The sequence below is a fragment of the Streptomyces atratus genome (assembly GCF_014648655.1).
Taxonomy (GTDB): domain Bacteria; phylum Actinomycetota; class Actinomycetes; order Streptomycetales; family Streptomycetaceae; genus Streptomyces; species Streptomyces atratus.
In genome coordinates, this window is record NZ_BMRN01000036.1 from 1 (window position 1) to 57,671 (window position 57,671).

Below are 57,671 nucleotides of genomic sequence, written 5' to 3' on the forward strand. Positions count from 1 at the left end.
AACGCCCTCAACACCCACCCCCACATCCACACCACCACCATCACCCTCCGCGAAGACACCCCCGGCGACAAACGACTCACCGCCTACATCACCACCACCCCCGGGGCCACCACCCCCACCACACACGAACTACGCACCCACCTCCAACACCAGCTCCCCGACTACATGATCCCCGCCACCTACGTGACGCTGGACCAGCTACCCCTCACCCCCAACGGCAAAGTCGACACCAAAGCCCTCCCCACCCCCGGAACCCACCGCCCCGACCTCGCCACCACCTACACCACCCCCCGCACCAACACCGAACGCACCCTCGCTTCGGTGTGGGGCGACATCCTCGGTATCGAGACCATCGGCATCCACGACAACTTCTTCGAGCTCGGCGGGCAGTCCATCAGCGCGGTGCGCGTGGCCTCCCGGGTCCGGGAGGCGGGTCTGCCGATCGCCCTTCAGCAGATCATGCGGCATCCCACGGTGGCCGAACTGGCCGCCGTGCTGGACGCCCCGGAGACCGGGGCCGCCGGCGGACTGGTCGTACTCCTCTCGTCCGAAGCCGACCCCACTCTGCCCCGACTGTTCTGCGTACACCCGGGCGGCGGGAGCACGCATCCGTACAAGGCGCTCGCCCAGCGCCTGGCCGGGGCGTTCACCGTGTACGGCATTCAGGCGCCGGGGCTGGACGCGAGCGAGTCGCCGCTCCTCGGCTTCGAGGCCATCGCGGACCGCTACTGGCGGGAGATCCGCCGGGTGCAGCCGGAGGGCCCGTGCACGATCCTCGGGTGGTCGACCGGTGCCGTGATCGCGCACGCGATGGGGGTGCGGGCCCCGCAGGCGGTGGCCGCGCTTCTCCTGCTGGAGCCGGCGGTGACCGGCGACGACCAGCAGGACCGGTTCCAGCGGCACGCAGAGGTGTACCGCCGGGTGAACGCCTTGTGGCAGCGGGGTCAGGACGAGTCCGGTGTCCAGCGCGCGTGTACCGAAGGGGAGATGAAGCGCCTGGCCCCGGAAATGAATATCGAGGAAGACGCGATCACGCTGGACGAGTGGTTGCCCTACTCGGTGCTGGAGACCGAGGTGCGCTCGCTCGCCGCCTACCGGCCCGTGGGGTCGGCGGCCCCGGCAACGCTGTTTGTCAGCGACACTGTGCGCGAAGGCAGCGGCGACGAGGTGCCGCAGGCGCGGTACATCACGCACTGGCGCGAGCTCTACCCGATGGGTCTGGACATCCGTCCGATGCCGGGTCGCCACATGGAGATGGTCAAGGGTGAGGAGCAACTGTCCGTGCTGGTCGCCGTGGTGCGAGAGGCCGTGACGGACGGCTTCGGCCGGGAGGCGGGGCTACTGCTGCCGGTCTGACGGGTATCACGCCGCCCGAAGCCGCCCTCCGCTCGTGCGGGGGGCGGCTGCCGGTTGTCAGGGGCGGCGCCGACGGTTTCCGGTGAGGGGCCTGCCGAACGCGGCAGGCCCCTCACCATTGCAGGCCTCCTCATCGGGTGCGGGCCCGTGTTCGTGTGCAGGCCCCTCACCCGATGCCGTCCGCGCCGCCGGCGGCGCGGCCCATACCGAACGCCCCGGCCCCGGGCTCCCTCCGCCTACTGCGGGAGGAGCCCGGGGCCGGGGCGAAACGTCGACTGCGACAGTCTGGTCAGCTCACCACCGTGTCAGCTCCGGGAAGAAGCCGGGAACTTCGGTGGCACGGCCGCTTTCCAGGGCTGTCCGGTAGATGTGGCAGCCGACCGCCAGGTCCAGGACGCCGAGGCCGAACGGGGAGAAGACGATGGGGCGGTCCCGGTCGAGGATGACCTTGCCGCACAGGACGTCGGCGAGGGTGCCGTCGATGAAGTCGCGGGTGCCGTACTCCGTCTCGGTGAGGTGGGGTGAGGTCTGAGCGGTGAGGCAGTGGTCGATGTCGTCGAGGACGTTGTGGCACTTGATCATGACTGTGGGGTGGATGTCGCGCAGGGACAGGTTCAGGATGAGCTGGTCCGGAAGCAGGGGCTGGCCGTCCGCCAGCCACGGCGCCGGCGCGGTGGTCGCGAGGACCACCAGGTCGGCGGTGGCCAGGGCCGCGTCGATCTCGGAGACCGCTCTGGCCTGCCACCCGTGGGCTTCGGCCGCGTAGGTGGCGAACTTCTCGGCGTACGAGTCCACATGGTCGTGGACGAGACACTCGCCGACGTTGAGTCCACGGGCCGCGAGGAAGTCGGAGACCGTACGGCCGATGACGCCGGCGCCGACGAAGAGCACCGTGCGGGGCGCGTCGTCGGGGGCCAGGGTCTCCACGGCGAGTGCGGCGGAGGCCGCCGTACGGGCGGCGCTGATGCGGGACGCCTCCAGGCAGGCGAACGGGTATCCGGTCTCGGCGTCGTTGAGGAGCAGGACCGCGGAGGCGCGGGGCAGGTTCTGCCGTACGTTCTCCGGGTAGCTGGCGATCCACTTCAGGCCGGAGACCGGTGCCTCGCCGCCCAGGTGGGCGGGGAGGGCGATGATGCGGGCGCCGGGGTTCTCGGGGAAGCGCAGGAAGTAGCTGTCGGGGTTCACGGTGTCGCCGCGGCTGTGCTGGAGGTAGGTGTCCCGCACGATCTCCAGGATCTCGGACGGTGCGGAGGTGATGACGTCTCGGGCGACGGCGCCATCTATCACATGAAAAGCAGACATCGGCATTCCCTTTCGCGGGCGGGGCGCGGGGCGGTGGTGGTCACGCGAGGACACCGAGGTGTTCTTCCACCCAGGCGTCGTTGTAGACCGTGCCGAGGTAGCGCTCGCCCAGGTCGGGTGAGATCGCGGCGATACGGGAGCCGGCGGGGAACGCGTCGGCGTACTGGCGGATCGCGGCCAGGACGGATCCGGTGGAGCCTCCGACCAGGAGGCCGTGAGTGCGGGCGAGCAGTCGGCACTCGTGGACCGCGTTCTCCTCGGCGACGAGCACGACGTCGTCGGCAAGGCCGGGTTCGAAGAGCTCGGGGACGCGGCTGGCGCCGATTCCGGGGATGAGGCGGGGTTCGGGCGGTGCCCCGAAGATGACAGAGCCGACGGCGTCCACGGCGACGATCCGGGTGTCCGGGGAGAACTCGCGCAGGTACCGCGAGCAGCCGACGAACGTGCCGGTGGAGCCCGCGCCGACGAACAGGTAGTCGATCTGCTGGAGCTCCTTGAGCAGGGCGCGCGCGGTCTGCTCGTAGTGGGCGCGGGGGTTGGCCGGGTTGGCGTACTGGTTGAGCCACACCATGGCGGGGTCGGCCTCGACGCGGCGCCGGATGTGGGCGATGCGGGACTGGAGGAAGCCGCCGTTGGCGTCGACGGTGTCCACGACGACGACCTCGGCGCCGAGGGCGCGCATGTGGTCGATGCTGGTTGCGTTGGTGTTGGGGTCGACCACGCAGGTGAAGGCGTATCCCTTGGTGGCGCAGATGGAGCTGAGGGCGATGCCGAGGTTCCCGGAGGATGATTCGATGACGCGGGCTCCGGGGGTGAGTACGCCACGGTGCTCGGCGGTCTCGACCAGGCTCAGTGCCGTCTTGAGCTTGACGGAGCCGGCCGGGTTGAGCCCCTCGATCTTGAGGAAGACCTCGGCGCCCGGTGCCATCCGCGGCAGGCGGACGAAGAGGTCGTCGGTGACTATCTCGTACGTGTGCTCGTAGATCACGACTCGGGCCTCCACAGGTCCTCGGGGCCGGTCTCGTCCGCCGCGTACCTGCCGAGGGAGCTGACGGCCATGCGCATCTCCAGGGCCATGGCGTCCAGGAGGCGTTCGAGTCCGTGTACGGGGTCCTCGTCGGCGGCTACCAGCGCGGCGCGGCCGAGGCCGACGGCGCGGGCGCCGAGGGCGAGCAGTTTCACGGCGCGGATACCGTCCCAGACGCGTCCGCTGGCGAGCAGGGTGCGGCCGGCGGGTTCGACGCGGCGCAGGCACTCGGCCAGCGGCAGCCCGACATGGCCCAGGAAGCCGGTGGGGGCCCACCCGGTGCCGCCCTCGGCTCCGTCGACGGTGACGGCGTGGGCACCCGAATCCCAGGCGATGTCTGCGGCGTGGCCGACGTCCCTGCCGGGGAAGAGCTTCACCCAGCAGCGGGCGCGCGGGTAGTTGTTGCGCATGAGCTGGATCTGCCGGCGGAAGATCTCGTCGGTGAAGGTACCGGGGCTGGAGCAGCGCAGGACCGCTCCGCCGTCTGTGAGGCGTTCGACGGCGTACTGTCCTTCGAGGTCGGCGGCGACCGCCTCGCTGATCATGGTGAGGCCGCCGAGTCCTGGCTTGGCGCCCTGACCGACCTTCATCTCGAAGCCGAGGCGGCCCGAGGCGAGGAGTCCGGAAACGGCGGAGTCGCTGTAGACGTGGTTCCAGACCTCGGAGTCGGCGTCCTCGGTGCTCTGCTGGACGCAGAGGCCGCCGACGCCGTCGGGCAGTTCCTCGCAGTAGGCGAGGATGCGTTCCAGCAGTCCCTTGCGGTGGTCGTCGCCGCTACTGCGGAAGCCGTTCATCGGGGCGACGTTCTCCCCGATGACCATGGGGATGCCGAGGCGCCCGGCCTGGCGGCTGAGGGCGAGGCTGGTACCGGCGACGCGGGTGGAGCCAAGGGCCGACACGTACACCGGCAGCGGGGCGTCGAAGCCGCCGAGGCCGGTGGTGAGGCGGACGTCGGAGTAGAGGGGCTCGCGCCCGAGTTCGATGAGCTGGGCGAGGCGGCCGGGCATGAAGACAGGCGGCGCCAGGCGCAGGGCGTCGATCTCGTCGCCCGGCTCGCGCGTCCCGCCGAAGACGGCGGTGCCGTAGCTGTCGAGGGGCGGGAAGACGGCGGCGGATCCGTCGCGGGCACGGGCGCGGATGGCGTCCTCGGGCAGGCCGGGTGCGGTCAGGTACGTCACGGGGACACGACCCCCGCGAGCTTCGGGAAGGCGGTGGCCTGCCATACGGAGTCGAGGCCGGCGACCCAGCGGGTGAGGCGTTCCAGGCCGATGCCGAAGCCCCCGCTCCGGGGAATGCCGTGCCGGGCGACATCGAGGTACCAGGCGTACTTGGCGGGGTTCTCGCCGGTCTCCCGCATCCGGGTGACCAGGGCGGCGTATTCACTCTCGCGCTCGCTGCCGCTGCACAGTTCACCGCAGGACTCGGGTGCGATCAGGTCGAAGTTGAGCAGGGTGCCGGGCTCGGCCGGGCTCTCCTTGTCGTAGAAGCCGCGAGAGCCCTTGGGGTAGCCGACGACGAAGAACGGGGCTTCGGCCTGGCGGGAGACGCGCTCCTCGGCCTCCCACTCGATCTCCGTGCCTTCGGCCTGCGGGTAGCCGTCGCGGCGCAGCCGCTCGACGACCTCGCCGTGCGGCACACGGGCGAACGGCCGGGCGACGAACCGGCGCAGGGTGTCGGGATCGCGGCCCAGTACGGCGAGTTCGGCGCCGCACTCGTCGGCGACGGTGGTGACCGCATGGCGGACGAGACCCTCGGCGATGTCCATGGCGTCGTCGCGGGTGGCGCCCGCGTACTCGACGTCGATCTGCCGGAACTCGGCGAGGTGACGGTTGGTCGTGCTGGTCTCCACCGGTTCCAGGCGGACGTTGGGCGCGATGAGGAAGATGCGGTCGTACGCCAGCAGGGACGCCTGCTTGTAGAGGATGGCGCTGGTCATCAGCTTGTAGCGGTGGCCGTAGAAGTCGACGTCGACCTGCTTGGCGCCGCGCGAGCCGGGGTCGGTGACGGGACCGATGATCGGGTGGGCCATTTCCACCGCGTCATCGGCACGCAGGTAGGCGCGGGCACCCGCGACCAGGGCCTGCTGGACGCGTAGGGCCGCCCTGGTGCGCGGGTCACGCAGGTGTTCCAGCGGCGAGGGCAGGGCGGGAGCGGCGGCGAACGCCAGGGAATGATCGATCTGGAGTGTCATGTCGGTCCTTGTCCGGTCGACGTACGGTTCACTGGCCCGAGAAGGGCTTCGGAGGGGGGTGACGAGCGGTCAGCTCGCTCGGGCGAGCGAGACGGCGGGCGCGTCGTAGCGGGTCTTGACGTGCTGGAGCGCGTACATCAGTCCCGACGAGGTCAGACGGCGGGAGCTGTGCACGGCGGCGGTGGGGCCGAGCGGCAAGGAGCCGGTACGGGACCACTCCAGCCGGCCCTGCTCGGAGATGACGCTGCGGGTGCGGCCCGCGTTGTCGGGGTGCAGGCAGAAGGGGACGTCGAGGTAGCCACGGGCGAAGGCCCGGATCAGGGCCTGCCCGAGGTCGTCGTGCAGGCCGAGGACGGCCTCCACGAGAGCGCGGGCCTCCTCCTCGACGCCGGTGGACGGCGGTGGTGCGGTGCGCCGCACGGACCGCGCGGCGTTCGTCGCCGTCTCCAGCGCCGTGACGTTCTCGGCGACCGACGGAATACGGGCGGCCTCGGCGGCCGTCTTGACGATGAGGCGCGCGGCTCCGGTCCGTACCGCGAGCCGGGCGGCGTCCGCGACGAGGGCCAGCGCGCCGGTCCTGGTCTCCGGATAGACGCCCATGTAGGCGTAGACGACCACGTGCCAGGAGGTGTCCGGGAGATGGTCGGCGGCCAGGGCGCGCAGCGCGTGAACGGCTTCCTCGTCCTGCTCCGCGCTGGTCTGCTGGGCGTAGCTCAGGGAGACGCTGCGCAGGCCGTGCTGCCGGAAGAACATCCCTTCCAGTACGGAGAGGGCGATGAGCAGCGAGGGCGGGCAGAGCTGGCCCAGCATGCAGCCGCCGAAGCTCTCCAGGTGCGGTTCGACGCCGGACACCCGGAGCGCGGCGAGCGTGCGGCACGCCTCGCGCCATGCCCGTACGGACGTTGCCAGCGAGGTACGCCCGTAGGGCAGGCAGTAGGAGACGGGGCCGCCCTCGGTGGCGTCGAGCCCGGCGCCGATCAGTGCCTCGACGATGCGGCCGGGCCGCGCGGAGCCGTGCCGCACCTGGACGGGGAAGTCCTCGCCATGGACGCCGTCGAGCAGCCCGGTGGTAGTGGCGACGGGCATGCTCACGAGCGGGTATCCGTTGAGCGGGTGCCCCTGGGCAGCGGCGCGGGCGGCGGCGGCGTAGTCGCCGACACGGGTGAAGCTGTCGAGGGTGAGGGTGCCGACGGTGGTGGCGGCGGCGCCACGGGTGGCGAGCAGTCCCGCGCGCATCCTGGCGGGGTCGGCGAACCCCATACGGGGCTGGACGACGAGCGTGCCGGAGCGTGCGGCGTCGGCCATGAAGCGGTGGAAGGCCCCACCGTGGGCGGGGCCGGGGCGCGGCGTCGCGCTGCCGCGGGCGGGATCAGCGGACGGCATCGGCGTAGGCCCTTCCGTGCCCGCGCTGCGAAAGGGAGTCGAGCAGGGCAAGCAGGCGCGGCACGGCGTTCGGCCCGATCAGGACGGCATCGAAGCCGGCCTCGGTGAGCGCGGGATGGGCGTCAGGGTCGACGGACCCCTCGGTGTCGAGCTTGCCGCCGATGACGAGCGGCACCCGGACCAGGGCGGGCACGGCACGCACCGCGCGGGCCAGGGCCGGGGCCTCCTCGGCGCCGTGGCCGTTGACGGTGCTCACGACGATGAGGTCGGGGGGCCGTGCGGCGGACTCGGTGACCAGGGTGTCGACCGGGACGCAGGCACCGAGGTTGGTGACCTCCCATCCCTGTTCCTCCAGCAAGAGGTGGAGGAACAGCAGGTTCCAGGTGTGCGCGTCCGAGGGGATGGTGCTCAGGACCACGCGGGGCGGGCTCTCCGGGGGCTGGTGACGCTGGTACACGAACGGCTTTCCTCTCGACACCGTAGGGGCCGCGATCACTGCGATCGGGCCGGTCATCCGGGTCATGCCCTGCCCTGATCGATTCTCCGAAGTCCCTTCCGTCTTGCGGACGTTCGGCGGCACTTCGGGGAGTCGGCTCCGGACGTCCGGGCTGTCGGCGGGTGACGTCGTCCATCGTGGCCAGCGGTGTTCCCCCGCGGCACTGGGCACTTGTGGCCAGCCGCCGGGGCGTCACTTGTGCCCACTGGGGGCGCCCGTGCCCGCGTCCTAACGTGCTCACCGCGGACGTCCTTCCGGCGCCGAACCGCTTGTACCGCTTGTACCGCTGACAACGTGCTGACGATGGGGAGTGAACGGTGGCTGATCACCAGGTGGAGGAGTGGCGGCACGCGCTGGCGGGCCTGGAGCGGCTGGAACTGCCGGCGGACCGGCGCCCGTCGGACGACGGGCCGGGTCCCTCGGACCGGGTCGTCTTCGACGTACCCGCCATGACGGCAAAGGCGCTGTCCGCGACGGCGCACGAGCGGGGGACGGATCTGCCGACGGTCCTGCTGACGGTGTTCCAGGCACTGGTCGCACGGCACTCGGGCCGGGGCGATGTCCCGGTGGTCGTGTGGGGCGACGACGGACTGGTACGGGCCGTACGGGGCCCGGACGGCGACCCGTTGTTCGAGGACGCGCTGACACACGTCGCGACGGCCCTGCGTGCGCGGCGCGGCCTGCCCTACGCGCGGCTCACGGAGGCGGCCGGCGGTGCGCTGGACGATGCCCCGTGCTTCGCGTGGCACGCGGCAGGCGAGGCTCCGGCCATGCTCGCGCCCACGGCGCAGGTCACCCTGGAACTCGCCGCCGACGGCGACGCGCTGCGTGGTGTCCTGGGCTACCGCACGGACCTGTTCGACCGGGCCACGGCGGAGCGCCTGGCGGACCACTTCGGCGTCCTCGCCCGGTCCGCCGCCGAGGCACCGGGGACGCGGCAGGCCGCGCTGGAGATGCTGACGGCGACTGAGCGGGCGCGGATCCTCACCGAGTGGAACGGCGCCCGCTCCGCGTTCCCGGACACGTCGACCGTCCACCGGCTGGTCGAGGAGCGGGCCACCCGGCAGCCGAACGCGGTCGCCCTGGAGCATGGCGGGCAGCTGCTGACCTACCGTGCGCTGGACGAGCGGGCGAACCGGCTCGCGCGCCGCCTCGGCGAGCGGGGCGTCGGACCCGGCGCGCTGGTCGCGGTGTGCCTGGACCACGGCGCCGATCTGGTGTGCGCCCTGCTCGGGGTACTCAAGTCCGGTGCCGCGTATGTGCCGTTGGACCCGTCCTATCCGGCCGAGCGGCTGCGCTACATGGTCGGTGACAGTGCGGCGCCCGTGGTGGTCACGCAGTCCGCACACGCCTCCCTGTTCGCGCCGGGACCCGAACTGCTGCTCACCGACAGTGGCTGGCCGGACGGCGACAGCTCGGCCCCGGTGGTCGAAGCAAGCGCCGACGACCTGGCCTACGTCATCTACACCTCTGGCTCGACGGGCCGTCCCAAGGGCGTCCGTGTGGCGCACCGGGGTGTCGTCAACTACCTGCACTGGTGCGACCGCAACTATCCGGCCGCGCCCGGTGCCGAAATCGGCTCGTTGCTGTGCTCGTCGGCGGCCTTCGACCTGACGGTCACCGCGCTATTCCTCCCGCTGGTGCAGGGGCTGCGCCTGACGATACCGATCCCAGGTCCTGGGCAGACGGTGTTCGACGCGGCCTTGGATCTCGTGGCGTGCGGCGCGCGGATCAGCTTCCTCAAGGCGACGCCCTCCCATCTGGAGCTGTTGGCCGCCCGGCTGGAGCGGGGCGGGTTGCGGCACGGCATCGCGACGGTGGTGGCGGGCGGCGAGAACCTGACACCGGCGCTGACCCACCGGGTGCTGGTGAGCGGCGCGGACGACACGGCCGTCGTCAACGAGTACGGGCCGACCGAGGCGACCGTGGGCAACGTGGTCAGCCGGACGGTGTCGGTGGACCCCGCGGCGGAGCACGTGCCGATGGGCCGCGCGATCGACAACACCGAAGTCTTCGTGGTCGACGCGCACGGCGAGGTCCAGCCGGCGGGCGTGCCGGGCGAGTTGCTGATCGGCGGGGTGAACGTGGCCCTCGGCTATCTGGGGCGGCCCGATCTGACGGCGGAGCGGTTCGTGCCCCACCCGTTCTCGGCGGATCCGGACGCCCGGGTGTACCGCACCGGGGACCTGGTGAAGTGGCTGCCGGACGGGCAACTGGTCTACCTCGGCCGGATCGACGACCAGGTCAAGCTGCGCGGCCACCGGGTGGAACTGGGCGAGATCGAGAACGCCCTGCTCGCCCGGCCGGGCGTGGCGGCGGCGACCGTCGTGGTCCGCGAGGACGTCCCGGGCGACAAGCGCCTGGTGGCGTATCTGGTGGCGGCGGGCGATGCCGGTCCGGCGGCGTCCGGTCTGCGCCGGGCCCTGGCGCGGGTTCTGCCGGAGCACATGGTGCCCGCCCGGTACGTGACGCTGGAGCGGCTTCCTCTGACGCCGAACGGCAAGGTGGACCGTAAGGCGCTGCCTGCGCCGCAGGGCCACCGCCCGGAGCTGCCCGTGGCGTACACGGCGCCCAGCACAGCGACGCAGGTGGCGGTCGTCGGTATCTGGGCCGAGTTGCTGGGCGTAGACCCGGTGGGCATCGACGACGACTTCTTCGAGCTGGGCGGGCACTCTCTGCTGGCCGCCCGGGTCGCTTTCCGGCTGCGTCGGGACCTGGGCGTGGACGTGTCCCACCGCACCCTGTTCGAGGCGTCGACCCCCGCGCTGCTGGCGACCGCCCTCGACGCGCTCGCCCCGGGCACGGTGACGACGATGCCGCGCGCGGACCGGTCGGCGGGGCCGCTGCCACTGTCGTTCGCCCAGCAACGGCTCTGGTTCCTGGACCAGTTGGAGCCGGGACGAGCGGAGTACGTCGTCCCTGCCGGGCTGCGGGTCACGGGCCGCTTCGCACCGGACGTGTTCGGAGCCGCGCTGACGGCGCTGGTGGCCCGGCACGAGATCCTGCGGACCCGGTTCGTGGCGGACGGCACAGGCCGTCCGGTCCAGATCGTCGAGGCGCCGCGAGAAGTGGCCGTCGAGGTGCGCGACGCACGGGGCCTCGGTGGCGACGCGGCGCTCGGCATCCTGCGCGGGGCGGCGGGAATGCCGTTCGACCTGGCGGCGGGGCCGCTGCTGCGAGCGGTGGCGGTGCGTGTCGCCGAGGAGGAGTGGCTGCTGCTGATCGCGCTGCACCACATCGTCTCCGACGGCTGGTCGGAGGGTGTCCTGGCACGGGAGCTGCGGGAACTGTACGGGGCGGCGGTCGCGGGCCGTGAAGCCGGTCTCGTACCGCTGGAGCTCCAGTACGCGGACTTCGCGGCCTGGCAGCGGGAGGCCCTGGACGGGCCGGCGTTGGACGGGCAGGCAGCGTACTGGCGCGACCGGCTCGCCGGCCTCCAGCCGCTGGAGCTGCCGACCGACCACCGCCGTCCGGCCGAGCGGTCGGGCCGCGGTGACGCGGTCGCCTTCACCGTGCCCGCCGACGTGGTCGAAGTGGCCCGGCGGACGGCGGCGGGGCACGGCGCCAGCCTGTTCATGTCCCTGCTGGCGGTGTTCCAGCTGCTCATGGCAAAGTACAGCGGGCAGGAGGACATCGCGGTCGGCAGCCCGGTCGCCGGTCGCAGCCGGGCCGAGACCGAGGAGCTGATCGGCTTCTTCGTCAACACCCTCGTGATGCGCACCGACCTGTCCGGCGATCCGACCTTCGGTGATCTGCTCGACCGGGTCAGGGACACCGCACTCGGTGCGTACGACCACCAGGAGCTGCCGTTCGAGCGGCTGGTGGAGGAACTGGCGCCGGAGCGGGATCTGTCGCGCACCCCACTGTTCCAGACCATGTTCGTGCTCCAGAACACACCGGACGGGAACGCGTGGGAGCTACCGGGTCTTGAGGTGGAGCCGTTCGCGGTGCGGACGGAGGAGGCCAAGTTCGACCTGACGCTGTTCCTGACCGAACGGCCCGACGGTTCGCTCGACGGAAATCTCGTGTTCGCCGTGGACCTGTTCGAACGCGCGACGGCGAGACAACTGGCCGGTCACTTCACCACGCTGCTCGAAGCGGCGGTCTCGGGCCGGAGGCAGCGGCTGTCGGAGCTGGAGGTGCTGGTCGGCGCCGAGCGCCGGCGCGTGCTGACCGAGTGGTCCGGGACGTCGTCCCTCTCCCCGGACACCGCCACGACGGCGCACCGGCTCGTCGAGGAGCGCGCCGCGCAACTGCCCGGTACGGCAGCGGTACGGTCGGAGACCGGGGAGCTGACGTACCGGGAGCTGAACGAGCGTGCCAATCGGCTCGCCCGGCACCTGCGGTCGCTCGGTGCCGGGCCCGGCCGGGTGGTTGCCGTCTGCCTGGAGCGCGGGCCCGACCAGATCACCGCGCTGCTCGCGGCGCTGAAGTCGGGGGCCGCGTACGTGCCCCTTGACCCGGAGCTGCCGGCGGACCGGCTCGCGTTCATGATCGAGGACTCCGGAGCTGCGCACGTGGTGACCGACGCCGCGCACACGGCCCGGCTGCCCCGCACACCCCATCGCTTCCTCACCGACCGGGACTGGCCGCGCATCCAGGATCTGGCGCCGCACGACCCGGAACCCGCCGCCGCCCCGCACGACCTGGCCTATCTGATCTACACCAGCGGCTCCACCGGCCGCCCCAAGGGGGTACAGATCGAGCACCGAAGCCTGGTCAACCTGATCCACTGGACGGTGGAGAGCTTCGGCGCGGCGCCGGGCCGCCGGGTCGCGCATCTCGCGGGAATCGGCTTCGACGCGGCGGCGTGGGAGCTGTGGCCCGCGCTGGCGGCCGGTGCCACCGTGTGCGTCCCCGACGACACGGTGCGGCGCACGCCTGAGCTGCTCCAGCGCTGGCTGGCCGGGCGGCGGGTGCACGGCACATTTCTCTCCACACCCATGCTGGAGGCGCTGGCCGCGCTGGACTGGCCGGAGACGACCTCACTGGCGTACGTCCTCACCGGCGGTGATGCGCTGCGTCTGCCGACCGGGCTGCGGCTGCCGTTCCGCGTCGTCAACAATTACGGGCCGACCGAGTCGACGGTGGTCACGACATCCGCCGAGGTGGTGCCGGGGGTACCGGTGCCGCCGATCGGCCGGCCGGTACGCAACACCGTCGTCCATGTCGTCGACCGGCACGACCGGCCGGTGCCGATCGGAGTCCCGGGTGAACTCCTGGTCGGTGGTGCCGGGTTGGCACGCGGCTACCAGGGGTTGCCACAGCAGACGGCGGAGCGGTTCATCACCGTGGACATCGACGGCACACCCCGGCGGGTCTACCGCACCGGGGACCGGGTGCGGTGGCTGCCCGACGGGCAGCTGGAGTTCCTGGGACGGCTCGACGACCAGGTGAAGCTGCGCGGTCACCGCATCGAACCGGGCGAGATCGAATCGGTGCTGCTGGCCGGTCCCGACGTCACGGGCGCGACCGTCGTCCTGCGTGAGGACATCCCGGGAGACAAGCGCCTGGTGGCGTACGTCATCCCGGACGGGCCGGCACCGACCACCGAGGGACTGCGCGCCCGGTTGCGCCGCGATCTGCCCGACTACATGGTGCCGTCCGCCTTCGTGGTGCTGGACCGGCTGCCGCTCACCGCGAACGGCAAGGTGGACCGGCGTGCGCTGCCCGCGCCCGGGCCCCGCTCGCCCGGGGAGAACGTCGCGCCGCGCACACCGGCCGAGCGCGCGGTGGCGGCGGCCTGGTCACAGGTTCTGGACACGGACGTCACCAGTGTCGACGACAACTTCTTCGAGCTGGGAGGCCATTCGCTGCTGGCCACGCAGGTCACCTCGCGGCTGCGGACCGCACTCGGCGTGGAGGTGCCGGTACGGGCCGTGTTCGCGGCGCCGACGGTCGCCGCGCTGGCGGCCGTCGTGGCGGAGCTCGACACGGACGATGCGGATCGCATCACGCCCGCTTCCCGGACCGGCGGTCCGCTGCCACTGAGCTCCGCCCAGCAGCGGCTGTGGTTCCTGGACCAGCTGGAGCCGGGACGCGCCGAGTACGTCGTACCGTTCGCGCTGCACGTCCGTGGCGTACTGGATGTGGCGGCGCTGGACGCGGCGCTCACCGGAATGGTGGCACGGCACGAGATCCTGCGGACCCGGTTCGTCCCCCAGGACGGTGAGCCGGGGCAGGTCATCGACCCCCCGATGCCGGTGGAAGCAACCGTCCACGACCTGCGCCACGTCGTCGATACGGAGGAAAGGAGCTCGGCGGCACGGCGGTTCGCGGAGACCGAGGCGGGTCAGCCGTTCGATCTGGCAACGGGTCCGCTACTGCGCGCCCGTCTGGTGCGGCTCGCCGACAACGAGGCGTACCTCCTGCTGACGGTGCACCACATCGCCGCCGATGGATGGTCGGAGGGAGTCATGGCGCGGGAGCTGCGCGAGAGGTACCAGGCGGCGGTATCGGGGGTGGCGCCAACCGGTCTGCCCGAACTGCCGTTTCAGTACGCGGACTTCTCCGTGTGGCAACGAGAGCGACTGGCCGGTGGCGTGCTGGAGGAGCAACTGGCGTACTGGCGGGACCGGCTCACCGGGCTGGAGCCGCTGGAGCTGCCGAGCGACCACCGCCGTCCGGCGGGGCCGCCCGAAGGCGGCTCCACCGTGGCGTTCGAGGTCCCGGCGGGGGTCGCCACGCGACTGCGGGCGGCGGCGACGGCGAACGACGCGAGCCTGTACATGGTGCTCCTGGCGGCGTTCCAGGTGCTTCTGGCCAAGTACAGCATGCAGGACGACATCGCGGTCGGCAGCCCGATCGCCGGCCGCAACCGGGCCGAGACCGAGGAGCTGATCGGCTTCTTCGTCAACACCCTGGTGATGCGCACCGATCTGTCCGGCGACCCCGCCTTCACCAAGCTCATCGACCGGGTCAAGGACACCGCGCTCGGCGCGTACGATCACCAGGATCTCCCCTTCGAACGCCTGGTGGAGGAGCTGGCGCCCGACCGCGACCCGTCGCGAAACCCACTGTTCCAGATCTTGTTCGCTCTGCAGAACACGCCGGACGGCCACACGTGGAGCCTGCCGGGGCTGGAGGTGGAGCCGTTCGCGGTGACACTGCCGGACGCCAAGTTCGACCTGAGTCTGATGATGTCCGAGGGCCCGGCCGGCAGCCTGCGCGGGACCCTGGAGTACCGCACCGACCTCTTCGAACGGGACACCGTCGACCGGCTGGCCGGCCACTTGGGCACGCTGCTGGAGGCGGTCGCCGACGCCCCCGGGGCCCGGCTGTCGCAGCTGTGCATGCTCACCCCTGCCGAGCGGCGGAAATCACTCATCGAGTGGAACGACACCGCCGCCGCCTGTCCGGACACGGCCACCCTGCACGGCCTCTTCGAGGAGCGGGCGGCCCAGCAGCCGGACACCGTGGCCGTCGAGTGGCCGCAGGCCACATTGACTTACGGCGAGCTGAACGCGCGCGCCAACCGGATCGCCCACCACCTGCGGACCCGGTACGGGGCGCGGCCGGACATGCCGGTGGCGGTGTGTCTGGGCCGCGGGGCCGATCTGGTGACGGCGGAGCTGGCGGTGCTGAAGGCCGGGGCGGCGTACGTGCCGCTGGACCCGGAGTACCCCGTCGAGCGGCTGGCGTACATGGTGCGGGACACGCAGACCCCGGTCGTCCTCACCCACGCCGCGTACGCGGACCGGATCCCGTCCGGCGTCCCCCTGCTGCTGCTCGACGAGTGCGACGCCGAAGGGGGCCCGCTGGACGGCGATCCGGTCACCGACCCGGAGCCGGCCGCCGCCTCTCACAACCTGGCCTATCTCATCTACACCAGCGGCTCCACCGGCCGGCCCAAGGGTGTCCAGGTCGAGCACCGCAGCCTGATCAATCTGGTCCACTGGACGGCGGGCGAGTACGGCCTTGAGCCGGGGCAGCGGATCGCACTGCTCGCGGGGATCGCATTCGACGCGGCGGCGTGGGAGCTGTGGCTCGGCCTCACCAGGGGTGCGACCTGCTGCGTCGCCGCCGAGAAGGTCCGGCTCGCCCCGCAGCTGCTGCGGGACTGGCTGGGCGAGCAGGGCGTCCACGCCACGTTCCTGTCCACGCCGATGCTGGAGTCGTTGTCGGCGCTCCACTGGGGCCCGGACAGCACCCTCGACTACGTACTGACCGGCGGCGACCGGCTGCGCATGCCACCGCGCGCCCGGCTGCCGTTCCGCGTGGTCAACAACTACGGCCCCACGGAGACCACGGTCGTCGCCACCTCCACCGTATGCGTCCCCGGGGACGCCGTTCCGCCGATCGGCAGGCCGGTCGCCAACACCCGGTGCTTCGTGGTGAACCAGCACGGCACTCCGCAGCCGGTCGGCGTTCCCGGTGAACTCCTCGTCGGTGGCCTGCAGGTGGCGCGCGGATACCTGGGGCGCCGCGATCTGACGCGGGAGCGGTTCGTCCCGTTCGAGGCCGAGGAGGTGGGCGGGCGAGTGTACCGCACCGGCGACCTGGTCCGGTGGCGGCCGGACGGGCAGCTGGAGTTCCTGCGCAGGATCGACCACCAGGTCAAGATCCGCGGCAACCGCATCGAACTGGGCGAGATCGAGGCCAACTTGCTCACCCATCCCGGTGTCGGCGAGGTCGCCGTGATCGTCCGCGAGGACACGACCGGCGACAAGCGGCTGGTGGCCTACCTGGTGGCCGCGGGAGCGGACGCTCCGAGCATCGCGGAACTGCACGCGCACCTCGGGTGCCATCTGCCCGACTACATGGTCCCGGCGGCGTTCATGGTGCTGGAGCGGCTGCCGCTGACCGCGAACGGCAAGGTGGACCGGGCGGCGCTGCCGGTCCCGGACGGCAGGCGGCCGGACCTCGGAACGTCCTACACGGCGCCTCGCAACACCGTCGAGCGGCACATCACGGCCGTCTGGACGGAGCTCCTGGGCATCGAACGCATCGGCGTCCACGACAACTTCTTCCAGCTGGGCGGGCATTCGCTGCTCGCCACTCAGGTCGCGTCAAGGCTGCGGAAAGCATTGCGGGTCGACGTACCGGTACGGGCGGTGTTCGACCACCCGACCCCCGCCAAACTGGCGCAGAACATCGCGGACCTGATGATGGCGGCGATCAACGCACAGTTCGCGCCGGCCGGATGACGGCGTACGCCCCCACCGCGACGGTGGGGGCGTACGGTCACGCACAGGACGCGTCAGACCATGTCCTCGACCTGGATACCACCCTGGGCGATGGCCAGTGCGCCGAGCTGGAAGCGACTCTGCGCACCGAAGCGATCGGTCAGCTTCTCGGAGAGCCGGCGGACCGTGCGCAGCGAGACGTCCATCCTGCGGGCGGCGGCGGCGTCGGTGAGGCCCTGTGCCCAGAGTCGCAGCACGTGCTGCTCCTGGAGGGAGAGACCGCCTCGGGTACGCGGGCGCGCCTCGGCCAGCGGCAGCGCCTCCTGCCAGAGGCGGGTGAACAGGGCGGCGAACGCCTCGGTGACCGACTCGACGCCGCACACCATGGCGCCGACGACGGACCGGGCGCTGACGACCGGAACCACGGCGTGGGTGCGGTCGCAGAGGATCACCCACGCGGGCAGCGACGGCAGCGTACGGATCGAACCGATGCTGTCGTCCTTCCCCCGCACGCGGCCCATCGCCTCGGGATCGTTGCGGACGCTCTCCAGGACGATGGTACGGGCCGCCGTGCCGCGCCATCGCAGTATCTCGTCGATGCGCCGGGCGGACTCGGCGACGGGCACGGCGAGCCGCTCGGTGGGGCCGACGGTCAGCCACTCCTGCTCGCACCCTTCGGCGAGTTCCGCGACGCGCCGCCACACGGCGTCCGCACCGGCCAGCCACTCGACACCCCGCATGCTGTCCCGGCTGCCGCGGGCGTGCTCGGACAGCAACCGGGTCACTTCCAGCCGGCTGTCCTCCACCTGGAGCTGATGGCGGGCGAGTTCGTCCTGCTGCCGGGCGAGCATCGCTGCCAGGCCCACCCCCGGGTCGACCGGCCGCAAACCGGTGGCGGTGTCGCCGGGGACCACGAGCAGGAGGGCGGACAACCGCTCCAGCCGCTCTCTGACCGTGTCCTCGGCCTCCTTCAGCTGCTCCGCCAGCTCGGTGACTCCGGCGCCGGGCAGGTCGACCATGGCGAGATAGACGCTCCGTGCGAGGGAGTCGATACCCAGAGAGGTCCGCATGTCCTTCACTCCTGTTGTCTCGGCCGTACGGCACCTGTTGGTCACGAATCGAATCGGACGACGCTCCACGGTCCGGGACGGAACGGTCCCATGCCGCTGCGGGAGTCCGTCGGCCAGGCATCAGTAGACGGGAGGCCGGGCGGCGGCGGATGCGGGCGGACCACCCACGTTGTGGCGGATGCTCCCCACAACGTGCGGCCGGTAAGGGCGGGGCGCCGGGCAAGGGCAGGCGGCCCGCCCGTCCGTGGCGTGCGGTCCCCGGTACCTTGCGGCGGTCACCCGTTCGCGGCAGGGGCTACGATCGCGCGCATGCCTGCCTCGCAGCCGACCGTCCTGGCCACCTCCGGAGGGCATCGCGCCGGTCCCCGTGCGCGGGTGCTGTTCGACTCCCTGGTCCACCACGCGGTCGACCTGTCAGGGGTGGACGGCCGCCGACCGCGCATCCTGTACCTGGGCACGGCGGTGGGGGACGCGGAGCACGTCACCGCGCGCATGCACGAGGCGGCCAGGGTGGCGGGTTTCGACCTGACGCCGCTGCACCTGTTCCCCATGCCGAACGTGGACGACGTGGAAGGCACGCTCCTCGACCACGACGTCGTGTGGGTCATGGGCGGGTCGGTGGCGAATCTCCTGGCGGTGTGGCGAGTGCACGGCCTGGACCGGGCGCTGCGGCGCGCCTGGCAGGCGGGGGTCGTGCTGAGCGGGGTGAGCGCCGGGTCGATCTGCTGGTTCGAGGGCGGCGCGACCGACTCGTACGGACCGGATCTGCGGCCGGTGGTGGACGCGCTCGGCTTCCTGCCGTACGGCAACGGTGTCCATTACGACTCCGACCCGGGCCGCCGTCCGCTGATCCACCGGATGGTCGCGGACGGCACCCTGCCGACGGCGCACTGCACCGACGACGGAGTGGGACTCATCTATCACGGCACCCGGCTCGTCGAGGCGGTCACGGAATCGGCGGGCAAAGGGGCATACGTGGTGACGTGCGAGGGTGACGGGGTGCGGGAGGAGCGTCTGGAGCCGCGCCTGCTGCCGCCGACCCGGTACTGACTCCTTCCGCGCGGGCGGCCCCGCAGCGATGGGGCCCTACCGCCGGGACGGGCGTTCCGGCGGGCCGTACGAAGCACAGTCACCGGGGTACGGGCCGTGACCTGCGGGTTCGGCCTCCGGCACCGGGAACACAGGCCACATGCCCGCAGGTTCGCCGGCTCGGCCCCCACCCACCGGCGGGGGGCCATCGGAGAACATGGGGGACACACCCCCATGCGGAGGCCGCGCGGTATCTGCGACGTTCTTCCTGTGACCGAATCAGCCGCACCCACGATGCCCCGAAGCGCGCACCTGCCGCTCGCCTGGTGGGCCCCAGCGCTCTCCCTCGCCGAGCGCGTCGGCGCCCCCGGCCGTCCCGCGGCGTCACCCATGACCGCCACGTCCGGCCGCGCCCCGTGGGCCGCCGGGGACACGGTGGGCTTCGCGGCGCGGCTGGCCCACCTGGGTCTCGACGAACCTGCCGTGTGGGCCCTCGTCGGCGAGGCGCCGGAACATCTGGCGGACCGCGCCGGCACTCCACGCTGGGCCGGTTACGTCGAAGAGGCCCTGGATCGTGCCGAGGCCCTGGATCGCGCTCACGACGCCGACCGGCCGGTGCCGGGTTGCGACGCCACCGGGCCGGAGGTGTTCGCACAGGTCGTGGCACCTCTGGTGGTGCCGGCCTCGGACGCCCTCGACCAGCAGCTGGCGCTGCTTCCTTCAGCAGAACGGAAGATTCTGCGCGCCTCGTTCGAGCAATGGCTGCTGAACCGGATGTCCCGGCAAGCGGCCCGCACACTCGTCCGCGAGCTGGACGGCGCCCGGCGCGCCGGACGGCTTCCCGGGGCCACGCCTCGTGATCGCTTCGCCTCCTTCCTCGCCGCCAGCAGCAGCGCGGACGGCCTGCGGGCGCTGTTCACCGCCTATCCGGTGCTGGCCCGGATGCTGGGCCGGACGGCACTGGACGCGGCCGACGCGGTCGCCGAACTGGGCCTGCGGCTGCACACGGACCGCGAAGAACTGGTGAGCGTCCTTCTCGACGGACGCGATCCCGGCCCGCTCACCCGCATCGAACTGGGCCGTGGCGACGCCCACCGCGGGGGGCGCTCGGTAGCGGTGCTGGAGTTCACGGACGGATCACGGGTGGTGTACAAGCCGCGTCCGTTGGGGCACCACGCCCTGCTGGACGACCTGACCCACTGGCTCGCCGGCCGGGTCGACGGCCTTGAGCTGTGCACCCCGCGCACTGTTCGGCGGCAGGAGCACGGCTGGCTGGAGTTCATCGAGCACCGCTTGTGCGCCTCGGTGACCGAGGCGGACGCCTTCTACCGGCGCCAAGGCGCACTGCTGGCTCTGCTGTACGCGGTGGACGGCGCGGACGTGCACTACGAAAACCTCATCGCCGCCGGTGGCCAGCCGGTTCTGGTGGACGCCGAAACCCTGCTGCACACCGGGCTGCCGCAGGCCACCACGGCCGAGGCCGACCCGGCCGCCGACGCCCTCCAGGCTTCCGTGTACCGGACGTGCCTGCTGCCCTATCTGCTGATCGGTGAGCACGGCGCGCTGGACATCTCCGCGCTGGGACGAGCCGGGGAAGGCACGTACCCGAGCGAGGGCCTGCGCTGGGAGGACAGCGGACTGGACACCATGCGAGTCGTACGAGGTCCAGTGGTCAGTCCGGCCGCACAGAACCAGCCGCTGCCCGACGGGCACCGCCTCCAGGGCGCCGATCACCGCGCCGCGCTGCTGGACGGATTTCGCACCACGTACACCGCGATCCGTGCGCACGGCGGGGAACTCACCGAGCCGGGCGCCCTGTTGGCCCGGCACGCGGACAGCCCCGCACGGCTGATCGTCCGCTCCACCCGGCTGTACTCGACCCTGCTGGAGGAATCCACCCACCCGGCGCTGCTCGGCGACGCGCTCGCCCGGGACGCCGCGTTCGCGGTGCTGTGGACCGAGTCGGCGCACGACCCAGCACGCGGCCGGCTGGTGGAGCACGAGACCGAGGACCTGTGGCGCGGGGACATCCCCCTCTTCGTCCACCTGCCGTCCGGCTCGGGGGTGCGGACGGCGGGAGGGACCTGGGTGGCGGACCTGCTGCCGGTGGCGAGCCTGACCGCGGTCCGCGCCAAGATCGCCCGGATGGACGAGGTCGACTGCCGGGACCAGGAATGGATCGTCTCGGCCGCGCTGGCCGCACGCGCGGCCGGCTCCCCGTTGGTCCGGCCGCGCTCCGAGCTGGTGCCGGCTCCCATGCCGGCGGTGGTGCCGGAGCCGTCACGGCTGCTCGCCGCGGCCTGCGGGATCGCCGACGAGATCGCCGCCCGCGCCGTGCGGTCCGGCGGCCGGACCAACTGGATCGGCCTGGAACGCCTGCCGGGCGGGCACTGGTCGGTCCTCCCGATGGGCGCCGGACTCGCCCAGGGATACACCGGAGTCGCGCTCTTCCTGGCCCAGGCCGGACTGCTCGCGGGCGCCGACCGCTACACGGCGCTCGCCCACGAGGCGGTACGGCCGCTGCCGGCCCTGCTGAAGATGCTGGCCACCGACCCCGAACTGTGCGCCGCGGTCGGACCGGGAGCGTACAACGGGCTCGGCGGCATCCTGTACGGCCTGGTACGGCTGTCGACCCTCCTCGACACCGACCTGGCGGACTCGCTGCCCGACGCGCTCACCGCGCTCGAACACGCCGTGGCGGGCTGCGTGGACCCCGGGTTCGCGGACGGTGCGGCCGGCGCCCTGGCGGCGGCGGTCGCCGCCCACGACGCGACGGGCTCCCGCCGGACCCTGGAACTGGCCGACGCGGTGGCGGACGCCCTGGCCCCCGCGGCCGCGCAGGGCGGTGGCACCGCAGAGTTCGCCGATGGCGCCGCGGGCATCGGCTGGGCGCTGTGGCACCACGCGGACCACCGGGCGGACGGAAAGGGACACCCGGAGGTGGCGGCCGGGCTGCTGCGCTCGGCCAACGCCGCGCCTGACGCCGCCGCGCACGGCCCGTCGTGGACCACCGGCCTGCCCGGGATCGCCGCCGCCACGGCGCATCTGCCGGAGCGCGGCGACCTCGCCGCCCGGCTGGCCGCCCTCGGCGACGGCCCCGACCTCAGCGCGGGCCACGGCGCCTTCGGCGCCCTGGAGGCCCTGTCGGTCCTGGCCGACCGGGGCGACGCCACGGCGTCCGACGCTCTGACCCGTACCGCCGGCCGGGTGCTCGCGACCGTCGAGGCGCAGCAGCACCGCTGCGCCACCCCCGATCAGGTGTCCTCTCCCGGAATGCTGACGGGCCTCGCCGGCATCGGCTACGGGCTGCTCCGTCTCTGCTCCCCCGCCCGTGTCCCGTCCGTGCTCCTGCTGGAGCACTCCTGCCCGAGCCCCCCGCCCGTCTGTTGAGTGCGAGCGCCCCCGGTCAGCCGGACCCGGCTCTCTTTCCGCTCCTCTCCGCCCTCTCGTCGTCTCCCCTTCCTCTCATCCACGCACTTCCACACGAAGGAGCTCTCCCCATGAACCAGCACTTCAGCCGCGCCGCGTCCGTATCCGCCGCCCACGTGGCCGACGCCGCCGACACCGATGCCCTCACGTCTGCCGCCGAGGAGCAGGACGTGGCCGGCGGCATCACCCTCTCGGGCCGCAACCGCGCTTGCGCGCGCGCCCGTATTCTGGCCGGAATGGTTCTCACCAGCGGCATCGTCATCACGCTGAGCTCGATCGACACCTCGGTGTCCGCGCCCCAGTAGCCGCCCCCGGACCGGCCCCCGGACCGGCCCCCAGCCGGCTCGGCGGGCCGGGGGAATCGAAATCCGAACGGCACGCTACAATTCCAGAATTTCTGATTTATGCTTCGAGATCATGCGCTCCCAAGCACCTTCCCTCATCGGCCGAGATGCCCAACTGGGGCTGCTCGGGCACGCGTTGTCCGCCGCCCAGCAAGGGCGCGGTGGAGTGGTCTTCCTGGTGGGTGAAGCCGGAGCCGGCAAGTCCCGGCTGGCGGCCGAGGCCGTGGGCAGCGCGCTCGGGGTCGGAATGGGCGTCCTGCGGGGACGCAGCAGCACCACCGGCCCAGTGGTGCCCTTCCGGCCACTGACCGAGGCGCTGATGTCGCTGTTCCGCACCGGTGAACCGCTGGACGAACTGCCCCTGGGGCCGTACAGACCGGTGCTGGGACGGCTGATCCCCGACTGGAACACCGGCGCAGGCGACAGCAGTTCGATGGTGATCCTGGGCGAGGCCGTGCTGCGCCTGCTCATGGCCACCGACAACGGCCGGGGCCGGCTCCTGGTGCTGGAGGATCTGCACGACGCCGACCCCGAGACACTGGGTGTCCTGGAATATCTCGTGGACAATCTGGAGTACAGCCCGGTCCTGCTGCTCGCCACCGTCCGCACGGACTTCAGCGACGCCCTGGATCTCGCACAGTCGGCCCGCCGACGCGGCGCGGCCTCGGTCGTGGAACTGCCGCCACTGACCCGCCCCCAGGTACGCGAACTGGTGGCGGGTCAGTTGGGCACCTCCCCGGAGGAGGTGCCCACACCCGTGCTGGAGCGGTTGTGGGAGGGCAGCGCAGGCAGCCCCTACCTGGTCGAGGAGCTGCTCCAGTCGATGATCAGCGCGGGCACCCTGGTGCAGGGACCGGACGGCTGGCGAACGGTCGGTGACCCGCGTGGCGATGTCTCCTCCGCTCTGGCCCGGGGAATCCTGCGCCGCATCGACCGGCTGGGTGCGGAGGGCCTGACGCTGCTGTCGGCGGCGGCCGTACTGGGCAGACGGTTCCCGCTGACCGTGCTCCAACGGATGACGGGAGTCGACGACCGGGCACTCCTCAGCCATCTGCACGCCGGAGTCGCCGCTCGCCTGGTGGTCCCGGACGAGCCCGCTCCCGACTGGTACTCCTTTCGCCATTCACCCACCGTGGAGGCGCTGTTCACCCAGCTGACGCCCAGCCAGCGTGCGGAACTGGCGCGTCAGGGCGCGGAAGCGGTGGAGAAGCTGCACCCTCAGTTACCCGGCGAGTGGTGCGCGCTCGCGGCGGGGCTGCGGTCCGAGGCGGGCGAGGACGCGGCGGCCGGCAAGCTGTTCACGGAGGCGGGGCGGCGGGCCCTGACTGCGGGAGCGCTCGGTTCGGCGGTGACCTTGCTCAGCCAGGCCGAAACCCTGCTGGCGCGGGCCGGCGACCCGCAGGAGCGGGCGGGTGCGCTGGAGCACCTGCTGCCCGCGCTGGCCGAGTCCGGCGACTTCGACCGGGCCTTGGGCCTGGTCGAGCATCTGCACGCCCTGGACAGCGCAGGGCTGGGTGCGTCACGTCTGGCAGTCCTGCACACCCGGTTGGCCAAGGTGGCGCACACGGCGGGGCGCTGGAGCGACGGGAACCGGCAGATCGACCGGGCCCGCGAGGTGCTGGGGGCGAACCCGGACGGTGCGGCGACGGCGGCCGTCGACGTCACCGCCGCCTATCTCGCGCTGGACACCCCGGGCACCGACCGCGTCCAGCACGCGGAGAAGCTCGCCCGCTCGGCGGCCGACGCCGCCGAGCGCTACGCGCTGCCCTCGGTCGCCTGCCAGGCGTGGGAGCTGCTGGCGACCGTGGCCCGCGAGCGGGACCCGTCCGAGTCCCGGGCCATGCTCGAAAAGGCCCTGTCGACGGCGGAACGGCACCAGCTCCCACTGCGGCGGATGTACGCGGCGACCCGTATCGGCGGCAGCGACTGGCTGGCGGAAGGTGACACCGCCGGGCTGCTGTCCGCCCGGGAGGAGGCTCTGCGGCTGGGCTCGATCAACATCGTGCACACCGTGGACGGCATCCTCGTCCTGGACGGGGTGATGCGGGGCGCGCGCGAGGCGACGCGGCAAACCGCCACCGAGGGTCTGACGATCGTGCGCAGGCTCGGGCTCGCCCCGGCCGTCCGGTACCTCCTGATGTCACTGGCCTCGCTGGAGGCGCACCAGGGCGACCGGCAGGCGATGGAGGCCGCTCTCGACTCGTTCGCTGAATGGGAGGGGGCGGGCTCGCAGGAGGAGCCGCTCACGCTGGGCATGGCCCGTGCCTTTTGCGCCCTGATGGAGGAGGACCGGGACCTGGCACGCGCGGAGCTTGGGGCTGTGTCGGCGCTGGAGCGGCACAACCCCACCACTTACCACCTGAGCGGCACGCACGGGGTGGGGCTGCTGCTGGACGTGCTGGCCGGTGACGCGGACCGCGCCCGGCAAGAGAGGGTAGCCGCCACGGCGGTCGGACGGATGCGGTGGAACCGCCAGTTCGTCACGCTCGCGGATGCCGTCCTGCTCGGCCGGCAGGGGCAGGGCGAACGGGCGGCCGAGCGCATCGGTGCAGCGCTGCGCGATGCCGCCGCGTACCCGGCCGCCCTGCACCTGGGCCTGCGGCTGGTCGCGGACGCGGCGCACGAGGACGGCTGGGGTGAGCCGGTCGCCTGGCTCAGGCGGGCCGAACACCACTTCCACGAGCAGGGGGTGCCCGCCGTCACGAATGCCTGCCGGGCCGCCCTGCGACGGCTGGGTGCCCCCGTGCACCAGCACCGCAGCGGCACAGACGGCATCCCCGAACAACTGCGGGCCCTCGGCGTCACCGTGCGGGAGTACGAAGCGTTCCGGCTCCTCGCCGACCGGCTGAGCAACAAGGACATCGCCGACCGGCTGTTCATCTCCCCTCGCACGGTCGAGAAGCACATCGCCAGTCTGATGAACAAGACGGGCGCGGCCGACCGCGCGGACCTGTGTGCGCGGTCGACCCGACTGACGAAGTCGTGATGCAAGTCTTGGCCTGCTTCGCTCGGGGTGCGGCTGAGATTCGGGTAGAAACGCAAAGATGCCTTCCCGCGCCGGGACGAGGGACCTTTCCAGGGGTTCCGTCGTCGCCGGAGGAAGGCACTTTCTGCATGAAGGATGAGGTCTAACGACCTTGGGGAAAATTGAGGTCGGGTCGTGTTGGTCTGGCGGTTCGGCTGGTGGGTGATTCAGCAGGCCGTCGCGCGAACGGGCACGAGTTCGGTGCTCGTGAGGCGACGGGTCGTGCGTCGGGCCGCGCGGTCGGAGACGAGGCCGGCGATGGCGAGGTGGGTCTGCTCGTAGTCCTCGCGGCGTCCGGTGTAGCGCTGAAGCAGATGCCACTGCTTGTACTCGACGTTGGTGTGTTCGACCACGATGCGGGCCGATGACTGCCGCCTGCGCGCCTCGCGCCAGGCACGCTTGTCGCCGCCGGGAGCGTCCTGGGCCGGCTTCTTCGGCGGGGCGCTGACCTGGGACGGGAACTCCTTGGCCAGACCCTGGTAGCCGGAGTCGACCTCGGCGTGCACATCGGGGTGGAGGCGGAACTGTTCGGCGATTCCCTCGGTACGCACAGCGGTCTGGTCGTGCATGCGGCCCGGGCGGACGACGCCGGAGAACAGGGTGCGGCCCTGGTGGTCGCTGAATGTGGTGGTCTTGATCGTGTTCTGCTTCTTCTTGCCCGAGACGAAGGTTGCGTCCGGGGCGGCCCGCGCGCGGGCGTCGGGCCTGGACTTCCGTGCCGTCGAGCCGGATGTCGACGCCTTCGGCATCTGCGTAGGCGAAGCAGGTCGTCCGGGGTGCGGATGCGCAGACCAGGGCGGCCGGGGATGGCAAAGCCCCGCGCGGCGAGCAAGGGTCTGACCTCGCGGATCGCGGCGGAGACGGTGGAGCGGTCCACCCCGTACAACTCGGCCAGGGCGGCATGTGGCAGCCCGAGCCGCAGGTGGACCAGGGTGGCCGCGAGCCGGTCGGTGAACACCAGGCGCGGCTTGCGTCCGGCACCCTCGGCCCGCTTGCGGGGCCCGCCCCTCATCACGTGCAGGGCCGACGCACGGGCCGCCGCCCAGGGCGGGGCAAGTTCTTCGAGCAACTCCCCGAAATGTGCGCGGGAGACCCCGGACAGGGCAGGATGGGTACAGGCCGTACGGGCCCAGGTCAGCTTCACAACTCGCCCAACCCGTAAAGCCCTTCCCGTGTCACGGCCGACTCACTCCCGTCCTTCCCCCAAGGTCGTTAGGGTCGGGCCCATGGCTTCCATAGATGTCTCCCTGCGTCCCGTACACCCCAGCGATCTTCCTGTGTTCTTCCGGCACATGAGCGACCCCGAGTCGAATCGGATGGCCGCCTTCACCGCCGAGGACCCGACGGACCGGGCCCACTTCGACGCGCATTGGAAGCGCATCCTCGCCTCGCCGGACGTCGTCACCCGCACCGTGCTCGCGGACGGCGATGTGGTCGGGCACGTGGCCGTGTACGGCGAGCCGGGCGAGCGGGAGGTCACGTATTTCATCGATCGCTACTACTGGGGGCGGGGCATCGCGACCGCGGCGCTGTGGGGGCTGCTCGCCGAGGTCCCCGAACGCCCGCTGCTCGCCCGGGCGGCGGCGGACAACACCGGATCGGTGCGGGTCCTGGAGAAGTGCGGCTTCAAGGTCGTCGGCGAGGACCGGGGCTTCGCGAACGCGCGGGGAGCGGAGATCGACGAGCTGGTGTTGCGGTTGGACGGATAATTTTCCCCACCCCGTAACCCGTACGGCCCTTCCCCGTCACGGCCTGATCTGACCCGCTCGCATTCGCCCGCGACGCTCGCGCGGATTCATCAACAGTGCGCGGGCGGTGCGGTAGAGCAGGGACACGATCATCAGGGCAGCATTACAAGTCCCCACCGACGACCCTGGAGGCGGGTTCTGACCAGCAGCGATGATTTTACGAGCCCCACAGGGGCGGAGTATGTGGGAGACCGAGGAGTTCGGCAGCGAGCACGAGGGCCGGCCCGGCGTCCTGCTGGCCGACAACACCGAGCCGGGCCCGGTGTACTTCGATGCCGGGAGCGGGCCGACGGTCCACCAGAGCAGTGAGTGGTGGGTCTATGACGGCACGCTCGGCGCCCCGATCGCCACCGAACTGCGCGGTGCGTGCTCATGTGGCTGGCGCGGCAGCACCCGCTACCCGCTCAACTGGGAAGCAGTCGACCCCCGGCGCCCGTACCTGGCCGACACCAGCGGACCGGAAGACAACTGGGACACCCACATCACCGAAGTACAGGCCCGCACCGTCCCCGTGCCCGCCGACCTCACCGCCCTCCTCGGCCAGGCCGAGGAACGCCTCACCGCTATGGTCGACGACGAACCGATGGCCGCACTCCGTGCCGTCGCCGCCCTGCAGCGCCTCACCGACCGTGTGGCAGCTGACGCTGCGTTCAGTGTCGATACCGCGGACGGGCCGCGGTGAGACACCGTTGCCCAGGCGCTCGGGATCAGCGAACAGGCCGCGTGCTCCCGCCTGACTCACTACGCCCTGCGCCGCTGACCCTGGAGGTCGGGCCGTCCCGATCTCCAGCACGCGGCCGCTGATTCATGCGGAGGTGGCGGGGCTGCGGCGTCGGATGTCCGCTTATACGCGGGCCTTCACGCCCGGCATTCCGGGTTCGCGTTGTACGGGCATGATGCCGGAGGTGTCCCACCACTGCTCCAGCTCGGCCATTACGGCGTGGGCAGTTGTCTCGTCGGCGGCGGTGATGTCGAGGAGCAGCGTTTCTACAGCAGTCGTGAACAACTGCTGTCGTGAGTCGTCGATAAAGCTACGGAAGGCCACCCCGATGCCGTACCGGCGGTGCTCCACGCCCTGGGGGTGCGTGGCCCACTCCTTGATGTACTGGAGGATGTCGACGAGGAGGCGGACGTCTGGCCCTTCAGTCTCGGCGCTCCGCAGGCCCCAGGATGCTCATGCCTCTGGGAACAGTCGGAGCAGGAGCGCGGGTCAGCGGTGCTGGAGCAGTTCGACGGCCTCGGCCACGTGCTCCGCGCCGTAGCGGAAGTGACGGCACAGCACCAAGTGGCGCGCGTACCCTTCCTCGGTGAGGGGGGCGGCCCGTACGGCGAGCAGGCGCAGGAGCAACCGGTAGCCGAGGTCGGGGTCCACCCGGGTGACGACGTCCTCCACCGCCGCCGTCGGTGCCTCACCGAGCACGGCGGCCGACTCCCGTACCTCTCGCAACACCGTGTCCTGGTGGGCCGGGTCGACCGGTGGCGTGGTGTGCCGATGGCCGGGAGCGACCTCGGCAAGGCGTGCGCGGCACGCTTCGGCGACCGTCCTGAGCCAGTCCCGGGGGCTGAGGCCGAGGCGTCCGGGATCATGGGCCCCGCCGGTGGCCTCGTGCCACAGCGTGGCGATGGTGTCGTCGGGCAGCGGCGACTGCAGGAGGCGGAGGGAGTCCACGAGCAGGAGCGCCGCTGCGGACCCGGGGGCTTGGGCCGCGTCGTCGGCCGCGACTGCTGCACGCAGCCGGTCGCGAGCGGTGGGCTCCGTCCACTCCCAGGAGAACCACGCGGTGAGCGCGGACAGGCCGAAGTCGCCCTCCCCGTCCCGCCGGGCCGGGTCGATGGGTGGCCACGCCACGCTCAGGCCGTCGTGGACGAGGGGCCCGGGGTATCCGAGTTGTCTGCCGAGGGCCGTCAGGCGGTCGTACCGCTCTTTCGTCACGAGGACGTGACGGGTCTTGAGAGCGCGCAGCAGAAGACGCAGGCCGAGCCCCTCGTCGGTGTGGTTGACGATCGTGGTCAGGGCCGCCGGCAGGGCGGCGCCGGGTTCGTCGGTGTCGCTCGCCGGCTCCGCCGCCGCGTGCCCCAGGTCTACCGCCGATGCCCTCACCTCCGCGACTACGTCGGCCCGTGACTTCGTCTCCCGTTCGGGTCCCGGGGCTCCGGTCCCAGGCGGTATGGGGTAGCGCGCGGCGAGCCGGCTCAGCTGATCGCGGGTGTCCGCCCTGGTGGCGGTCGAGCGGCGGTCGTCGCCGGTTACAGCTGTCCAGACCGTGTCCAGGATCTCGTCGGACAGACCGGTTTCCAGCAGATGGTTGAGGTCCAGGCCGAGTTCCACCGCGCCCTCGCCGTCGCCATCGGCCGCCACCTCCGCTGCCAGCCGGAGCACACCGTCCTGGTCGAGTGGTTCGGGGGAGGCCGCGATCCCGCCCGCGAGCGCGCTCAGGCCGAAGTCGCCCTCGAACAGCTCGCCGTACTCCTCGCGCTGCCGTGCCATGGTCGGTGTCGGCTCCTTGATCTACCGGGTGAGGTCACAGAGGTGGGCCCGTCCGTCGTGAGGACGGACGGGCCCACCACGGGTATGACAGGGGGTACCCCTTCACGGATATGCCGTCAGAAGGACAGCGGGGCCACTACTTGGGCATGGGGTACGCAGTATGGATAATGTACCCCTCGTGCCCCTTCTTGCCGGGCAGCCTCTTCAAAATCACGCGGACCCCGTTGCCCGCTGCCTCCGAGCCCCCGGACGCCTTGTACACCGTTCCGAGAGAACCGTACAGATCCCAGGAACCGGTGATCGGGAACTCCGTCTTGTTGCGCCACTGTCCCCGCTTGTTGAGGAAGTTGTCCAACGCGTCGAAGCTGGCGGTCCGCTTCTTGCCGCGGGGGAAGAAGTAGTCCGCGAGTACTCGTTCGACGGCCTGCTGCGCGATGTCCTGGCTGGTCCACACCGTGCTGATCGGGGCTAGTACTGCAACGACACTCCGTGATGTCCTCGGCGTCTGTAGTGACTGATACGGGCTTGGGCCTGGCTTTCTCTTCGCCATAGAGACCAGGCGATTACGTGTTGGATGCTGTGAAGGACAGGAGAGGAGATGCGGTTAAATAACCGTCTGGCCTCGTTCATGGTTACAGGTATGAGGGATCGATTGCCATCGGTTTCAGGATCCCCTTTTTTGCCTCCACTCGCAGGATGGCGAGGAAGGCGAGCGCGGCCATCGAGAGAGTTATGTGCCGGTACCAGGCTGTATAGCCGCGAACTCGATAGTGATCAAGTCCGGTCTCGTTCTTCGAGGTCTGGAAACACTCCTCAACCATCCACCGGGATCCCGCAACCTGCACGAGTTCCTCCAGCGAAGTTCCGGTCGGGCAGAAGCAGATGTAGTAGGCAATGTCCGCGGGGTCGGTGACGCTGCGCCGTGCCATCAGCCAGTGGTCCCAGCCCTCGCGTCGCCAGGGCCGGATCGCTGCTGCTGCCCAGTCGTATTCGCGTGGACCGTGAGCGCCGTTGCCGCAGCTCACACGTGTCCACGCATCGTCGGGGAGCTCGCCGATCAGCTTATGTGCGCGGGCCTGGCCAAAAAAACTCCATGGTCATGACCATCTGCGATTTCGGCACCGCAAGCACATGAGGGATGTCATGTTCTTCCAGCCAGACACGAATCCGACTTGTCTGCCCATTAGACTTCATCGGCGGTGACCCACCCGAACGGGATGCCGGACTCCACGGCACGCTTCAGCATGCGCAAGCCCAGGTCGGGTTTCGTGGTGAAATCGACATCATCACTGATGCCGGCCGCCCGGCAGCGCTCCCGGTTTGATGTCCATTCCTTCGGGAGATACAGCTCGCGGTCGATCAGCGCCCGGCCCTTCCCTGATCCATACGCCAGGAAGACACCCACCTGGGAATTCTCGATCTGCCCGGCCGTTCCTGAATACTGCCGGGCCACGCCCGCCGATCGGACACCCTTTTTGAGGAATCCCGTCTCATCGAGAATAAGGATTCCCCGCTCGGGGTCCCCGAGATGCTCTACCACTGCGTCGCGGACGTCATCACGCATGGCGTCCGCGTCCCACAGGTAGTGGTTCAACAGCCGCTGCATGCCCTGCGGCCCGTCGTCCCCGGCTGCCTCCGCCAGAGTCCAGCCGTTCTTCCGCTCTGTCTCACTGAGCAGTCCCCGCAGGTAGGACACCATCCGTCGCCGTGGCTCCACCCGGCCGAACCGGCCCCCGAACCTCGCTACGAAGTCGCCAAACATATCTGACCAGCCGTCAGTTATCTCTTCTCCCACACAGCAATCAACGACGCCGCACCCACAACGTCACGGAGTGTCGTTGCAGTACTAGCACGGCCCGGAACGTCTGGGGCTGGGTGGTCGGTGTGGCGGGCCCGGCCCTGTTGGTCGCGCCGCTCACCAACATCGATGCAGATCTCGGCCTCGCCAACGACATGCTGCTGTTCCTGTCGCTGACGGTGGCCGCCGCACTGGTGGGCGGGCTGCTTCCGGCGCTGGCTTCCGCCGCACTCGGATCGCTTCTGCTGAACTACTACTTCACACCACCGTTGCACCGGCTGACCATCGCCGATCCGAAGAACATCCTCGCCATCGCGATCTTTGTGAGTGTGGCGGTCTCGGTGGCTTCTGTGGTGGATCTGGCGGCCCGCCGCACGCACCAAGCGGCGCGGCTGCGCGCCGAGTCGGAGATCTTGTCCTTCCTCGCGGGCAGTGTGCTGCGCGGCGAGACCACCCTGGACGCTCTGCTGGAGCGCGTACGGGAGACCTTCGCTATGGAGTCCGTCGCGTTGCTGGAGCGGCAGAGCGAGGTCGAGCCATGGACCTGCGCGGGAAGCGTCGGGCCGACGCCCGTCGCTCGTCCCGAGGACGCGGATGTGGACATGCCGGTCGGCGGCCACATGGCGCTGGCCCTCTCGGGGCGTGTGCTGCCGGCCGAGGACCGTCGGGTGCTCGGCGCATTCGCCGCCCAGGCCGCCGTCGTACTCGACCGTCAGCGACTGCGTGTCGAGGCCGAGCAGGCTCGTGAGCACGCGGAGGGCGACAGGATCCGCACGGCGCTGTTGGCCGCCGTCAGCCACGATCTGCGAACTCCCCTGGCCACTATCAAGGTGTCCGTCACGTCCTTGCGCTCCGCCGACGTAGAGCGGTCCGAGGAGGACCGGGCCGAGCTTCTGGCCGGAATCGAGGAAGGCGCCGACCGTCTCGACCATCTGATCGGGAACCTTCTGGACATGTCCCGGCTGGAGACCGGAACGGTTCAGCCGCTGATCCGCGCGACGGACCTCGACGAGGTGGTTCCCATGGCGCTCGGCGGAGTTCCGGACGGGAGCGTCCGGCTGGACATCCCGGAGGATCTGCCGCTGGTGGCCGTCGACCCGGGGCTGCTGGAGCGCGCCGTCGCCAATGTCGTCGAGAACGCGGTGAAATACAGCCCGTCCGGCGAACCCGTGCGGGTGTCGGTCAGTGCTATGGCCGACCGCGTCGAAGTCCGTGTGATCAACCGCGGGCCAGGCGTGCCGGACGAGGCCAAGGAACGGATCTTCGCGCCCTTCCAACGCTATGGCGACACCCCGCGCGGCGCCGGTGTCGGCCTGGGCCTCGCAGTGGCACGTGGCTTCGTGGAGGCGATGGGGGGAATGCTCGCCGCGGAGGACACCCCGGGAGGGGGCTTCACCATGGTGCTCACCCTGTGCGCCGCGAGCGGCCGTCCCCCGGTCCGTCCCGACCTTCCGGCCACGGTGACATCATGATGCCTTCCCCCTGCCGGGCATCGGGGGCACAGGGTGGGTCAACTCCCGGACGTCCAACGGCAGCCGCCAGGCAATCCTGCGTCGCACGGTGCCGAGTTCCTTCTCCAAGGGCGAAGGCGGAACGGCCAGCACTGGGCAGGACGCGTGTGCGAGACAGTAGCGTGCCACGGACGGGCACAGCGCGCGGTGCGGCCATCGACGCGATCCTGTGCCGACAGCCAGGAGGTCGTCGGCCCGGCCGGCGGTCTCCACCAGCGCCTGTCCCGGTGAACCACGCACGACCAGGGATTGCAACGGGACATCAGGACCGGCGCTGCCGAATGCGGCGTCGAGCGCGATGAGCAGCTGTTCTCCCGCCGATCTGCGGCAATCGGCCAGCTGCGGGGGGCAGGGCAAGCTGCGGTGACCGAGTTCGCCGCCGGGCGGCTCCCAGGCGAGCACGGCCCACAGCTCGGCTTCGATACGCCGGGCTTCGGCCGCGGCCCGGTGCAGCGGGGCCAGGCTCCCTTGCGGGCCGCTCACACCGACCACGACGCGTCGGCAGACGGTTTCGTCCATGGGTCACCACTTCTGTTTCGCGTTCCTGTCTCCCCTCATCCAAGCGCCAACAGGAGCAGCATTCAGTGGCTGTTGGCGTTTCTCTGACGGAGGCGCAGGAGGCCATGACGGCCCCCTGACGGATGTGGGCCGCCGAGCGTTCACGGCCTGCTGCCCCAGCGCGTCGCGGACCGGCTTCGGTTGGCCGACGCGAGCGGCTTCCTGACCCTCCCCGGCTCTCCCGCCTCGCTCCCCCGGGCCCGGGAGGCCAGTTCGGCCTCCGGCTGTCCTGGCAGGCCGCCGCGATCGGGGGGCGTGCTGATTCCCTGAGCGTTCACCGAAGTCGTAAACGGTCCTCCACCACTGGTCGTCAGGCTCTCGCTCAAACACGAGACCTCCCGCGCATGTGTCATGTGCGAGGACGGCGGTTGGGCGGGGTCGGGGGAGAGACTGCCCCCTCTCGCTGACGGTCGGGAGCCACTCGCCCAACTTGTTCTGCGACGAATCCGGCCGCCCCCGAGCCCATGGGTGCTGATCAGATGCCGTCCTCGGCGTGCAGCGAGACTCTGGGCCTGGGGAGGCGCAACGCGGTGGGCCGCCCGGTCGCGTAGCGGACGTACTCGCGTTGCAGCCGGAATCCGGCAGTCCAGGCCAGGAGGCGGCTGGCACGGTCGTCGCGGGAGCAGGACAGAATCGCGGTGCGGCCGCGGGCGGCGATGTCCGCGCACAGACCGGTGACGCAGGCGTGGGCGAGGTGCTCACGTCGGCGGTCGGGAACTGTGGCGCATGCGATGTCCTCGTACACGCTGCCGCGGAAGTACGTGCAGGCCACGGTGAGAATCCGGCCCTTGTGGAAGGCAGCCCAGCCACATCCGGAAGCAGCGAGCCCCGCCGGGCCTTCCCAACTCGCGTGGATCCAGGCCTCTGTCGGCCCCAGCGCGGCTAGTGCCCGCGCGTCCTCGCGTACGAGCGGGCGTACCGTCACCCCATGCGGTGACCGCGGCGCCGGTGAGAATGCGGGCGCACGGCGGATGTACACCATCCGCTCTGCCGGCACGATCCTGTCGAAGGAGGCGCCCAGGACCGGCAGGAAGCGAGACGGCGCCTCCACGTAACTGTCGGCGAACGGGGCCAAGGAGCCCAGGGCGAGCGCGTGCGGATCGCCGCGCAGGAGTACATGGTTCGCACAGCTCACGGCAACGACCTGTGGCTGGAGAGCGCTGTCCGCCCACCAACGGCCGGTTCCGGTGCCGAGGACGTGTTCGACCAGGGTGGCGGATACCGCCGGTCCGGCGGGGAACCACCGGGTGAGCGCGGAGAGGCCGTTCGGCCGGAGCTGGATCACGAGAGACACCACCTGATTCGAGTGCGGAGCGGCCCTGATAGGCCGCCCCGCGGCGGGTTCGGCGTCGGGCGGCCATACGCAGGTCCTCTCGGCGCATCCCGTACGCCGGTCCGACTCGCATGCCGGGTGCCGACTGCCCTTCCGCCCCTTGTTCTGTCGGTGAAGTGGCGACAGGGCGATGCGGGCCGTCGGACGGCCCCGCCGGCCGACCGATGCGAGAATTCGTCGTCAGAATCGATCCGGGAACTTGATGGCCAGCACCAGGTACCCCAGGAGGCTCACAGCGACGATCAGACCGATGATGTTCTCAGTGGTCACAGCTGCTCCCGAGGGACGGACGGCTGGTGCAGGACATATCGGCTCCTTCACGGTCGGCGGTCGTCGGGAGCGTTACGGGCATGTGTGCGTGGTTCAGAGACCGACGTCGCGGCTGTTGATGTCGGCGAGGGATTCACGGCGGACCAGTAGCCGCGCGCGGCCGTCGTGGACGGCGACCACCGGTGGGCGGCCGACCGCGTTGTAACTGGACGCCATGGAGAGGTGGTAGGCGCCCGCGACCGGGATGGCGACCAGGTCGCCCGGGCGGATGTCACCCGGCATGGCCACATCGGCGGCAAGCACATCGCCCGCCTCGCAATGCCGGCCGACGACGGTCGCCGTGCAGGGCTCGGCCGTAGAGCGACGGCCGATGAGCCGGGGTGCGTAGCGAACGCCGTACAGCGCAGGCCGCGGGTTGTCGCTCATCCCGCCGTCCACGGCGACGAAGGTCCGGTCTCCGGTCCTCTTGACGGCCAGCACCCGGTAGAGCGCCACGCCTGCGGGCCCGACCAGCGCACGGCCGGGTTCGACGGTGAGCCGGGGCACGGGGATGCCGGCCGCGGCGCAGCTCGTAGCCAGTTCGCGTCGGATGCGGGCGCCGAGGGACGGTATGTCGAGCGCGGTCTCCCCCGGCCGGTGGGCGACCGCGTGCCCACCGCCCAGGTCCAGCTCCGGCAGGACGATTCCGTGCTGGAGGCGGATTTGGGCAAGCAGCCCGACCACCCGTCGAAGCGCAGTCAGGTAGGGCTTGACCGTGGTGATCTGCGAGCCGATGTGGCAGTGCAGTCCGACCAGTTCCAGTCGCGGCTGGTCGAGTATCCGGGCGATGGCGTGCTGAGCGCTCCCGTCGGTGATCGACAGCCCGAACTTCTGGTCGTCCGTGCCTGTGCGGATCGCGGCGTGGCTGCCCGCGCTCACGCCCGGAACCACGCGCACCAGCACCTTCTGGCGGCCGTCGGCTGGGATGAGCGCGGACAGCCGGGCGATCTCCCAGGCGCTGTCGATGACGATCCGTCCGACGCCCAGGCGCAGTGCGGCGCTCAGGTCGTCCGGGCTCTTGGCGTTGCCGTGCAGCACGATGCGTTCGGGCGGGAAGCCGGTGGTGACGGCGAGTTCCAGCTCGCCCGCGGAGCAGACGTCCAGGCCGAGGCCCTCCTCCTGCACCCAGTGCAGGAGGGCACGGCACAGGAATGCCTTCGCCGCGTAGACGACATCGGTGTCCGGGAAGGCTCGCAGGTAGGTGCGGCAGCGTTCGCGTACCTCGCCCTCGTCAAGGAGATAGACCGGGGTACCGAACCGCTCGGCCACCTCTGCGAGGGAAACGCCTCCCACCGCGACGTCGCCGCGGGAGGCGAGCCGCGCCGAAGCGGGCCAGACGGACAGACTTGCGGCGTTGCCCGGCGGCACGGGGGCCACGTGCGGCATGGCCGGTACCGGCGCCGGCAGTCCTGGCAGTGTCGTGGTCATGGTGTTCCCTCAGCCGATCAAGAGGTTGATGCAGGAGACGACGGCTGTGTGCCGGTCGCGCGGACAACATCGACCGCTCGCAGTTCCCACGCTGGCCGGTGCGCGCGATGCGGCGCAGGGGCCGTACGGTGGGTGACCTTCACCGCGGGTGAGGCACTGGGCCCGGGGGCGGCGAGTAGCGGGTCGACGACGAGGCCGACAACCCCCAAGGGCGCGACGAGGGCACGTACCGCCGGCTCGGAGAGCCGGATCCAGGTCTGCCGCTGTCCCAGGGTGAGGGTCAATCGTCGCTCGCTGGTGAAGGCGACTGCGGTGCGGACGCCAAGGGACGTACGGAAAAGACGGGCGCCGCAGCCCACGGACCCCGGCCGGACCGGAACGAACAACGCTCCGGTCCGGTTCGATTGAAGGGGGTCGGGGTCCTCGGCACACTGGTTGTCGTTCATGGCACTCCTCATGGAGACGGGTACATCACCCCGGACCACTGGCGAGCCGGGGCGTACCAGTGACGCTATGCCCGCTCCTACCGGGCCGGACGTCTCCGTTAGCGGGCCCTTGATCCCGCACACCCGACCCTTGACGCGCGATTGACGGCGGACACTCCTACGGCCCCGTTCGGCGCGTGCCGGACCTCGCGGGCGACCCGGCAGCGATGTCCGGGCGTGTTCGACACGCTGTGCCGGCCATCGCTACGAGCAGTAGCGGACGGGGGCCGGTCCAGCTGATCGGTGCGCCCATCGACGCCCACATCATCAAGGAGTCATCAAGGCAGGACGGAAATGAACACGGAAGCGTCGGCCCCCGCTACACCTGGGGTGGAGGTGTGCCTCATGCTTCTGTACCTCACCCGGGGCCAGGTGGCGGTCGGGGCCGCCCTCGCGCTGCCACCGGTCGTGTGCGCGGTGCTGGTGCCCGTCCGGACCGACATGTCCAACACCAATGCGGCCCTTGTACTCGTCGTCACCGTGGTGGCCGTGGCCGCCCTGGGCCATCGCCTGGCCGGTACGCTCACGGCCCTGTCCGCAGCGATGTGGTTCGACTTCCTCCTCACCCGCCCATACGGACAGTTGGCCATCACCAAGGCCGCCGACATCACCACCGCTGTGCTGCTCCTTGTCGTCGGCATCGCCGTCTCCCAGCTCGCGGCCCGGGCCCGGGAACTCAAGGTGATAGCCCTCACCGACGATGACTACCTGGCACAGATCCACCACACCGCCCGGCTGGCCGAGACCTCCACCAGCCCGCACACCGTGATCGACCATGTGTGTCGGCAGCTCGTGGGACTCCTCGGCCTGAGCGGCTGCCGCTTCGAATACGGCGCCCTCATCGGACACCCGCCCTGTCTGAAGGAGGACGGCACCATTGCCTGGGACCACCGCCGCTGGGACGCCGACCGCGACGGCCTGCCCGGCGAGGAGCTGGAACTGCGGGTCTTCCACAACGGACGCTTCCACGGTCGGTTCATGCTCCAGCCCTCGCCCGGAGCGGCGCCCCCGCTCGCCGCGCGTCTGGTCGTGGTGACCCTGGCCAACCAGGTCGGGGCGGAACTCGACACGGCCGGCCGCGCCCACGCCGGCGGTGTCACAGGCTCCACTGGCGCAGTTCGTCGGCGATGGCCCGGACGTCCGCCTTGCCCTCCTTCACCAGTCGAGCCAGGTCGCGCACCTGTCGGGGGTTGACTCCGCAGCCGGTGTCGTGTCTGGCGAGGTAGAGGCTGCAGGCGCAGCCCCCTGATGGCAACGGAGCGGGAGAACCCCGCCCACGTGGGCGTCCCAATGGCCGTTGACATCGGCGGCACGCTGCTGTCGGCCTGCCCACGTTCAGCACGGGTCGTTCGTCCTCCTCGGCCGGTCTTGCCTCTGTACCCGGATGCTGTTCATATTCGAGTCGGTCGGCTGGGGTTGACCCTCGACTTGGTGGAGGGCTCAGGGTTCTGGGTGTGGAGAGCGAGATGCGCAGTATTGGTGAGATGGCCCGGGACAGTGGGCTGAGCGTGAGCGCCCTGCGGTTCTACGACGGTGCCGGCGTGCTGGTCCCGACTTGGGTGGATCCTGTGAGCGGCTACCGCTGGTACGGCCCCGAGCAGCTTGAAGAGGCCCGGTTGCTGGCCCGGCTGCGCCGGGCCGGTATGCCGTTGGCGGACATTCGGCTGGTGCTGGCCGGCTGGTCCAGTGAGGACACCGACCTGGTGCGGCAGCTGCTTCAGGCGCATCTGCGTCGTCTTGAACTGGGGCTGTTCGATGCCCGCATTGAGTTCTCCGCAGTCCGAGCGCTACTCGAATGCAGGGAGAATCCCATGACTTTGCTCCGCTCCGCCAGCGCCGTCCGGCTGGCTGTCTCCGCGCCTGAGCTGGCCGCGGCGTTGGACGCGGTCCGCTTCGCCGCCAGTACCGACCCGGAGCTGCCGATGCTCGGCGGTGTCCTGTTCGACATCGAGGGTGAGACGCTCCATGTCGTGGCCACCGACCGGTACCGGATGGCAGTCGCACAAGCCGGTACCACCGGGCATGGCGGGCCCCGTATGCAGGTCATCGTGCCGTCCCCGCTTGCCGACGCGATGCGAGCGTTGCTGAGTGACGACGCATCCGCCCAGCTCACTGTGGACGGTGACCGCGTGGTCTTGGAGGCAGGGGACCGTCAGGCGGCCGGCCAGTGTCTCGATCACGACTTCCCTGATTACCGTCGCCTCATCCGCCTGCCGGCAGGGCACCGTGCCCTCGTCGATGTCCCGGCTTTCCGGGTGGCGGTGGAAACCGGCCCGGTCCGTGTCAGCGAAGTGCGCGAGCAGGACGGTGTGTCCTGTGACCTCAGCGTGCTCAAGGCGGCGGGCGACGGCACGGTGCGCGTCTGCGAAGACGGTGACGACGGCCAGGGCAACATCGCCGTCAATCGCGAGTTCTTGCTGCATGCCCTCGCCGCTGGGGCCCGGGACCAACTGATTCTGGAGGTCGGCGCCCCTACGGCGCCCCTGGCGATCCGCCGGACCGACGCCGAGGACACGTTTTCGATACTGATGCCTGTCCGCCTGGAAAACTGACTGGTCGGCTTTGGAAGTCCTTAGGGGGCGGCTCCGGAGCCGGTGCCGTGTGGCGTTGGTCAGATGTCCGGGGTGGCGAGGTAGAGGCCGCAGGCGCAGTCCCGAGCCTCCTCGGGGGTGCCGACGAAGCTGCCGGTTGGCAGGATGGTGCCCTCGTACTTGTCGGTCCTGGCGAGGCAGAGGGCGAAACCCCAAGTGCCGCCGGGTCCGCCGTAGCGCAGACGCATGAGCTTGATGCTGTCGCCGTCGGCCAGTTCGCCGTCCACGTAGGCGAACTGGCCGCGGTGGCGGATGTACACAGCGGCCAGCTGGGGCCAGGCCGTGCGGGCTCGAGCGGTGAGCTTCTGGGCGTGGGAGGACTTGATCGACTCCGGCACGATGGGCATGGGGGTCATCCTGCCTGGTCGCGGTCTCGGGTACTGCGGCCGGATCCGACCGGTAAGATCCACTTCTGCTGATCGGCCTGCCGGCCTTGCCCGTTGCCGCCGCCTGCCCGATATCGCTGACCGCTTCGCAGAGGCACCGGCTGAAGACGATGGCCCACGGCCACAAGACCGAGCACCGGATGCGCCTGCGTGCACAGGTCGTGCTGCACGCGGCGCGGGGCCGGTCCAACGCGCGCATCGCCCAGGAGACGGGCCTGCACCTGGATACCGTGCGCACCTGGCGGGGCCGGTTCGCCGCACAAGGCCTGGACGGGCTGGCCGACCGCGAGCGCACCGGCCGCCCCCGGTGTTCACCGCGTTGCAGGCCGTCCAGGTCAAGGCACTGGCCTGCCGGCTGCCCGCCGAGACCGGCACCCCGCTGTCGTACTGGTCCTGCCCGGAGCTGGCCCGCGAGGCCGTCGAGCAGGGCATCGCCGAGACGGTGTCCGCGTCCACCGTGCGCCGCTGGCTCGCCCAGTACGCGCTCAAGCCCTGGCAGCACCGCTCCTGGATCTTCATCACCGACCCGGACTTCCGCGCCAGGGCCGCCCGCGTGCTCAACCTGTACGCCCGCACCTGGAACGGCGAGTCGCTCGGCGAGGATGAGTGCGTCATCAGCGCCGATGAGAAGACCTCCATCCAGGCCCGCTGCCACCCTGGCCCCCGGCCAGGCCCGCGCGGTGCGCGTCAACCACACCTACGGCCGCGGGGGCGCCCTGGCCTACCTGGCTGCCTACGACGTCCCCCGAGCGAGGTTGTTCGGCCGCACCGGGCCGCGCACCGGCATCGACCCGTTCATGAACCTGGTCGCCCAGGTCATGAGCCGCGAGCCGTACGCCTCCGCCAAGCGGGTCTTCTGAATCGTGGACAATGCGTCCTCCCACCGGGGGCAGAAGGCCACCGACCGGCTGACCGCCGCGTTCCCGAACGCGGTCATGGTGCACACCCCCGTCCACGCCTCCTGGCTGAACCAGGTGGAGATCTACTTCTCCGTGGTCCAGCGCCCAACGCAAGCCCGGGACCAGGGGCTTCACCCCCATCCCGAAGCAGTGGGCCGTCGAGCGAACCTACGGATGGCTGATGTTTCACCGCCGCCTGGTCCGCGACTACGAAGCCCTGCCCACCCGCTCCGAAGCCATGAGCCACCTCGCCATGACCGACCTCATGGCCCGCCGCCTCACCGGGGAAACCACCGTGTCCTGGCGCGACCCGGCATCCCAGGACGAAACGCAATCCACGGGATGAAACACCGGGAGAAAACGACCTCTTAACGAGCCCCCTCGCACCTCGACATGCCACGGTTCACGACGAATTCATCCGAAGTAACACCGGGGGCCTTGCCGTACCTGCGCGCTCTTTCTATCTTCATGATCGTTCCGGGAACTGGACTCCACAAGGGCAGCCCGGAATACCAAGTACGCACGAAAAGGAAGTGCTTCATCATGCAAAAGTTCCGGAGAACACGGGACCGTCGTCCGGCCACCGCCGTCGGCGTCGCCGTGATCTCGGCAGGGCTGCTCCTCCCGCTCCTGGGAAGTCCCGCAGCAATCGCCGACTCCACCGCGGCGGCCCCGGTTCCTCACCCCGTTCAGTACGTGGACCCGCTCATCGGCACCAGCAACGGCGGCAACACCTACCCTGGCGCCAATGTGCCTTTCGGGATGATCGCCTGGTCGCCCACCAGCACCGCGGGCGACCAAACCAACACCGCCGCCGCCAACGGATACTCCTACAACACCACCCGCCTGCGGGGCTTCTCCCTCACTCACATCAACGGCGCGGGGTGTCACCCCGGAGCAGCCGGTGACGTGCCCATCATGCCGTTCGCCGGCACTGTCGACTCCTCACCCACCGCCGACACCAAGGACGCGAAGTACGCGGCGAACTTCTCGCACACCAACGAGACGGCCGATCCGGGCCGTTACCGGGTGGGCCTCGACTCGGGTGTCACCACCGACCTGGCGGTCAGCGAGCGAGCCGGCGTGGCCGACTTCACCTTCCCCAAGGACAAGCCCGCCAACCTGCTGTTCCGGGTCTCCAACTCCCTGAACGGCAGCGAGGACGCCCACGTCGACATCGACACCGCGCACAACAAGGTCACCGGCTGGGTGGAGACCGGCGCGTTCTGCGGTCGGCGCGCCAACGGCGGCACCCCCAACAACAACCGCAAGAGCTACTACCGCCTGTACTTCACCGCCGCCTTCGACCGCGGCTTCTCCGGCGTGGGAACCTGGCACGACGACCAGCTCTCCCCCGGGTCCACCAGCGCCGACGGCGGCGAGGGCTACCTGACCGGCGCGGCCCGGGCAGGCCGGGGCTCCGGCGGTTACGTCTCCTTCGACACGGCGAATGACAACGATGTCCGCATGCGCATCGGGATCTCGTACGTCTCCCTGGCCGGTGCGGAGGCGAACCTGCGCGGTGAGATCGCCCCGACCGCGGGCGTCGAGGACGTGGCGAAGGCCGGGAAGGGTGCCTGGGACCGTGCGCTGAAGTCCGTGAAGATCAGCGGGGGCGACGAGGACCGCCGTACCGCTTTCTACACCGCCCTCTATCACGCTCTGCAGCAGCCCAACCTGATCAGCGACCGCGACGGCACCTATGTGGGCATGGACCGCAAGGTCCACACGCTCGCACGCGGCCAGAAGGGGCAGTACAGCAACTTCTCCGGCTGGGACCAGTACCGGGCCCAGGTGCAGCTCCTCGCCCTGCTCGAACCGCGCATCGCGGGCGACTTCGCCCAGTCGCTGTACAACTTCGCGCAGCAGAACGGCGGGGTCTGGGACCGCTGGGTGCACATCAGCGGCGCCACCCACGTGATGACCGGCGATCCCTCGGCGGCCACCCTGGCGACGTTCTACGCCATGGGCGTGCGCAACTTCGACGTCCAGGGTGCTTTCGACTCCCTCTACCGCCAGGCCACCGTGCCGCACTCCTCCGGGCTGTCGGACGCCGGCTGCCCGGGCCAGTGCGAGGGTAATCGTCCCAACCTCGCCCAGTACATGAAGTCCGGCTACGCCGCCCAGGATCAGTGCCACTGCTGGGGCGGCGCCGCCGAGACACTCGAGGACTCCGTCGCCGACGCGGCTCTCGCGCAGTGGGCCCAGCTGTTGGGCCGTGACGAGGAGTACAAGACGCTGAGCGAGCGCGGCGGTTACTGGCGGAACGTTTTCAACCCCGCCGCCACCCCCACCGCCGGCTACATCCAGGCCCGCAACGCCGACGGTTCCTGGGTGACCCCGTTCAACCCCGCCTCCCAACTCGGCTTCGCCCAGGGCAGCGCCACCACCTATCTGTGGATGGTGCCGCAGGACGTCCAGGGGCTCGCCACCGCCATGGGCGGACGCGACAAGGCGGCGGCCCGCCTGGATGACTTCTTCCACAAGCCCGACGGCTCCTGGTCCGTCCGCGGCGGCGACGCGCTGCGCTACGACCCCACCAATGAGCCGGGCATCCACGCTCCGTGGCTGTACAACGCGCTCGGCAAGCCGTGGAAGACCCAGGAGACCGTCCGTCAGATCCTCGACACCGTGTACGGGACGGGTCCCGCCGGCCTCCCCGGCAACGACGACCTCGGCACCATGTCGGCGTGGTACGTCTTCGCGGCGCTCGGCATCTACCCGAAGGCGCCCGGCTCGGCCGACCTGCTGCTGAGCGCTCCGGTCTTCCCGCACGCCGTCATCGCGGGCGTCGGAGACCGCGATGAGATCACGATCGACGCTCCCCGGACATCCCGCACCAACCTGTACGTGGACTCGGTGAGCCTCGACGACAGGAAGCACGAGTCCTCCTGGGTGGACGGCTCGTTCGTGCGCCGTGGCGGCTCCCTGTCGTTCGAGCTGAGCGACCGCGCCGACACCGGCTGGGCGACCGACCCGGGCACTCTGCCACACTGACCCACTGATTCCATCCGGTGAGTGACGGCCGCACATCTATCGATCGGAGGCCCAAGTATCGGTCGACGTCACCATCACACTGTGACTTCGACCGATACAGGCTCGGGCGGGAGCGTCAGCAGCAGTCGGATCCGGAGGGACAGCCGCACGCGTCCGCTGCCGCAGAGGCTGCCCCAGGTGTAGGCGCAGCAGGGACCGCGCAGCAGCCTTTGCCCTGCCAGGCGGCGCGGCCTTCCTTGACGCCGACGGTGACGATGACGAGGGCGCGAATAGAGCGTTCGGCGTCGCCGGTGCCGGCCAGCACGCGGACGATGACGTGGGCAGCGAGCGCGTGACACACGCGCCCGGCGCGGAGCGTCTTGTCGCCCACATGTGCCGTCGGAGTCTCGGTGGACCTTGCCTATCCGGGCCGCAAGGCGGTCGTTGGCGGCCTGGCGGGCCGCCCGGTCCGGGGCGGTGCGGCACCAGTAGTAGAAACTCGAGCGCGCGATCCCCAGGATCGAGCACAACCGCTTCACGCCGAACCGGCGCTGGCGATCGTGGGCCTTGACCCCCGATCTTGGACACAAGACACTAGATCTTGAGGATCTGAGAACGGACATCTCCTCATCGATCCGGACCGGTTGGCCCGCTTCGCAGCCGGCCTCTCCTGCCGCAGGGCCCGAATGCCCGGCATGCTGACCGGGGTGAACCCCGCTCCTCCGGTCTGGGCGTTGCGATCCAACGTGACTAGGGCCCTGCGCAGATGTGGAGTCGGCCGACTCCGATCCGTGCAAGGGTGCGAAGGGGAGAGCCTGACATGGAGATCACGGCGGTCACGTTGCGAGAGGCCGATGAGCGATTCCGGCTGCGGTCGCTGTTCGGCCTCGACAGAGATGACGACGACGAGGAGGTCGTCGTCGTCTCGGGCGACGTCACTCTGGAGAACCTGCCACTCGATTTCACCGAGCTCGACACCTGGTCCGGACTGACGGCGACCAACTCCTTCAGCGGTCTCGTCGTCGACGGCGACCTCACCGTCACTGATTGGATAACCAACTGGGAGATGGATTTCGGCCCGTTTCTCCTGGTGCGCGGTGATGTACGCGCGAAAAACTTCGGCACCTCGGGCAGTGAAGTCCTTGTCGAGGGAAATCTGGAGGTCGCACAGACTCTCGCCGGTATCTACAACCACGGTCGCACGGTCATCAAGGGCGACACCCGCGCCGAGGTTGTGCTGACTGAGCAGCACGCGTTCGAGTTCCACGGCCGCCTCAACGCTGAAATAGGCATCGCCGGGAACTTCCTCCAAGTCGCGGACCCGGCGAAGGTACAGGTCGGCAGCTGGGCAGGCCACGTCCTCGACCTGAGGCACCAGATTTTGCCGAACCTGGGTTCGCGGTCGATGAGGGCACTGCGCGGTCTGGATTCCGACTTCTGGGACTACGACCGCCGGCAAGTCCTGTCGGCGATGGAGGCCGGACGATCGCTGCTGCGCGCGTCCGGACCACGGCAGGTGGGAAGGGAAACGCCGCTGAGCTTTGAGGAAACGATCCGTGAGGTACTGCGCCAAGCCCGGTATCAGGAGCAGGACCGCTGGGACGACGGCTTCTACACGTGTACCCGCGAGAGCGAGGAGCCTTTCGTCGAGGTGTGGTTCTCCGAGGCCGACGAGCCGGCCGAGGCCGATGAGGCCAAGGCGCCGGAAGAGCTGGACCCCGCCACGGAGTTGCGCGGTTACGCCGAGGCCCTGATCGCCGCCGGGTATCGGGCGACGATCGACCCCGACGACGACGAGTGCTTGCAGGTGCGCCGCTGACGGACCGGGTGTGACCGTCACGGCCCGGAGCCGGGGGCGGGGGCGCGGCAGTCGACCAGTGAGCAGAGCAGTAGCGGACGTCCAGGCCGGCGAGCTGCGGCCAGGCGGTACGGGCTCGCGCCCCGCTATGTGCTCACCACCTTCGTCAAGGGCACCAATATGGGCCCGTACGAGGCGGCCAAGCATATTCCCGGGGTGTCCGGGCACGAGCTGTCGTACGTGGCGAACCGGCACTTCTCGATCGTGCTGCTGAACGAGGCTGTCGCCGACCTGGTCAACGCGCATGCCCGCCTCGGCATCTCCCGGGCGTGGGGCGACGGCACCGCCGTGGCGGCGGACGGCACGCACATGGACACCTACCTCAAGCCGGGCAGCATCGCCTACCACCACATCTCTGACACCTACATCGCGCTGTTCACGCACTTCATCCCGTGCGGGGTGTGGGAGGCCGTGTACATCATCGAGGGGCTGCTCAAGAACACCTCCGAGGTGAAGCCGACCGCTGTGCACGCGGATGCCCAGGGCCGGCCCCAGCCGGTGTTCGCGCTCGCGCACCTGCTGGGGCTTCGACCTGATGCCCAGGATCAGAAACTGGAAGGGCATGACGTTCTACCGGCCGTCGAAGCAGAGCGAGTACGTGCACATCGACTCGCTGTTCGGGGAAGCAGGCCGGAACATCATCGACTCCGATCTGCTCGAGTCCCAGTTCCGTCACCTGATGCGGGTGGCCGTCTCAGTGCGCGAGGGCGCCATCTCCTCCTCCACGCTGCTAAAAAGACGGCGCTCGGGCTCGCACAAGAACTCCACCTACACCGCGTTCCGTGAGGTCGGCCGGGTGATCCGCACGGTTCAGCTACTTCGCCATCTCTCGGACGCGCCGCTTCACCGACGGGTGACGGCCGCCACGAACAAGGTCGAGTCCTTCAACCGATTCTCCCAATGGGTCGGCTTCGGCAGCCGGGGCGTCATCGCCGACAATAACCCCATCGAGCAGGAGAAGGCGATGAAGTTCAACGCCCTGCTCACCAACTCGGTCATTTTTCACAACGCCCTGGACATCGCGGAGATCGTCCGCCAGCTGCTGGAAGAAGGCTGGGAGATCGACCCGGAGGACCTCGCCCACATCTCGCCGTACCTGACCGAGCACATCAAACGGTTCGGCGAGTACTCCACCCACGAACTCGGCATCCAGCCCGAGGCGTACGACCCCAAGCTCGACGTCGACTTCACCCAGCTCCACGACCAGGAGCTGCGCGCCGAGGGCTTTGGGACAGCAGCCTGATCAGGTGAAGCCGAGCGGAACTGCGCCGGCATCACCTGCGTGGGCAGGCAGCGGTGTCAACGCAGATCATCGGCTCCGATTGCGGTGGGCGGCGACTCGGACCCGGGTTCCGCAGCGGGCCGAGCAGTAGCGCTGCGGGGCGCGGCGCCCCGTGTCGGTGAAGTAGCGGTCGCATCCGGGTGCGGCGCAGCGGCCCCATGCGCAGTAGCCGCGTTCGCTGAGCCAGAGGGCCAGGGCGAGCGCGGCGGTGGACAGCAGCCACTGGGCTGGCTGTGCGTCGTGGGGGGGCGGTGTGTGGAGCGACCAGCGGCGTTCAGGCAGGCGCACCAGCCGAGGCCGGGCCGGGTACCGGTCGAGCAGGGTATTGATCGCCGCTGCGGCGCTGTCCTCGTCCTTGATGTCCAGGATGCCGGCGATGACCGCCACGGCCTCCCGTATCTCCTCACCGGTGGTCTCGGTCAGCCGCAGGGGAGGGCCGCCGTGCGCCTCCACCACGGCTTCGAGTCCCTCCGGTGTGGCTCCGCTCCCGTCCTGCACGGCGTTGACCAGATCGGCCAGGAAGTACAGGCCGCGCGGGTTGTCATCGGCCAACCGCTGATCCATGGGCTTCTCCCGCTTCGGTGGGCAGCGTCACCTCGTCATGGTAACGTCTAAATATAGTTTAGTCGTTACCTGGTCGATTGTTCAGGTAGTAAGGAGGCTCGCCGTGACCGAGTCGCATACGTCCGTGCTGATCGTCGGAGGCGGACCCGTCGGTCTGGCCCTGTCCTGTCTGCTGTCGGGCCACGGCGTGGGTCACGTTCTGATCGAGACCCACCCCGCTACCTCGCGCCATCCCAAGGCCCGGGGCGTCTCGGCCCGGTCCATGGAGATCTTCCGGCGCATCGGGCTGGAGAAAACGGTCCGTGCCGCGGGGCTGCCGGCCGAGCAGGTCTACTTCTACCGGGGCCTCGACCTGGTCGACCCCGACTACGTCCGCACCGGTCTCGCCCAGGAGCCCGGCGAGGGCCCCGAGCACACGCCGTCACCGGGCCTCATCTGTTCCCAGGACGTCCTGGAGCCCTTGCTGCTGCGGCGCGCCGAGGAGCCGGCCGACTCCCGGGTCCGGTTCGGCACTCGCCTGGTCTCCTTCGCCGATGACGGCCTCGGCGTACACGCCGTCATCGAGGAACGTGCCACCGGCCGCCGGGACCGCCTGCGGGCGGACTGGCTCGTCGGGTGCGACGGCGCCGCGAGTACCGTGCGCGCCGGGGCCGGGATCGCGATGGAGGGCCCGACTGGCCTGGGGCGGTACCTCAGCATCCGCTTCGAGGCGCCACTTGGGCAGGTGGTGGCCGACCGCGCCAGCGCCTCGTACTTCCTCACCTTCCCGGGGCGGGGCGGGTTCATGGCTGTCGACAACGACCGTCACTGGATCTACCAGTACCCCCTCGGCGCCGACGCGGGTGCGGCGGCGGATCCGACGGACCACCGGATCCTGGCCGGGCTGGTCCGTAAGGCAGCCGGCATCCCGGACCTGGACGTGACGGTCCGTGACACGATGACCTGGCGGATGGACGCACAGCTCGCCGACTCCTACCGCCGCTCACGCGTCCTGCTGGCGGGCGATGCCGCCCACGTCATCCCGCCGACCGGCGGGCACGGCATGAACACCGGCATCGGCGACGCCGACAACCTCGCCTGGAAACTCGCCGCCGTCACCGCCGGGTACGCCGGCGAAGCCCTCCTGGACACCTACGAGACCGAGCGGCGCCCCGTCGCACGTCAGGTCATCGACACCTCCACAGCCAACGCGACGAACCGCGCCGGCTACCGCATCGACGACGAACTCCTCCTGACCACCACCTATCGCTCCGCCGCCGTCATCCCCGATCCAGAGCATGCCGGTCACCCCAGCACCCTGGACACGTCCGGCTATCGTCCCGGCTGCCGACCGGGAGAGCGCGTACCCCACATCCGGCTCACCGCAGGGCCAGCAGACGTGACATCCACCCTCGACCTCGTGGGCCCCGGCTTCACCCTGCTCACACCCGACGACGACCCGCAGTGGCAGGTGCAGGCCGACGCCGTACGGCAGGCGGGGATCCCCCTCATCCTCCGGGCCGTCCGCACCGCCGCACAGCGGGAGGCCGAGCCTGGGCAGTGGGCACGCCTGATCGGCGCCGACCACGCGGACGACGCACTCCTGGTGCGCCCCGATGGGCACATCGCCTGGCGCGGCACCTGCCCGACGGGCCTGTCGACTTTCCCGGCTCTCGTTCGGCGCGTACTCGCGACGCCGTGACTCTCACCGGAGCGGTTCAGTCGACCCCAGTGTCGGCAAACGAACGAATGACGACAGGCGTCGCAGGCGTCCAATGAACCCAGCCTTTCCGGGACCCGACGGCGCCGCCGATCCAATCAGATCCGATGACGGCTGGTGACAGGGTTTACTGACAGCCAGGTCGAATGCGGCCGTCGCAACGGGGAGCGGCATGGCCAACCTGGTCTACAAGCGGGTGTCGATCAGCAGCAGCCCGGGCCGCTCGGCGAGCAGGTCCGCCTCGACGTCGAGCATGGCCTGCAAGACCTCGCGCTCGTCCATCTTCGGGTTGGCGAGCGCCCACAGGATCGGCATGCCGGTGGGGGTGCAGACCAGGTACAGGCGCAGGCCCCAGAAGAGCCGTGGGAGGCGCAGTACCCGTATCCGGCCCAGCCCGCCATCTCCGAGCGTTTCACCGTCGGCCGCGACATCCCGCACGGAACCGGCATCGAGTCGACGATCCAGTGGTTGTCCAACCAGAAGTCCGTATCCACCGCCAGCATCCGTATTGCCTTCTTGACCAGCGGCGATGCTGTCTTGAGGCGCTTGTTGTACCCGGACTGCTGTGGCAGGTACGGAAATATTGGCGCGAGGTGCTGCCTCGCGTACCGCAGCCGGCGTGCCTAGGAGTGGAACCCCAGCAGGGCCTGCGCGACCGCGAGCGTGACCACCTCGGCATCAGTGAGCTTCGGCGGCCTGCCCATCCATCGGTTGGTCTCCAGTTCGTCGTTCACGCCACGATCTCGTACACCCCGTTCGCATTTCCCAACGCACCGTCAAGCGATGTCGCTACGCGGGCTATCCGTGCGTCCGGTACCTCCGTGCGGCCAAACCAAAGACGAGACCACCGACCAGGAACCAGGGATTCCACAGCAGCAGCGTCCACAGCCGCTGTTCCGGGCTTACGTCTATTTCCGAGCCCGCAGCGTCGGTCAGCAGCAGCACCTCGACGGCGATGCCACGTATGAGCAGCACAGCGCAGGCACACCACCCCAGGGCCTTGACCACCCGTCCTGCCGGACCGCGAGGCCGCGGCCTGGCGAGAAGCCATCCCAGCACACCGCCGACAAGGCACAGCAATCCCACGCCCCACAAACCCACCACCACGAACCACCCGGGGCGTTCCTCGGCAAGAGGCCCCGCCGAGACACCGAGGCCCCAACTGCCGCCCATCGCCCAGTAAAAATGGAGCACGGCGAAAGCGACCGCCCAGGCGCACGCCATGCGTCCCCACAACCCCAGCGTTGTCTTGTCATGCGGATCTTCATACATAGCGAGGAGCATGCCACTGCTGCGGCACGCCACCACCACCGTCGCGAGAAACCAGCACGCCCACCTTCCAGTCGGCCACAACGTGCGACCGAACACATCGGACTTGGTCGTCCAGCGCGAATGACTCGCTACGAACGGGCTTTCTCCTGCACGTTCTTGTCGTCTGCTGTCATGACAAGAGGCTATGAGCACGGCGTGATCCATGTCATCCGGTCGCGCTTCCAGGCCTCCGGGAACCGCTCGTCGTGGGTGGCAGGAAGGCCGATGAACCGAGCGTACGCCTGATAAACGGTGATGGTCGTCTCCGTGCACCGGGCGCGGATCTCGTACTGCGGGTCGATCGGGGCGGTCGTGATCCCATCTCAGCGCCGACCGGGCGGCACGGCGGGCGAGTTACGGGAGGCACGGTCCCCGGCCTCCTCGAACGGATTTCCCGCACCAGGTTTGACGGGACCTCATCAAGAACATTCATTCAAGGGTCTACTCGCATAGATGAGCACGATCACCGGCTTCCCCCGTGTGGGGAAGCCGTCTGTACGTGCTGCCACCCCCGTAGTGCTCCACTCGTCAGCAGGAGATCGCCTTGAGTGCATCCACGCCGCTGCGTACAACCCTGATCGGTGTTGTCCTGGCCACGACCGCCCTGATCCCTCTTCAGGGCACCGCGCTGGCGGCGCAGTCGGGAACGACCGGAACCGCCACCACGGATTCCTCGGTCACGGGCATCGAGGACGCCACCGCGCTCGCTCTCGCCAGATCACTGGCCGACCCGGCCTGGAACAGACAAGTCCGCACGGCCACCCTGGCCGCCGACTCGGTGGACCTGGGGGCGCTGACCGGCGACGCCACCTCCGCGGCCGGCCGGAGGCTCGCCCCGGAGGTCGTCCGGGCCAACCAGGGCGTCGCTGCCGCCAAGGGGCTGACCGACGAGGCCGGTTCGCTGCTTCGGCTGGGCCTCGCGAACGCGTCAATAAAGGTCCGGCTCGCCTCGGGTACGGCTCCCCTGGTGGCCGCCGCCCCGTCCGACGACGCCTCCACGTTCACCGCGTACGACAGCCGGGGCACGGCCCACGAGCTGTCCGTGAACGCCGTCCCCGAGCGGCCCGTCTACCTTGTCGACATCGACGGCGCCAAGGCCGTCGCCGAAGGCCTGAAGGTTGTCGACGAGGCCCTGAGGGCAAAGGGCCTGAACGCCCCCGCCCCGGCCGCCGGCGTCAGCACCCTGGCCGCCACGACCGGCATCGACACCACCCGGATCAACTCGGTGCGGATCTCCGACGTCAAGGAACCGGCGATCAAGGGTGACGCCGAGATCTTCACCCTCGTCACGGGCTTCGGCAAGGACGGCAAGCCGCGCGTCGACACCGTCGAGATGCCGTACCTGAACAAGGACGCCACAACGTACTACCCGAACCAGGTCCTCGTGAACTGGTCCAACTACAAATACAACATGGCCGACGCGGTCATGATGGAGGATGACGGCGACACCAACTACCAGTCCCTGGCCAAGGCCATCGTCGCCGTCCTGCTCACCATCACGGACCAGGGTGCTTACATTCCCCTCGCCGACGCCGTACTGAACGCCATTCCCACCAGTTGGTGGACCGACGACCCGGATTACGTCGACTCCTGGTACACCCTTGCCAAGACGACCAGCGGCACGCGCAACGGCGCAGCGGGCAACGGCTGGATGAACGTCTCCCCGTACCACGTGTCGGAGCTCTGACCATCCGCGCCGGCCGGTCTTCCCCGAGGGCCGGCCGGCGCCGGTGCGGAACAGGTAGTGCTCGGTGGGCTCGGAGCTGCGGCGTCGGCTCGCGCCGGGCTGCGAAGTCGCGGCCCCTGGCGTGCAGACGCAGCCGGTAGGTTCCCGGTCCCTGGTGGGCGATGTTGAGGTCCAGGGCGTGCTCGTAGGAGCCGATGCGGGCGTAGCCACTGGTGGAGATGAAGGTGGTGTCGATCATCTCGTCCCAGTCGCCGGCGTCGAGGGCGGGTTCGGTGTCGAAGAGGCAGGTGTAGAGGTGGACGTTGCCCTTTGTGATGCCGGTGTGGATGGCGGCGGCGTTGTTGGTGACCGCGATGAGCCCGGTGACCGGTTCGCCGAGTGGCGGCTGGATGTCGGGGCTTTCGTCTGCGTCCGGCTCGGTGGGGTCGATCTCGAACCGGCCATTTTCCACGAAGAGCTTCATGGACTGGGACGCGTGAGGCATCGCGGCCACCCTTCAACTTGGTTCAGGAAAACCTATGCGGCAACGATGACAGTGCGGCAGCGTGCCCTGGCAGCAGGAGGCTGCGGCACTGGTTCCTGAGGCTATGCAGAACTGGTTGAGCCGGGTGCCTGCCTTGCTGTTCTGCTTGGCGTTGATCACGCGGTGGCTGCTCAGGCGCTTGGATTCTGCCTTGCCGCCCTCACGCGTGGATGCCATGGGGCACTCGTCGCAGGACTTGCCCTCGGGCCGGCAGGTGCTGACCTGGGCGAACGCGGGAACTAGCCACGACTCACACCAAAGCGAGAGGTCGCACTGCCCGGCTCACCTGCCGCGATCTCGTCACTTCGGGTCGAAGGAGAGCCATGTGCCGGCGAGGCCCTGCTGACCCGCCCCGGGCTGGGACCAGTCGCAGACACCGGTTCGGAAGATCGCCTTCAGATCCTCGAACTGGCCATCGGTCACCGGCACTCGGTAGTCGGAGCGGGTCACGGGACGCTTGCGGCACTTGACGATGTCGTTGGCCACATCGGCTCCGGCGACCATCCGCGGCGATGTCCACACCGGGTAGAGGGTGTTGCACTCGGTGTTGTCGATGCCTTCGACCTGGGGCTCCGCGATCTTCTTCGCACCGATGCCACGGGTCCAGCAGGCGTCCGTGAGACCCTGCGGCCGGTGGCGGACGATCTTCTCGATGGGGGCGTCGTTGCCGGAGTCTCCCTTGATGCCGGTGAGCCACTGGTCCATGTCGGACAGCATCCCGGCGAGAGTGAATCCGTGCCCGTTGGAGCGGGTGAGCATGACCTGGTTGGCGTGGGTGCCGTTGGCCTTGTCCAAGCGCGCCCGGGTGGAGAAGGAGTGGAAGCGCATGTGCATGTCGCCGGCCGCCGCGTCGTCCGTGTAGTCGCGGTAGTCGATGATCGGAACGTCGGCGAGGCCGCCACCGCCGTTCAGCATGCGGCCCGTGCGGTAGGCCGTCCGTACCGCCTTGAGATCGGCGACGGTGCGCTCCGCGGCGGGCTTGGCGTCGTCGTCGAGGCCGCCGATGCGCCGGTTCAGGTCGATGAACTGGTCCATGTCGATGGTCCCGTTGTTCAGGGCCTCAAGTCCGTACTGGATACCGGTGTTGTCGAGCGGCCTGCGCGCCTTCCCGGTCTCCGGTACCTCGCCGTAGACGTTCACGGTGTGGCTGTAGACGTCGCAGCGGGCACCGTCCGGGTTGGTGTCGGGGTCGTAGCGCTGTTCCTCGGGCAGCTGGGGCGGGCAGAACACCGTGGGGTCGATACGGCCGCCGGCCCTGGCCAGGCTGCCGATGCTCTCCCACTTGCCGAACCCGGAGACCGCCCTCTGCTGCTCCTTGGTGAATGCGTCCGGCGCGACTTCCTTGAAGTAGTGGTTCAGGAGCTGGGCGTCGCTGAGCGTCTGAATCGTCCCGAAGCCGACGTCGGGAAAGCTGCAGCCGGAGAGGATGCCGTCCAGCAGACCCGGGTAGTTGTCGGCGATCTGGTGGGTCTGGTACGAGCCGCCGGAGCAGCCGTTTCCGATGGTGAAGGCCGGGTCGCCGTACGTCTCCACGAAGCGTTCCTTGACCATGCTCATGGTCTCGGCGGCCAGCAGGTCGTTGCAGTTGTTGCCGAAGACGTTCAGCGTGGACGATGCGACGCCGTAGCCCTTGCTCAGATACGTGTCGTTCATGATGCCGACGGTGTTGCGGCCCTGGACGTACCAGCCGCCGTTACAGCCCCCGCCGAAGCCGTACACGAGGCGCCCGTTCCAGCCCGGCCCACGCTGCAGCGGGTCGGGGGTGCCGGACTTCGGGTCGTGCAGCACGGCCGTCTCGTAGATGCCGCGGTTGATGGTGCCGGTCTCGACGCGGACGATGTACGGCACCTTCTTGCCTGCGCTCGTCGTGGCGGTCGCCAGGTCGGCGGGAAGGACGTTCTCGTCGGGCAACGGAACGAACTTGCCGGCCGTGGTGCGATACATGTAATCGACACGGGTCTTGACCGAGCAGTCCTTGTCGATCGGCTGCCCGAGGGTGCCGCCGGTGACCGTCTTGAACTCGGCGGTGTCACAGACGAACGGCTGCTCGTGCGGCCCGGCGAACACCGGCCCCGTGATGGGGTGGTTCTTCAGGGTCAGTTGTCCGGCGTCCGCGCCCTGAGCCCTGGCCGTGAGCCTGTTGTCGCCCTTGGACAGCTCCTTCACCACGCCCATCAGCGCGTTGTCGCCGGACGGCCGGAAGCTCGAGGTCACGTCCCGGCCTTCCACCTCGACCCGGACTGTGTCGGCAGCTATGGAGGCGGGCACCTCGACACGTATCAGGGCGTCGTCTCCCGACACCGCGCCGGGCCGCGACGACACGGCCGTCACCTGCAGCTTCTGGCGTTCCTGGCTGCCGGCCGGCGTCGCCGACGCGCCTACCAGCACGCCCATGAACGCTATGCCGACAAGGCCCAGTTCGACCGGTCTCGCGGCTCCTCTGAACGACACGATGGAACTCGCCTCACTTCCTGAAGTCGGGATTCGTACTCAGTGTGCAGACGCGGGCTGTGGGCCCGCCGGGACGGTGATGCGAATGCCCCGTTGTCATGGTGTGCGGCTTCCCGGCCAGTAACCGGAAGGGACCCGCTCCTTGTCCGGCGTCCTGTTCGGTACCGGAGGGGACACAAGGGTTGTAAGCGGCTTTCGATTCCGCAGGGGCGGGCCCGCGCGGCCGACCGGCCCTGCCCGGCTACCAGTTGGTGAACGCCCCGTCCGCCGCGCGCAAGTGCGGGCGCTCGGCCGCCTCGGCCTGGTACCGGCGCGCCGCCTCCCGGTCGATGTCGACGCCGATGCCGGGCAGTTCGCTCAGCTCCACCCGCCCCGGCAGGATCGTCGGCCGCGCGGTGAAGAGGGCGGCGATGGCCGGATCGGGGTCGGTCTGGTGCTCCTGGATCGCCACATTGGGGCAGGCCAGGTTGAGTTGGAGCGAGGAAGCGGCGGTGACCGGACCGAGCGGGTTGTGGGTGGCGAGCTTGATGTGGTGGGTCTCCGCCATCGCCGCGATCTTCTTCGCCTCGGTCAGGCCCGCGGCCACCCCGACGTCCACGCGTGCGTAATCGATGAGGTCGTCCTCGATGAGTGCTCTGAACTCCCATTTGGAGCCGTACTGCTCACCCGCGGCCAGTGGTACGCCGGTGCGGGCCCGCAGCATGCGGTAGCTGTCCGGGTTCTCACAGCGCAGCGGGTCCTCGACGAAGTACGGGCGGGCCGCCTCGATCTCCCGGCACAGGGTCAGCGCCTCCGGCGGATCCAGGCGCGTATGGACGTCAAGGATCAGCTCCACCTCGTCGCCGACCGCGTCCCGCACCTGGTGGAAGAGGTCGACCGAATCGCGCAGGCAGCGGCGGGCGTCGAGCGTGCCGTCGGCGTCGTGCGGCGAGGCGAACCGCAGGTGACGCCAGCCCTCGGTGACCAGGTCGCGGCAGCGGTCCAGGAACCACGCGCGGTCGTGGTAGCCGTCGCCGACATGCACATAGGCGGGTACGTGATCACGCACCCGGCCGCCGAGGAGTTCATGCACCGGTACGCCGAGCGCCTTGCCGCGGATGTCCCAAAGCGCCACGTCCACCGCTGCGATGGCGGCGCCGAGTATGCGGTCGGCGGGAAAGAACCCGCGCCGGAACATCACCTGCCAGAGGTGCTCGATCCGTCGCGGGTCCTCGCCGACGATCAGCTCCGCGAGGTGCTCGAGACCGCCCGCGACCGCCCGTTGGCGCGACCTGATGCCGACCTCGCCCAAGCCGTGGATGCCCTCGTCGGTGTCGACCACGACCAGCATCATGCTGTCGCCGTGGTCTGGGAGAGTCAGCACTTCCAGGCCGGTGATCTTCATGCCACTCCTCTATGAAAACGTTCCCGCAATTTCAGTGCCGTTCTTGAGAACACATCATCGACAGCAGTCGAGTCGAAGCGCAAGACCCGTGCACCCAGAAGGTTTTCCTCAATGAAATAGTCCTGACACACGTCTTGACACGCCCTGGGAACGTTCGCAAACATCACCGCATCCGCAGGATCCAGATGCGAGACGACCGGGGTCCCCCGGTTCAAGACGACGAGGAGGCCGTCCGTGGCAGTCACGATCCGGGAGGTGGCGAGCGCCGCGGGCGTCTCGGTGTCGACGGTGTCCCGTGCGTTCACCGCACCCGACCAGGTGCAGCCGACGACGCGGCGGCGCATCCTCGACGCCGCGGCCGAGCTCGGCTACTCTCCCAACCCGGCTGCCCGTTCACTGCGCGGCGGCGGCACCGGAACACTCGGCCTGATCGTCCCGGACATCGCCAACCCGTTCTTCCCGCCGATCATCAAGGCGATGCAGGCCCGCGCCCGGCACCTGGGCTACACGGTGCTGGTCGCCGACAGCGATGAGCGTGAGGCGGACGAGCTGGCCGCCATCGCGGCCGTATCGAAGCGGGTCGACGGCCTGATCCTGTGGGCCTCCACCCTCACCGAGGGCCGGC

Annotated in this window: 37 protein-coding genes and 10 pseudogenes (1 of these 47 running past the window's edge); 21 read left to right on the forward strand and 26 right to left on the reverse strand. The window is 70.0% G+C overall.

Annotation, left to right across the window (positions count from 1 at the left end; translation table 11 throughout):
• Positions 1–1,356 (forward strand): alpha/beta fold hydrolase (locus IEZ15_RS33895; protein ID WP_189280777.1); only part of this gene is annotated, 1,356 nt, incomplete at its 5' end.
• Between the two features lie 294 nt (positions 1,357–1,650).
• Here the strand turns inward: IEZ15_RS33895 and sbnB are convergent.
• The 6 genes from sbnB to IEZ15_RS33920 form a co-directional block, all read right to left on the reverse strand.
• Positions 1,651–2,658: a 2,3-diaminopropionate biosynthesis protein SbnB gene (gene sbnB / locus IEZ15_RS33900; RefSeq protein ID WP_189280778.1), complete on the reverse strand. Its 1,008-nt coding sequence runs from the start codon at positions 2,656–2,658 to the stop codon at positions 1,651–1,653.
• Between the two features lie 40 nt (positions 2,659–2,698).
• The gene (gene sbnA, locus IEZ15_RS33905) at positions 2,699–3,646 is read right to left on the reverse strand and encodes a 2,3-diaminopropionate biosynthesis protein SbnA (RefSeq protein WP_189280779.1); all 948 of its coding nucleotides are present in this window, start codon (positions 3,644–3,646) and stop codon (positions 2,699–2,701) included.
• Complete coding sequence (locus tag IEZ15_RS33910; RefSeq protein ID WP_114248490.1) at positions 3,643–4,863, reverse strand: glutamate synthase-related protein; 1,221 nt, start codon at positions 4,861–4,863, stop codon at positions 3,643–3,645. Before IEZ15_RS33910 ends, sbnA begins: the two co-directional genes overlap by 4 nt.
• Positions 4,860–5,876 carry an asparagine synthetase A gene (locus IEZ15_RS45435; protein ID WP_229846290.1) on the reverse strand — a complete coding sequence of 339 codons (1,017 nt, stop codon included), beginning with the start codon at positions 5,874–5,876 and terminating at the stop codon, positions 4,860–4,862. Before IEZ15_RS45435 ends, IEZ15_RS33910 begins: the two co-directional genes overlap by 4 nt.
• 69 nt (positions 5,877–5,945) lie before the next feature.
• A complete protein-coding gene (locus tag IEZ15_RS45440; protein ID WP_229846291.1) occupies positions 5,946–7,259 on the reverse strand; it encodes a methylaspartate mutase in 1,314 nt (437 codons plus the stop codon).
• On the reverse strand, positions 7,246–7,716 hold the full coding sequence (locus IEZ15_RS33920) for a cobalamin B12-binding domain-containing protein (protein WP_114249513.1): 471 nt from the start codon (positions 7,714–7,716) through the stop codon (positions 7,246–7,248). The genes IEZ15_RS45440 and IEZ15_RS33920 overlap by 14 nt, the downstream gene beginning before the upstream one ends.
• Before the next feature lie 356 nt (positions 7,717–8,072).
• Between IEZ15_RS33920 and IEZ15_RS33925 the strand changes: the two genes are divergently transcribed.
• The gene (locus IEZ15_RS33925) at positions 8,073–16,901 is read left to right on the forward strand and encodes a non-ribosomal peptide synthetase (protein ID WP_189280780.1); all 8,829 of its coding nucleotides are present in this window, start codon (positions 8,073–8,075) and stop codon (positions 16,899–16,901) included.
• Positions 16,902–16,954: 53 nt separating this feature from the next.
• Here the strand turns inward: IEZ15_RS33925 and IEZ15_RS33930 are convergent, their stop codons facing one another.
• On the reverse strand, positions 16,955–17,950 hold the full coding sequence (locus tag IEZ15_RS33930) for a helix-turn-helix domain-containing protein (RefSeq protein ID WP_189280781.1): 996 nt from the start codon (positions 17,948–17,950) through the stop codon (positions 16,955–16,957).
• Between the two features lie 309 nt (positions 17,951–18,259).
• Here IEZ15_RS33930 and IEZ15_RS33935 point away from each other — a divergent pair, with 309 nt between their 5' ends.
• From IEZ15_RS33935 to IEZ15_RS33950, 4 genes are all read left to right on the forward strand, one after another.
• On the forward strand, positions 18,260–19,000 hold the full coding sequence (locus tag IEZ15_RS33935) for a Type 1 glutamine amidotransferase-like domain-containing protein (RefSeq protein ID WP_189280782.1): 741 nt from the start codon (positions 18,260–18,262) through the stop codon (positions 18,998–19,000).
• 249 nt (positions 19,001–19,249) lie between these two features.
• Positions 19,250–22,369, forward strand: coding sequence for a type 2 lanthipeptide synthetase LanM family protein (locus IEZ15_RS33940; RefSeq protein ID WP_229846292.1), 3,120 nt, complete (start codon positions 19,250–19,252; stop codon positions 22,367–22,369).
• A 110-nt stretch (positions 22,370–22,479) separates the two neighbouring features.
• Complete coding sequence (locus IEZ15_RS33945) at positions 22,480–22,713, forward strand: hypothetical protein (protein ID WP_229846293.1); 234 nt, start codon at positions 22,480–22,482, stop codon at positions 22,711–22,713.
• Between the two features lie 112 nt (positions 22,714–22,825).
• On the forward strand, positions 22,826–25,738 hold the full coding sequence (locus IEZ15_RS33950) for a helix-turn-helix transcriptional regulator (RefSeq protein ID WP_189280784.1): 2,913 nt from the start codon (positions 22,826–22,828) through the stop codon (positions 25,736–25,738).
• Between the two features lie 206 nt (positions 25,739–25,944).
• On the opposite strand, the pseudogene IEZ15_RS33955 reads toward IEZ15_RS33950, so the two are convergent.
• A pseudogene (locus IEZ15_RS33955) lies at positions 25,945–26,921 on the reverse strand (transposase).
• A gap of 91 nt (positions 26,922–27,012) precedes the next feature.
• Here IEZ15_RS33955 and IEZ15_RS33960 point away from each other — a divergent pair.
• Both IEZ15_RS33960 and IEZ15_RS33965 read left to right on the forward strand, forming a co-directional pair.
• Positions 27,013–27,486 (forward strand): GNAT family N-acetyltransferase, encoded by a 474-nt coding sequence (locus tag IEZ15_RS33960; protein ID WP_189280812.1) that lies wholly within the window; start codon positions 27,013–27,015, stop codon positions 27,484–27,486.
• Positions 27,487–27,706: 220 nt separating this feature from the next.
• Positions 27,707–28,207 carry a hypothetical protein gene (locus tag IEZ15_RS33965; RefSeq protein ID WP_189280785.1) on the forward strand — a complete coding sequence of 167 codons (501 nt, stop codon included), beginning with the start codon at positions 27,707–27,709 and terminating at the stop codon, positions 28,205–28,207.
• A gap of 162 nt (positions 28,208–28,369) precedes the next feature.
• On the opposite strand, the gene IEZ15_RS33970 is transcribed toward IEZ15_RS33965, so the two are convergent.
• The 4 genes and pseudogenes from IEZ15_RS33970 to IEZ15_RS33985 all read right to left on the reverse strand — a co-directional run bounded on the left by IEZ15_RS33970 (position 28,370) and on the right by IEZ15_RS33985 (position 31,775).
• Entirely contained in the window at positions 28,370–28,597 is a 228-nt protein-coding gene (locus IEZ15_RS33970; RefSeq protein ID WP_189280818.1) for a DUF6207 family protein, read from the reverse strand.
• A 138-nt stretch (positions 28,598–28,735) separates the two neighbouring features.
• A complete protein-coding gene (locus IEZ15_RS33975) occupies positions 28,736–30,013 on the reverse strand; it encodes a hypothetical protein (RefSeq protein ID WP_189280786.1) in 1,278 nt (425 codons plus the stop codon).
• Positions 30,014–30,149: 136 nt separating this feature from the next.
• The gene (locus IEZ15_RS33980) at positions 30,150–30,563 is read right to left on the reverse strand and encodes an RNase A-like domain-containing protein (protein WP_189280787.1); all 414 of its coding nucleotides are present in this window, start codon (positions 30,561–30,563) and stop codon (positions 30,150–30,152) included.
• 82 nt (positions 30,564–30,645) lie between these two features.
• Positions 30,646–31,775 (reverse strand): annotated as a pseudogene (locus IEZ15_RS33985) (IS701 family transposase).
• Between the two features lie 92 nt (positions 31,776–31,867).
• On the opposite strand from IEZ15_RS33985, the pseudogene IEZ15_RS33990 reads away from it, so the two are divergent.
• Positions 31,868–33,283, forward strand: a pseudogene (locus IEZ15_RS33990) (sensor histidine kinase); the annotation flags it as partial.
• Here IEZ15_RS33990 and IEZ15_RS33995 read toward each other — a convergent pair.
• From IEZ15_RS33995 to IEZ15_RS45445, 5 genes are all read right to left on the reverse strand, one after another.
• Positions 33,278–33,841 carry a universal stress protein gene (locus tag IEZ15_RS33995; RefSeq protein ID WP_189280788.1) on the reverse strand — a complete coding sequence of 188 codons (564 nt, stop codon included), beginning with the start codon at positions 33,839–33,841 and terminating at the stop codon, positions 33,278–33,280. The pseudogene IEZ15_RS33990 and the gene IEZ15_RS33995 overlap by 6 nt on opposite strands.
• A 514-nt stretch (positions 33,842–34,355) precedes the next feature.
• Entirely contained in the window at positions 34,356–35,174 is an 819-nt protein-coding gene (locus tag IEZ15_RS34000; RefSeq protein WP_308427468.1) for a GNAT family N-acetyltransferase, read from the reverse strand.
• A 219-nt stretch (positions 35,175–35,393) separates the two neighbouring features.
• Complete coding sequence (gene kdpF / locus IEZ15_RS34005) at positions 35,394–35,483, reverse strand: K(+)-transporting ATPase subunit F (protein WP_189280790.1); 90 nt, start codon at positions 35,481–35,483, stop codon at positions 35,394–35,396.
• A gap of 93 nt (positions 35,484–35,576) precedes the next feature.
• The gene (gene lysA, locus IEZ15_RS34010) at positions 35,577–36,908 is read right to left on the reverse strand and encodes a diaminopimelate decarboxylase (RefSeq protein WP_189280813.1); all 1,332 of its coding nucleotides are present in this window, start codon (positions 36,906–36,908) and stop codon (positions 35,577–35,579) included.
• A 59-nt stretch (positions 36,909–36,967) separates the two neighbouring features.
• Positions 36,968–37,408, reverse strand: coding sequence for an SAV_915 family protein (locus IEZ15_RS45445; protein ID WP_308427469.1), 441 nt, complete (start codon positions 37,406–37,408; stop codon positions 36,968–36,970).
• 372 nt (positions 37,409–37,780) lie between these two features.
• Between IEZ15_RS45445 and IEZ15_RS46840 the strand changes: the two are divergent.
• Positions 37,781–38,101 (forward strand): annotated as a pseudogene (locus tag IEZ15_RS46840) (DUF4118 domain-containing protein); the annotation flags it as partial.
• Between the two features lie 430 nt (positions 38,102–38,531).
• Here the strand turns inward: IEZ15_RS46840 and IEZ15_RS46845 are convergent.
• A pseudogene (locus IEZ15_RS46845) lies at positions 38,532–38,627 on the reverse strand (fic family toxin-antitoxin system, toxin component); the annotation flags it as partial.
• Between the two features lie 262 nt (positions 38,628–38,889).
• Here IEZ15_RS46845 and IEZ15_RS34020 point away from each other — a divergent pair.
• A complete protein-coding gene (locus IEZ15_RS34020) occupies positions 38,890–39,987 on the forward strand; it encodes a DNA polymerase III subunit beta family protein (RefSeq protein WP_229846296.1) in 1,098 nt (365 codons plus the stop codon).
• A 59-nt stretch (positions 39,988–40,046) separates the two neighbouring features.
• On the opposite strand, the gene IEZ15_RS34025 is transcribed toward IEZ15_RS34020, so the two are convergent.
• Positions 40,047–40,373, reverse strand: a complete 327-nt coding sequence (locus tag IEZ15_RS34025; RefSeq protein ID WP_189280792.1) for a hypothetical protein — start codon at positions 40,371–40,373, stop codon at positions 40,047–40,049.
• A 179-nt stretch (positions 40,374–40,552) separates the two neighbouring features.
• Here IEZ15_RS34025 and IEZ15_RS47805 point away from each other — a divergent pair, with 179 nt between their 5' ends.
• From IEZ15_RS47805 to IEZ15_RS46535, 6 genes and pseudogenes are all read left to right on the forward strand, one after another.
• Complete coding sequence (locus IEZ15_RS47805) at positions 40,553–41,272, forward strand: helix-turn-helix domain-containing protein (protein ID WP_506355104.1); 720 nt, start codon at positions 40,553–40,555, stop codon at positions 41,270–41,272.
• 148 nt (positions 41,273–41,420) lie between these two features.
• Positions 41,421–41,657 (forward strand): annotated as a pseudogene (locus tag IEZ15_RS34035) (IS5 family transposase); the annotation flags it as partial.
• A 197-nt stretch (positions 41,658–41,854) separates the two neighbouring features.
• Complete coding sequence (locus IEZ15_RS34040; protein WP_189280793.1) at positions 41,855–44,308, forward strand: GH92 family glycosyl hydrolase; 2,454 nt, start codon at positions 41,855–41,857, stop codon at positions 44,306–44,308.
• Between the two features lie 799 nt (positions 44,309–45,107).
• Positions 45,108–46,106 carry a hypothetical protein gene (locus tag IEZ15_RS34045; RefSeq protein ID WP_189280794.1) on the forward strand — a complete coding sequence of 333 codons (999 nt, stop codon included), beginning with the start codon at positions 45,108–45,110 and terminating at the stop codon, positions 46,104–46,106.
• Positions 46,107–46,235: 129 nt separating this feature from the next.
• Positions 46,236–46,652: pseudogene (locus IEZ15_RS46530) on the forward strand (Tn3 family transposase); the annotation flags it as partial.
• Between the two features lie 55 nt (positions 46,653–46,707).
• A complete protein-coding gene (locus tag IEZ15_RS46535; protein WP_268250463.1) occupies positions 46,708–47,388 on the forward strand; it encodes a Tn3 family transposase in 681 nt (226 codons plus the stop codon).
• A 66-nt stretch (positions 47,389–47,454) separates the two neighbouring features.
• On the opposite strand, the gene IEZ15_RS34060 is transcribed toward IEZ15_RS46535, so the two are convergent.
• A complete protein-coding gene (locus tag IEZ15_RS34060; RefSeq protein WP_189280797.1) occupies positions 47,455–47,991 on the reverse strand; it encodes a CGNR zinc finger domain-containing protein in 537 nt (178 codons plus the stop codon).
• A 103-nt stretch (positions 47,992–48,094) separates the two neighbouring features.
• On the opposite strand from IEZ15_RS34060, the gene IEZ15_RS34065 reads away from it, so the two are divergent.
• Entirely contained in the window at positions 48,095–49,672 is a 1,578-nt protein-coding gene (locus IEZ15_RS34065; protein WP_189280798.1) for an FAD-dependent monooxygenase, read from the forward strand.
• Positions 49,673–49,891: 219 nt separating this feature from the next.
• On the opposite strand, the pseudogene IEZ15_RS47705 reads toward IEZ15_RS34065, so the two are convergent.
• From IEZ15_RS47705 to IEZ15_RS34080, 3 genes and pseudogenes are all read right to left on the reverse strand, one after another.
• A pseudogene (locus IEZ15_RS47705) lies at positions 49,892–50,424 on the reverse strand (transposase family protein); the annotation flags it as partial.
• A gap of 64 nt (positions 50,425–50,488) precedes the next feature.
• Positions 50,489–50,962, reverse strand: a complete 474-nt coding sequence (locus tag IEZ15_RS34075) for a DUF3995 domain-containing protein (RefSeq protein WP_189280799.1) — start codon at positions 50,960–50,962, stop codon at positions 50,489–50,491.
• Positions 50,963–51,153: 191 nt separating this feature from the next.
• A pseudogene (locus tag IEZ15_RS34080) lies at positions 51,154–51,318 on the reverse strand (DUF4291 family protein); the annotation flags it as partial.
• 227 nt (positions 51,319–51,545) lie between these two features.
• Between IEZ15_RS34080 and IEZ15_RS34085 the strand changes: the two are divergent.
• On the forward strand, positions 51,546–52,688 hold the full coding sequence (locus IEZ15_RS34085) for a DUF3103 family protein (RefSeq protein WP_189280800.1): 1,143 nt from the start codon (positions 51,546–51,548) through the stop codon (positions 52,686–52,688).
• Positions 52,689–52,842: 154 nt separating this feature from the next.
• Positions 52,843–53,271, forward strand: coding sequence for a hypothetical protein (locus IEZ15_RS34090; protein ID WP_189280819.1), 429 nt, complete (start codon positions 52,843–52,845; stop codon positions 53,269–53,271).
• Here the strand turns inward: IEZ15_RS34090 and IEZ15_RS47335 are convergent.
• The 3 genes and pseudogenes from IEZ15_RS47335 to IEZ15_RS34105 form a co-directional block, all read right to left on the reverse strand.
• Positions 53,185–53,421, reverse strand: a pseudogene (locus IEZ15_RS47335) (NucA/NucB deoxyribonuclease domain-containing protein); the annotation flags it as partial. The gene IEZ15_RS34090 and the pseudogene IEZ15_RS47335 overlap by 87 nt on opposite strands.
• 90 nt (positions 53,422–53,511) lie before the next feature.
• Complete coding sequence (locus IEZ15_RS34100) at positions 53,512–55,605, reverse strand: DUF6351 family protein (protein ID WP_229846298.1); 2,094 nt, start codon at positions 55,603–55,605, stop codon at positions 53,512–53,514.
• Positions 55,606–55,903: 298 nt separating this feature from the next.
• A complete protein-coding gene (locus tag IEZ15_RS34105; RefSeq protein WP_189280802.1) occupies positions 55,904–57,046 on the reverse strand; it encodes a mandelate racemase/muconate lactonizing enzyme family protein in 1,143 nt (380 codons plus the stop codon).
• 234 nt (positions 57,047–57,280) lie between these two features.
• Here IEZ15_RS34105 and IEZ15_RS34110 point away from each other — a divergent pair, with 234 nt between their 5' ends.
• Positions 57,281–57,671: the start of a LacI family DNA-binding transcriptional regulator gene (locus IEZ15_RS34110; protein ID WP_189280803.1), read on the forward strand. Its footprint extends 611 nt past the window's final position; only the first 391 of its 1,002 coding nucleotides appear in the window; its start codon is at positions 57,281–57,283; its stop codon lies off the right edge, out of view.

What these genes read in the sequence shown, in the direction of transcription:
- IEZ15_RS33995 (WP_189280788.1), bottom strand. Translation starts at nt 33,841, where the DNA reads ATGGACGAAACCGTCTGCCGACGCGTCGTGGTCGGTGTGAGCGGCCCG.
- IEZ15_RS45435 (WP_229846290.1), bottom strand. Translation starts at nt 5,876, where the DNA reads ATGACACTCCAGATCGATCATTCCCTGGCGTTCGCCGCCGCTCCCGCC.
- IEZ15_RS33980 (WP_189280787.1), bottom strand. Translation starts at nt 30,563, where the DNA reads ATGGCGAAGAGAAAGCCAGGCCCAAGCCCGTATCAGTCACTACAGACG.
- IEZ15_RS45440 (WP_229846291.1), bottom strand. Translation starts at nt 7,259, where the DNA reads ATGCCGTCCGCTGATCCCGCCCGCGGCAGCGCGACGCCGCGCCCCGGC.
- IEZ15_RS34075 (WP_189280799.1), bottom strand. Translation starts at nt 50,962, where the DNA reads ATGTATGAAGATCCGCATGACAAGACAACGCTGGGGTTGTGGGGACGC.
- IEZ15_RS46535 (WP_268250463.1), top strand. Translation starts at nt 46,708, where the DNA reads ATGACGTTCTACCGGCCGTCGAAGCAGAGCGAGTACGTGCACATCGAC.
- IEZ15_RS34100 (WP_229846298.1), bottom strand. Translation starts at nt 55,605, where the DNA reads ATGGGCGTGCTGGTAGGCGCGTCGGCGACGCCGGCCGGCAGCCAGGAA.
- lysA (WP_189280813.1), bottom strand. Translation starts at nt 36,908, where the DNA reads ATGCCGCACGTGGCCCCCGTGCCGCCGGGCAACGCCGCAAGTCTGTCC.
- IEZ15_RS34105 (WP_189280802.1), bottom strand. Translation starts at nt 57,046, where the DNA reads ATGAAGATCACCGGCCTGGAAGTGCTGACTCTCCCAGACCACGGCGAC.
- IEZ15_RS47805 (WP_506355104.1), top strand. Translation starts at nt 40,553, where the DNA reads ATGCGCCTGCGTGCACAGGTCGTGCTGCACGCGGCGCGGGGCCGGTCC.
- IEZ15_RS34040 (WP_189280793.1), top strand. Translation starts at nt 41,855, where the DNA reads ATGCAAAAGTTCCGGAGAACACGGGACCGTCGTCCGGCCACCGCCGTC.
- IEZ15_RS33965 (WP_189280785.1), top strand. Translation starts at nt 27,707, where the DNA reads ATGTGGGAGACCGAGGAGTTCGGCAGCGAGCACGAGGGCCGGCCCGGC.
- IEZ15_RS33945 (WP_229846293.1), top strand. Translation starts at nt 22,480, where the DNA reads ATGAACCAGCACTTCAGCCGCGCCGCGTCCGTATCCGCCGCCCACGTG.
- IEZ15_RS33935 (WP_189280782.1), top strand. Translation starts at nt 18,260, where the DNA reads ATGCCTGCCTCGCAGCCGACCGTCCTGGCCACCTCCGGAGGGCATCGC.
- IEZ15_RS33930 (WP_189280781.1), bottom strand. Translation starts at nt 17,950, where the DNA reads ATGCGGACCTCTCTGGGTATCGACTCCCTCGCACGGAGCGTCTATCTC.
- IEZ15_RS34025 (WP_189280792.1), bottom strand. Translation starts at nt 40,373, where the DNA reads ATGCCCATCGTGCCGGAGTCGATCAAGTCCTCCCACGCCCAGAAGCTC.
- IEZ15_RS33975 (WP_189280786.1), bottom strand. Translation starts at nt 30,013, where the DNA reads ATGGCACGGCAGCGCGAGGAGTACGGCGAGCTGTTCGAGGGCGACTTC.
- sbnB (WP_189280778.1), bottom strand. Translation starts at nt 2,658, where the DNA reads ATGTCTGCTTTTCATGTGATAGATGGCGCCGTCGCCCGAGACGTCATC.
- IEZ15_RS45445 (WP_308427469.1), bottom strand. Translation starts at nt 37,408, where the DNA reads ATGAGGAGTGCCATGAACGACAACCAGTGTGCCGAGGACCCCGACCCC.
- IEZ15_RS34060 (WP_189280797.1), bottom strand. Translation starts at nt 47,991, where the DNA reads ATGGATCAGCGGTTGGCCGATGACAACCCGCGCGGCCTGTACTTCCTG.
- IEZ15_RS33950 (WP_189280784.1), top strand. Translation starts at nt 22,826, where the DNA reads ATGCGCTCCCAAGCACCTTCCCTCATCGGCCGAGATGCCCAACTGGGG.
- IEZ15_RS34045 (WP_189280794.1), top strand. Translation starts at nt 45,108, where the DNA reads ATGGAGATCACGGCGGTCACGTTGCGAGAGGCCGATGAGCGATTCCGG.